Source organism: Stenotrophomonas sp. 3(2025), from assembly GCF_052665395.1.
The window spans coordinates 1-55661 of sequence record NZ_JBQOIF010000019.1 but is presented as its reverse complement, the minus strand read 5'-3'; the positions used below and the strand labels follow the sequence as shown (position 1 = coordinate 55661).

Sequence of the window (55661 nt, the reverse complement as noted above, 5' to 3'; positions counted from 1 at the left end):
TACAGCTACATGGAACAACTGCGCGGCAGCGAGCGTACCGAGGAGAACCGCGCGCGCAATCCTGCCTTCTACGGGATGATGCCGGCCTCGATCAGCCACGAGGGCTATTCGGCCAAGCCGATGCATTCGTACTGGGACAACTTCTGGGCGCTGCGTGGTTACAAGGACGCAGCGCAACTGGCGGCGCAGCTGGGCAAGGTCGAGGCGATGCAGATCAGCGAGTCGCGCGATCAGTTCCGTGATGACCTGCAGGCCTCGCTGCTGGCGGCCATGCAGCAGCATCGCATTGATTACCTGCCGGGCTCGGCCGAGCTGGGTGACTTCGACGCCACCTCCACCACGATTGCGTTGGCGCCCGGCGGCGAGCAGGGGCGGTTGCCGCAGCAGGCGCTGGACGCGACTTTCCAGCGTTACTGGAGCGAATTCGTCGCACGCCGCGATGGCAAGCGCGAATGGAAGGACTACACGCCGTACGAATGGCGCAACGTCGCCGCGTTCGTGCGCCTGGGATGGCGTGATCGTGCCTGGCAGGCCACCGAGTTCTTCTTCAAGGATCGTGCGCCGCAGGCCTGGAACCAGTGGGCCGAGGTCGTCTCGCGCACACCGCGCACGCCGTTCTTCGTGGGTGACCTGCCGCATGCCTGGGTAGCCTCGGACTTCGTCCGTTCGGCACTGGACATGTTCGGCTACAACCGCGATGCGGATGAGGCGCTGGTGCTGGCCGCCGGTATCCCGGTGGCGTGGCTGCAGGGCGAGGGCATTGCCGTGCAGGGCCTGCGCACGCCGCAGGGTCAGCTCAACTATCGCCTGCAGCGCAGCGACAAGCAGCTGGTGCTGGAAGTACAGCCCGGGCTGGTGCCGCCGGCCGGTGGCGTGGTGCTGCCATGGCCGTATGCAGGCGAGCCGGGCCAGGCGACGGTCAACGGCGAGGCGGCGGAATGGGTCAACAACGAGCTGCATGTGCACCAGTTGCCGGCACGCGTCGAGATTGATGTGCCCAGCGCGGTGCGCCGCGCCGAACGCAAGGAAAAGTAAGCATGCGAGGTCCGCTCGGAATCGGTCGCGGTTTCTGCGCGCTGGGGCTGGCGATCGCGCTGGCCCTGCCCGGGCTGGCGCCAGCCGCTGAGTCGGCCAGCGCGCCTGACCCGGCCACGGCGGTCGGCGAACCCGGCATGAGCATGGTCACGTTCAACCTGCACCACGACCGCGAGGACTGGCCCACCCGTCGTCGCACGATCGTGGCCGAGCTCAAGCGCCTGCAGCCCGATGCCATCGCGCTGCAGGAGGTCATCCAGAAGCGCAACGTGCGCAACCAGGCGCAGTGGCTGGCCAGCCAGCTCGGCTACCGGTACGTATTCGTGTCCACCGATCCGGTGGGTGCACCCAAGCGTTATGGCAATGCGCTGCTGACCCGGCGCCCGATCCTGGCGCATGGCGAGCACCTGCTGCTGCCGCTGGATGACTACCGCACCGTGGCCCATCTGCGCATCGACGTGGAGGGCAGGCCGGTCAATGTCTATGCCACCCATCTCAACGAGCGCAGTGACGACGCCGGCCAGCGCATCCGCCGCAGCCAGGTCGAAGACCTGCTGCGTTTCATCGCCGGCAGTTCTGCGGGGGCACCGGTGGTGATTGCCGGCGACTTCAACGCCCTGGTCGATGCCGGCGACCTGAGCGAACTGCGCAGCCACTACGGCGACAGCTACGGCAGCGTGCACGTCAACACCGACCTGGCGGGTGTGAGCACGCTCAACCGCCATTACTACCAGGCACCGTCGCGGATCGACCACATCTTCTTCCAGCAGGACGAGATGGTCGCGCGCGAAGCGAAGATCCTGTTCGACCAGCCTGATGACGGCGGCCGCTGGGCCTCCGATCACTACGGGGTGTGGACCCGGCTGCAGTTCGCGCCGAAGCCCCGGTAGCGGCATCGCGTGGCGACGCGGCAGGTTCGCTACGGCATCTGATACGTCACAAACAGAAACGGCGGGGATCATCGATCCCCGCCGTTTCGTTGTTGCCGATCAAGGATCGATCAGGCGGCAGGCGGCGTGCGCTTGCCGGCGTCTTCGTCTTCTTCCGAGGCCTGCGCGTCGGCGGCCTGGGCGGCAGCGTCGGCATGGCCATCGGCGATCGGGTCGACCTGCGCTGGCACGACCGCATCGGCGACCGGCGCAGCGGTTTCCACCGGTGCGGTTTCGACAGCCGCCGGGGCGGCCGGCTGCTCGATGACCGGGGCGACTTCAACCTCGGCCTTCGGTTCGACTGCCGGAGCAGCTTCAACCACCGGCGCAACGTCGACCACCACCGGCTTCGGCTCGGCCACCGGTGCGGCTTCCACCACCGCGGTCGGTTCAGAGACCGGAGCGGTTGCAACCACCGCGGTCGGTTCAGCGATCGGAGCTGCTTCGATCGCCGCAGCGGTCTCGACCACCGGCGGCTTCGCCTCGATCACCGGAGCCGCTTCAGGCGCCGGCTGCACCGGCGTCGCTGCATCGATGGCATCCAGCATGCTGGTCTGCACCGGCGACGGGGCCGGTTCGACCTTGGCGGCTGCTTCCACCGGAGCCGGAGCCTGCACTGGGGCGACCACCGGAGCAGCCGCTTCGACCACGGGGCTGCTCACGGCAGCAACCGGGGCAACCGCGGCAGCCACTGCAACCGGCGTACGTGCCGGCTTGCCGGCATCAGCAGCGACCGGCTCGACGTCGTCATCGAAATCGAATTCCGGCTGCGAACGCGACGGCTGCACGGCAGCTGCCGGTGCGCCGACCGGAGCCGGGGCGGTCGGCTCGACGGAATCGCCGTCGTTGTCCTCGCCCTCGGCATCATCGCCGTCGTCCAGGTCATCGCCCAGCACGTCGCCGCCAGCGGCGTTCTCAGCGCCACCGCGACGACGACGACGACCGCCACGACGGCCACGGCGGCGGCGGGTTGCGCCTTCACCGGTCTGGTCACCTGCGGTATCGGTCGCAGCATCTTCGGCAGCCCCGGTCGCAACCACGATCTCCGCATCGGTCTTCGCGGCGGTGTCCAAGGTGGCGACAGTGTCGGCCACGTTTTCAGTGGCAACGGCGGGTGCCTGTGCCTTCTCTTCCTGCACCGCGACAGTGGCGGCAACTGCGGTCGTGGTGGCCACGGCTGCTGCTGCGGTCGCGACATCGGACGGTGCTTCGGCAGCGGCGCGCTGCGGCTTCTCGGCCGGCTTGTCACCGTCCTGCGGGCGCGGCTGCTTCGGCTGCTTCAGCTTCGGCTGCTGCTGGCCCTGGCCCTGTTCGTTGCGCGGCTTGTTCTGCTGCTGCGGCTGCTGGCCATCCTTCGGCTTGCCCTGCTGCTGCGGCTGCTGCTGGCCATTGCCATTGGCCTGGTTGCCGCCGTTGCGGCCATCCTTGCGCTGCTCACCGCGGTCCTTGCGGTTGCCGCCGTCCTTCTGCTGCTGCGCATTGCCATTGCCATTGCCGCCGTTGCCACGGCTGTCTTCGCGACGGTCCTTGCGGTCCTTGTTGCGATCCTTGTTGCGGTCACGGCGGCCGCCATCCTGCTGCGGCTGGCGTGCGGCCGGTGCCGGTGCGGGGGCCGGTGCCGGCTCGCCGCCAAAGATGCGCTTGAGCCAGCCGACGACGCCACCACTGGCGGCGGCTGCCGGGGCCGCTGCGGCCACCGGTGCCGGTGCCGGGGCGGCGACCGGTTCCACTTCCTCGCGCACCGGGGCGGGCGAGTTGTGCTTGACCTGGGTCACCATCGGTGGCGGGATGTTCAGCTGGCCCTTGGTCAGCGCGTGCACCGGCAGCTTGCGCGGGGTACCACGCTGGTAGCTCGGCTTGCCGCTTTCCTCGCCCAGCTCGTTGTCGCGCAGGCGGGTGACGGTGTAATGCGGGGTGTGCAGCTGCTCGTCGGCAACGATCACGATCGGCGCCTCGTGGCGCTTCTCGATTTCGCCCAGCGCGCCGCGCTTTTCATTCAGCAGGTAATTGGCGATCTCCACCGGGGCCTGTACCAGCACCTGCCCGGTGTTCTCCTTCATCGCATGCTCTTCGGCGACGCGGATGATCGACAGCGACAGCGACTCGACGCTGCGCATGCGGCCATGGCCGTCGCAGCGCGGGCAGACGATCTGGCTGGATTCGCCCAGGCTCGGGCGCAGGCGCTGGCGGCTCATTTCCAGCAGGCCGAAGCGCGAGATGCGGCCGACCTGTACGCGTGCACGGTCGTACTTCAGCGCGTTGGCCAGGCGGTTCTCGACCTCACGCTGGTGCTTGTTGGAGGCCATGTCGATGAAGTCGATCACCACCAGGCCACCGAGATCACGCAGGCGCAGCTGGCGGGCCACTTCCTCGGCCGCTTCCAGGTTGGTCTGGAACGCGGTGTCCTCGATGTCGCTGCCCTTGGTGGCGCGCGAGGAGTTGACGTCGACGGCAGTCAGCGCTTCGGTCTGGTCGACCACGATCGAGCCGCCCGACGGCAGGCGCACGTTGCGCTCGTAGGCGCCTTCGATCTGCGATTCGATCTGGAAGCGGTTGAACAGCGGGATGTCGTCCTTGTAATGCTTGAGCTTGCGCAGGGTCTGCGGCATCACCTGCTGCATGAACTCCTTGGCGTGCTCGTACATCTCCTCGGTGTCCACCAGGATCTCGCCGATGTCGGCGCGCAGGTAGTCACGCAGGGCGCGCACGATCAGGCGCGATTCCTGGTAGATCAGGAACGGGGCTGGCTTGCTCAGCGCCGCTTCGGCGATGGCGCGCCAGACGTTCAGCAGGTAGTCCAGATCCCACTGCAGTTCTTCCGCATCGCGACCGACGCCGGCGGTACGGATGATGACGCCCATTTCGTCGGGGATGTTCAGCTTGTCCAGGGCATCCTTCAGGGCGGCCCGGTCTTCACCCTCGATGCGACGGGAGACACCGCCGGCACTGGGTGAGTTCGGCATCAGCACCATGTAGCGGCCGGCCAGGGAGATGAACGTGGTCAGGGCGGCGCCCTTGTTGCCACGCTCTTCCTTGTCGACCTGGACGACCACTTCCTGGCCTTCCTTCAGCAGCTCGCGGATACCGGCCTTGTTGTGGTCGACACCGGCCTGGAAGTAGTCGCGGGAGATTTCCTTCAGCGGCAGGAAGCCATGGCGGCCACCACCGTATTCGACGAAGGCCGCTTCCAGCGAGGGCTCGATGCGGAAGATCCGGCCCTTGTAGATGTTGGACTTCTTCTGTTCCTTGGACGGCTGCTCGATGTCGATGTCATACAACGACTGGCCATCCACGATGGCAACACGCAGCTCTTCAGCCTGCGTGGCGTTGATCAGCATTCGCTTCATTGTTGCGTTCCTCGCAAGCGGCTACCGCGCGGAACGCCATGGGGTTTCGCCTCTGGACACGGCTCGCCGCCCATTCGCGCAAGCGCGGGGAGGGCGGCTTGGGTTTCCAGCGCTACGACACCACGGCAGGCCGCGGGAGCGCTTCAATTTTCTGGTTTTGGGTGTTGCAGGGCCGGCGGCAGCTGTCAGCCAGGCTGGAGCGCCGCACGGGACATGTTCAGCGCGACTGCGTGTCAGGCAATCGGCGATGGCCGGGAACGCCGGTGAGCCGCTAACATGGCCGCCCCGCGGGCGGTGGTCGCGCACTGTGCCGGATTCGTCGGAAGCTGGGCTTCTGGCCCTGAGTAACTTCCAACGAAATCAATCCCTTATCTCGCCCCCCGAGTGTAACAGAATAAACAGGCTGATGACTGCACAAGACCCCACCAAGCCGGCCGGCGACAAGCCTTCCGTGCGCATGATCACCGTTCCGGCCGACCGCGCCGGCCAGCGCCTGGACAATTTCCTGCTCGGCCAGCTCAAGGGTGCCCCGCGCAGCCTGGTCTACAAGCTGGTCCGCAGTGGCCAGGTGCGCGTCAATGGCGGCCGTGCCAAGGCCGAGCGCAAGCTGGAGGCCGGCGACGAAGTGCGGATTCCGCCGGTTCGTCTCAGTGAAGAGGGAGACAAGGCGGGTCCGCCCGAGGCGTTCATGCGCCGGCTGGAGCAGGCCATCGTCTTCGAAGATGCCCGCCTGCTGGCGCTGAACAAGCCGACCGGTGTCGCCAGCCACGGTGGCAGTGGCATCAGCTTCGGCGCCATCGAGACCCTGCGTGCCCTGCGTCCGGGGCAGACCCTCGAACTGGTCCACCGGCTGGACCGTGATACCTCCGGCCTGTTGATCGTGGCCAAGAAGCGTTCGGCGCTGAGCGAGCTGCAGGCGCTGCTGCGTGAAGACCACGGCGCGGGCATCCGCAAGCGCTACCTGACCCTGTTGGCCGGGCGCATGCCTGACGGGGTGATGACGGTCGACGCGCCGCTGCACGTGGGCCTGCGCCAGGGCGGCGAGCGTCATGTGCAGGTCAATGCGATCGGCAAGGAATCGATCAGCCATTTCCGGGTGCTGGAGCGCAAGGGTGGTCATTCCTATTGCGAGGTACGCATCGAAACCGGCCGCACCCACCAGATCCGCGTGCACGCCCAGCATCTGGGGCATCCGGTAGCCGGTGACGATAAATACGGCGATCCTGCGGTCAACAAGCGGCTTCGTGAGCAGATCGGGCTGAAGCGCCTGTTCCTGCATGCCGCGTCGCTGGAGTTCGCGCTGGACGACGGCAAGAGCCCGTATGTGCTGAACGCGCCGCTGGCCGATGAGCTGGTCGAGGCGCTGGATCGACTTCGCTAAGGGCGGTTCGGCGGCGCCGGGCGTTTGGCTGGAGCCGTCGTTTCCCTTCGATAAGGGGGCTTGTCACTTTCTTTGCTCGTGCAAGGAAAGCAACCAAAGAAACACGCCGCCATCCGCGAGCCAGCGCTGCGCGCCGGTGCCCTGTGCTCCTCGGTCCGCCGAGGGGTGGTGCGGAACTCGCTGCGCTCAAACACCCGCGCCTCTTCGCCCTCGCCGGACCTGCGGTGCTCGGCTCGCTACAAGGCGGACCCGACAGCCGCAGCGTAGACCCCTGGCTGCGCGCAGCCTTTGTAGAGTCGAGCAACGCTCGACTCACGCGCGCAGCGCGGGCCTCGCTTTTAATCCTTTCATCGCGCGGCTGGTACGCACGGAAAAATGAGGGGCACGGGCGGGGTCAGTTCGCGGGGGTGTCCGCGGCATGGATGCCGCGGCCAAGCCTCCAGAGACGGATTAACGGCGTCCCCCGCGAACTGACCCCGCCCGGGACCATTCAGAAAGGTTCGGGTGCCAGGCCGCGAGGGGGCTCAGCCCGTTGGCCGGAAATCCCTCACCACTTGAACAGCACCAGGCTGATCGCCAGCGTACCCATGCCGGCCACCAGGCCATAGACGGTTTCGTGGCCCTTGGCGTAGCGCTTGGCCGCCGGCAGCAGCTCGTCCAGCGCCAGGAACACCATCACACCGGCAATCAGGCCGAACACCCAGCCAAACGTGGCGTGGGACAGGGAGCCGGACAGCAGTACATAGCCGATCGCCGCGCCGACCGGCTCGGCCAGGCCTGACAGCAGGCTGGCGGCGAACGCATAGAACTTGTTCTGCGTGGCGAAGTACACCGGCACCGCAATGGCGATGCCTTCGGGAATGTTGTGGATGGCGATGGCGAAGGCCAGCGGCATGCCCACTGACGGGCTCTCCAGCGTCGCGAAGAACGTCGCCAGCCCTTCCGGGAAGTTATGCGCGGTGATCGCCACCGACGTCAGCAGGGCAACCCGCTTCAGGTATTCGCGGCTGTTCTCGCGGAAGGCCGGGTCCTGCTTGTCCAGGCTGTCATGCGGGTTGGGAATGAAGTGGTCGATCAGCACGATCACCACCACGCCCAGCAGGAACGCGAGCGTGCCGTAGGTGAAGCCGGTGCGCTCACCATAGGCCAGCGCGAACGAGGCGATGGATTTGTTGAGGATCTCCGACAGCGAGACGTACACCATCGCGCCGCCGGCAAAGGCCAGGCCGAAGGCCAGCAGGCGCGGATTGGGGCGACGCGAGAACAGCACCAGCAGGCTGCCGATGGCGGTGGCAAGGCCCGCAGCGAGGGTGACCGCCAGGGCGATCCAGATGTTTTCGGGGGGGATCTGCAGCATGTACCGACGCGTTCCTTGTCATCAGGCAATCGCCCCGGCATGGGCCGGGGCGGCAACGGGGAGGCGGGCGTCGGCTGGCCTCGTCACCGGCAGGCGATCAGCCGCCGCGGCGCAGGCTCTCTTCGATGGCGAAGCACTGGTCCGGCTTGGGCTGCGGCGGGTTGAAGCTGACCGGCACCTGGATCGTGGCCGGTACGGCCTGGCCGTTGCGGGTAGCGGCCTTGAACTCCCAGCCCTGCACGGCGGTCTTGGCCAGCTCGTCCAGCTGCGCATTGCCCGCGCCGGTCAGCAGGGTGACCTCGCTGGGCTTGCCGTCAGCGCCGATCACCACCTTGAAGGTGCTGGTGCCGCCCACGCCGGTGCAGGCCAGTTCCAGCGGGTATTGCGGCGGCGGGGTTTTCACTGCAGCCACTTCGGTGGGTGCCGCAGCCGGCGGTGCCGGCGGCTCGGAGGTGCCGCAGCCGGCCAGGCCGGTCACGGCAAGCAGGGACAGGCTCAGCAATCTCACGTTCATTTCAGTTGCTCCGTCAGGGCCGAAGTCTTTGCTGCGCAGATGAAGTCGTTCTCGCTCAGGCCGCCCACGTCGTGGGTGGAGTAGCGGACGACGGCACGGTCGTAGTGGACGCCGAGGTCCGGGTGATGATCCTCGCCGTGGGCGATCCAGGCCAGCGCGTTCACAAAGGCCATGGTGGCGTAGTAATCCTTGAAGCGGAACGTGCGCACCAGCGCCTGGCCGGCCTCGGCCAGCTCCCAGCCGGGAACCTGCGGCAGCAGTTCGGCCAGCCGGGCCTCGCCCAGTTTGTGGTCGCTGCCCTTGCGTGGCACGCAACGGGCCTGTGCCAGCGGAATCAGGTCGGCCATGGGTTCCTCCACCTCGTGTTGACTGAACAATGCGCCGGCCGGTGTATAAATCGAATGAGCGGCTGACGCTTACTTGGCTAGAATAGCCTGATGATCCAGATCTCCGACACTGCCCAGACCCATTTCCGCAAGCTGATCGAACGCGAGGGCGTGCCCGGCATGGGCGTGCGCTTGAGTGCGGTCGATCCTGGCACCCCGCGTGCCGATGCCCGGCTGGAGTTCGCCGAGCCGACCGATCTGCTCGGCGACGAGTGGGCGGTGGACTGTGATGGCTTCACGCTCTATGTGGACGCCACCAGCGTTGGCTGGCTCGATGGAGCAGAAATCGACATCGTGCCCGGTACCGCCGGCACCCAGCAGCTGACGATCAAGGCACCGCGGATCAAGGGCGAAGCGCCCGGCGATGCCGCCTCGCTGGTCGAGCGCGTGCATTGGGTGGTGGAAAACGAAGTCAATCCGCAGCTCGCTTCGCACGGTGGCAAGGTCGCCGTGCAGGAAGTCTCGGCCGACGGCGTGGTGCTGCTGCGCTTCGGCGGTGGCTGCCAGGGCTGCGGCATGGCCGACGTCACCCTCAAGCAGGGCATCGAGAAGACCTTGATGGGCCGTGTGCCCGGAGTGACCGCCGTGCGTGACGCTACCGATCACGACAGCGGGCACGCTCCGTATATCCCGCGCGGCAACGCCGCCTGATCGCCAACGCGTGCCTCTGCCCAGAGCCGAGCAACTCATCGACCTGCTGCTGGCGCGCCAGCAGCGCCCGCCCATCCTCGAGAAGAGCACCGGCCTGCCGTACGGCTGGGCGATCTGGCTGCGGACGCTGACGCCGCTGCCGCGTCCGTTCCACGCGCGCGAGGTGATTGCAGTGCTGCTGCCGCGGCCGCTGCCCGGGCCTCCGGGGCGCTTGCCGGGGCTGGGGCCATGGGCGTCACTGCGTCGCCTGTTCTGGCAGGACTGGGATCCGGCGCCGCGTGACCAGCGCTGGATGCGCTGGACCTCGGCGCTGCTCAGTGCGCTGCTGCATCTGTTGTTCTTCCTGTTGCTGCTCTGGGTGGCGGTGATCCGCACGTCTTCGCCGGACGAGCAGGGCCGCGAGGGTGAGCGCGTGCAGATTGAATTCGTCGGCCGTGCTGCACAGGAAGGCGGCGGCGACCAGCCCGGTGCCGAGGCGGCTGCCGCCGCGGAGGCCGGTGCCGCAGCCGCAGGCCAGGATGCCGGAGCGGCGACAGCGCCCCGGCCGCAACCGTCTGCACCTGCGCCGTCTTCCGCTGCCGCTGCCACGGCACCGACCGCCAGCGTGCCGCCGCCGCCCGAGGTGGAGCCGGCGCCGGTGGCCGCACCGCCGCCCTCACCGGTACAGGCCACCGAAGTTGCAGAGGCGACCGCCGAATTCGTGGTGCCGCCGGTCGCACTGCCGCGCACCGAGGTCAGCATCGTGCCTCGCGACACCATTCCGACGGTGCGCGAGCGCAGCGTGCAGCCGGTACAAGCTGCGCCGATAGCAACGCCGCTACGCACGCCCGACGTGGCTGTGCAGGCGCCGCGCGTGCGCGATGTGCAGGTGCAGGAACGTGAAATCAGCACGGTCGAAGCGCCGGTAGCGTCGCAGCCCATGCGTACCACCGACATCCAGGTGCGCGTGCCGCAGCGTGAGGTACAGGTGCGCGAGCGCGAAGTGCAGGCCGTGACCGATCCGCAGGTGCGCATGGCCACCGTCGCAGGGCGCGAGCCCACGGTGCGTGCGCCTGCCGGGCGCGAGGTGCAGGTGCGCGAACGGGAGGTTGCTGCCGCGCTGCAACCTGCCGCGTCGACCGCCGCCGGTAGCGCGACCACGCCGACACCGGCACCGTCCGGCAGTTCGGCCCAGAACAGCGCCAACGTGGCGCGCCCTGCGACGACCAGCACCGCCGCCGCAGAGGCGGGCGCCCGTCCGGCACCAACCCCAGGCAACTGGGCAACGCCCGCCCGCGGTGACGATTGGGGCGCCTCCAGCCGCAATCGCGACGGTGCCAACCAGGGCGCCGCGCAAACCAGTGCAGGCAAGGGCGATGGCCTGTTCAACGCTGACGGCAGCGTACGCGTGGCCGGCCAGGACGGGGCCGGCAAGGCCGAGCGTGGCGCACCCGGTGGGGCCAACGACGGCTGGAGCAAGGAGCGCATCGCCGCGTCCGGCAAATGGTTGAAGCGGCCGCCGTACGACTACACGCCTACCTCGTTCGACAAGTATTGGGTGCCGCAGGAATCGCTGCTCGCCGAATGGGTGCGCAAGGGTGTCAAGGCAATGGAGATTCCGTTGCCGGGTACCAGCACGAAGATTTCCTGCGTGATCTCGATCCTGCAGGCCGGTGGCGGCTGTGGACTCACCGATCCGAACATGCAGGACCAGCCGGCAGTGGCGCGTCCGCCGCCGGATATCCCGTTCAAGAAGGAGCTGCAGGAAGATAACGGCAGCCGGTAGGGTGCCGCATCCACGCATGGCGTGGATCTACTGTGCATCCAGCTGCGCCGGGTAGATCCACGCCATGCGTGGATGATCCATGCGCTTCACGTGCATGCCGACCAAGGTCGGCCTCTACCAGGTCATTCGCTCTGCGACAGAAACACCCAGAACGGGACGTCGCGGCCTACCCAGTCACGGCTCGCTTCATCCAGGATGTCCAGCAGCGTGTCGAACTCCTTGCCTGCACCGGCGCGCAGGGCATCGACGTCGGCCAGGAACAGCGCATAACCATGGGCAGGCAGCCATTGCAGGTCGCGCAGGTTGTCAGACAGAGCGTCCCAGTTGCCGCCGAAGCCGGCAGGGAAATCAAGCTGGGCGGCCAGTCGCGCCAGCAGGGTGCGCTTGTCGCCCACGCCATCCAGGTCGATCCGGATCACCTTCAGGTCGGCATCGCGCATCGCTGCCGACAGTGCGCTGATATCGGAGCTGTCGATCGCGTAGACGCCGGCATTGTTGATGTCATGCAGGCCGAGGCCGAAATCATCGTGGCTCATGGGCGTTCTCCGGAGGTCGGTACGGTGAAGCTGCGGAACGATTCGTAGTGATCATCGGTGTAGTACCAGGCATCGGGCGGGTTGCCACCGGTGACGATGCGCCTCGCGCCGCGGTTGCCTGCACCGGGCGTGTCGACGGTGTACTCGCGGTAGTAGCCACGCGGGCGCTGTGGCAGCTGCTGTTCGCGGTTGCCGAAGGTGCTGCCATCCTGCCGATGCGGGAACGGGCCGCCGCGCTGGATCAGCGCGATGGTCTGGTGGGCCTCGGCCGGAAGGAAGGCGGGCAGGCCGCTGTCGCTGCTGCTGTTGCGCAGCGCCGGTGCGTTGGCCGCCGGAGTGCCCTGCAGGTCGGGGGCGAACTGCGGCGGCGGCGGCCGCTGCAGGAAATGATTGACGACCAGGCCGAGCAGCAGCAGGACGATGGCAGTGATCAACAGCCGGGGGTTGCGCATGGGCAGGAGCAGGCAAGGGTGGTGCGCCCACTGTAGCGCCTGCGCGCTGCACCCTGCATGAGGGCGCGCGCCGCGTCACCGCTGCGTAACAATTGCCGGCATGCTCACCTGCAGGACGCAATTTCCTTTACATCCCCCTTGGTAATCTGGCGGTCTGTCCCCATCATTCACCGCGCAACGCCCGACACCGTCGGGTGCCCTCGCAATCAGGAGATGCATCATGGCCTACACCCTGCCCAAGCTGTCCTACGCCTACGACGCGCTGGAACCGCATATCGATGCGGCGACGATGGAAATCCATCACACCAAGCATCACCAGACCTACATCAACAACGTCAACGCGGCGCTGGAAGGCACCGAGTACGCTGACCTGCCGGTCGAAGAACTGGTGAAGAAGCTGAAGTCGCTGCCGGAGAACCTGCAGGGTCCGGTGCGCAACAACGGTGGCGGCCATGCCAACCACTCGCTGTTCTGGACCGTGATGGCTCCGAATGCTGGCGGCAACCCGGTGGGCGACGTGGCCAAGGCCATCGACAAGGACCTGGGCGGCTTCGACAAGTTCAAGGACGCCTTCACCAAGGCTGCGCTGACCCGTTTCGGCAGCGGCTGGGCATGGCTGAGCGTGACCCCGGACAAGAAGGTCGTGGTCGAGAGCACCGGCAACCAGGACAGCCCGCTGATGGAAGGCAACACCCCCATCCTCGGTCTGGACGTGTGGGAACACGCGTACTACCTGAAGTACCAGAACCGTCGTCCGGAATACATCGGCGCGTTCTTCAACGTCATCGACTGGAACGAAGTCGAGCGCCGCTACCAGGAAGCGATCGCCTGAGAACGGTAGCGCCGGGCCATGCCCGGCGGCTTCAACAGAAGGCCGGGGGAGACCCCGGCCTTTTTTGTTTGCGCATCGGTAGTGCCGGCCGCTGGCCGGCAACCTCATGGTTCTCATTCGGTGGTGGCAGCCACGTCCTGCAGCCGCAGCGTCGCCATCACGCCCAGGCGCAGGCCGGGCAGGTCGCCATCGGCGGGCAGCATGATCGCCTGCTGGCGGATGCCGCCGAAATGCTTGACCTGGAACAGCACATCCAGCCCATGGCCACTGGCGCCGCCGCCGCTGGCCGCCGGTGCGCCAGGATTGCGCCGGGCCGGCTGGAAGCCGGGCGTGCTGCGCACCAACTCGACGGTGCTTGCGGAAAAATCCCCGGCGATCAGGCTCGGCATGCCCTCGGCCGTGGCGCCGATCCAGGTCATCAGGTCGCTGGTCTGATGCTGCCGGGCCGTGGCCTCATCCGGCTCCGGCCGCAGGCGCGCGACGTAGACGTTGACGTCGTTGTCGCCCAGCCGCAGGCGCATCATGCCGGCGGCACTGAAGGTGCCCGGCGGATGCAGCAGGGTGACGCCGTCCTCGCTGACCGGCAGCCGGCTGAGCATCGCGTTGCCATGCCGGACCGGCTGGCTCGGCGGGTCTGCGGTGACGAAATCGCAGCTGTAGCGCAGCCGGCTGGCCAACCAGCAGGCCGGGTTGCGCCCTTGCTGCTGCAGGACCTGCTGCACCGAGATCACATCCGGCTGCAGATCGGTCAGCAGCTGCAGCACCTGTTCGCGGCGCTGCTTCCATTGCCCTTCATCACGGCTGGGCAGTTCCAGCGCGGCGACGGTCAATTGCCGCACCTCCGTGGCAAGGCCGGCGGCCGGCGGCGCCTGCGGTCGTGCCAATGCAGGCACGGCCAGCATGAGGGCAAGGCAGCTGGACAGGATGCGGGCAAAGGGGAGGGGGCGCATAACGATAAGTTTACGCTTTTGCCGTGCAGGTTCCGTGACTTCCGGCAGGGCCCGCACATGCCTGCCATGCTTTGGCGCGCCTGTCATGCAGCCCTGCAGCGTGCTTCGCACGTACAGGTTCCGGTACTCTTGCGCCTTTCGTTTTGCAGGAATGCCTTACAGGATGAGCCACGACGCAGTCGCCCCCATCGCCGGCCAGGGAAAGATGCCGCGCCAGATCCCGTACATCATCGGCAATGAGGCCTGCGAGCGGTTCAGTTTCTACGGGATGCGCAACATCCTGGTGCAGTTCCTGATCACCTCCCTGCTGCTGCAGGAAATCACGGCCGAAGGCCGTGCCGGTGAAGCCAAGGACATCATGCACAGCTTCATGATCGGCGTGTATTTCTTCCCGCTGCTCGGTGGCTGGCTGGCCGACAGGTTCTTCGGCAAGTACCACACCATCCTGTGGTTCAGCCTGGTCTACTGCATGGGCCATCTGTGCCTTGCGCTGTTCGAGGGCAGCCGTGGCGGCTTCTTCCTCGGCCTGGGCCTGATCGCGCTGGGCGCCGGTGGCATCAAGCCGCTGGTGGCCTCGTTCATGGGCGACCAGTTCGACCAGAGCAACAAGCACCTGGCCAAGATCGTCTTCGACGCCTTCTACTGGATCATCAACTTCGGCTCGTTGTTCGCCTCGCTGCTGATCCCGCTGGTGCTGAAGAACTGGGGCCCGCAGTGGGCGTTCGGCATTCCGGGCATCCTGATGTTCATCGCCACCTTCGTGTTCTGGCTGGGCCGCAAGCGCTACGTGCTGGTGCCGTTGCCGCCGAAGGACCCGCATTCGTTCGCCAATGTGGTGCGCACCGCGCTGACCACGCGCGTGGCTGGCCAGGGCCGTCCGGGCCTGGTGATCGCCGTGCTCGGCCTGGTGCTGGCGGTGGCTTCGTTCGGCCTGGTCGGCTCGCTCGGCATCGTGATCTGCCTGTGCCTGGCGCTGGTCTCGATCCTGGCAGGCATTGGTGGTGGCACCTGGCTGCAGCTGGACCGCGCGCGCGGCCAGCATCCGGCCGAAGCCGTGGAAGGCGTGCGCTCGGTGCTGCGCGTGCTGGTGATCTTCGCCCTGACCACGCCGTTCTTCTCGCTGTTCGACCAGAAGGCCTCGACCTGGGTGCTGCAGGGCCAGCAGATGCAGATGCCGAGCTGGTTCACCGCCTCGCAGATGCAGGCGCTGAATCCGCTGCTGGTGATGATCCTGATTCCGTTCAACAACCTGGTGCTGTACCCGGCCCTGCGCCGCTTCGGCTTCGAGCCCACCGCGCTGCGCCGGATGACCGCCGGCATCGCTTTCAGCGGCCTGGCCTGGATCGTAGTGGGTGGCATCCAGGTGGTGATGGATGGCGGCAATGCGATGTCGATCTTCTGGCAGATGCTGCCGTACGCGCTGCTGACCTTCGGTGAGGTGCTGGTCTCGGCCACCGGCCTGGAGTTCGCCTACAGCCAGGCCCCGCAGGCGATGAAGGGCGTGGTGATGAGCTTCTGGAACCTGACCACCACCATCGGCAACCTGTGGGTGCTGCTGTCCAATGCCGCCGTACGCAACGATGCGGTGACCCACAAGATCGCCAGCACGGGCCTGAGCGAAGCGGCATTCCTGATGTTCTTCTTCGCCGGTTTCGCCTTCGTCGCGGCGTTGGCCTTCGGTTGGTATGCGAAACGCTATCGTATGGTCGACAACTACCGCACCGCCTGAGCCTGACATGACCCCCGTCAATCTGCTGTTGATCGCCATCACCGCCATCCTGTCGTGGATGGCGTTCAACAACCGCAAGCTGGCCGACCGCCTGATCCTGTGGCCGCCGGCGGTGGATCGCCACCGCCAGTACGACCGCCTGATCACCTACGGCTTCATCCATGCCGACTGGTCGCACCTGATCTTCAACATGATCACCCTGTTCTTCTTCGGGGGGTTCATCGAGAGCGTGATGGTGCAGCTGACCGGCAGCTACCTGGTCTACCCGGCGTTCTACGTCGGTGCGCTGCTGGTTTCGATCCTGCCCAGCTACCTGAAGAACCAGAAGAACCCGAACTACCTCAGCCTCGGTGCGTCCGGGGCGGTGTCGGCGGTGCTGTTCGCCTTCATCCTGATCAAGCCGTGGTCGATCATCCTGGTGTTCTTCATCCCGGCGCCGGCGATCGTCTATGCCGCGTTCTACGTCGGCTACAGCATCTGGATGGACAAGCGCGGTGGCGATCGCATCAACCACAGCGCGCACCTGGCCGGTGCGGCGTTCGGCGTGATCTTCATGCTGGCCATGCAGCCGAGCATCTTCAGTCACTTCCTGCGCGAACTGTCCAACCCGACCTTCCGCCTCGGCGGCGGCTGAGGGTGGCCGGGGTCGGATCCACTGGATCCGACCCCCGGGGTTGCGGCCCCGCTCCGGGTCAGGCCCGGGTCTGCTGACCGTAGGTATCGAGCAGGCGGGAGAAGACTTCCTCGCCGATGCTCTGGAACGCCTGGTCTTCGGTCTGTCCCTCCACGGCCAGTTGCAACAGGCCCTCCAGCAGGGCGTGATCGGTATCGGTTTGGGAATCGCTGGGGTGCATCACGGGCCTCCACGGCAGATCGCTTGGTCAACTGTCGCAAAGGGCATGCCAGGCTGGCGCACCCCTGCAGAGGGGTTAGCGGCCGGCTGGCCTGAAGCTTGAGGGCAACAACTGACGCAACGGGCGCAGACTTGTCCCTGTTCAGGCTTCACGCGATCATGGCGCCCGCGTGCGCACCATCCACGCAGTCGCCGCAGGAGACAGTCCCATGGCTTCGGTCACGCCCCCCGGTCTGGCTTACGAGGTCGAACACGATCAGGTCAACCACCGTTTCACCGCCCGCGTGCGCGGACAGGTGGCACTGTTGGAGTACCAGATCAAGCGCAGGCGGATGGTCATCACCCATACCGAAGTGCCCGAGCCGATCGCCGGCCGCGGCATTGCCGGTGAGCTGACCCGGGTCGCACTGCGGTTCGCCCGTGAGCAGAAGTACAAGGTGGTGCCGGCATGTGCCTATGCCGAGGCTTTCCTGCAGCGGCACGAGGAATACCACGATCTGCTTGTGGGCTGAATCCAGCGGGCCACCCTTCAGCCAGGGCAGGCGATGATGCATGAACATGAACAGGGGATCCCGATGAAGATTGGAAACAACCGGCCACTGCACGCCAGCGTGCTGGCCGGCGCTATGGGCGTGCTGTTGCTGGCCGGCTGCCAGCGCGAGAACGAGGCCGCGCCGGCTACCGAGGCCGCGCCGGCGGCCGAAGCCACCGGCACCGCCGCGGCACCCGTAGCGGAAGCGCCGTTGGATCTGCGCGATGTGATCGAGAACAACGAACGTGAAGTGGTCGGCATCAGCTATCCGCCGGGCATTGATCGTTATCCGGGCCTGGCACGCGCGCTGCAGGCCTATGCCACCTCCGCCCGCAGCGATCTGCAGCAGGCGCTGGACGGGCTGGGCAACGACAAGCCGACCATGCCCTATGAGCTGTCGCTGAGCTTCGAGAAGCTGCTGGAGACGCCGCAGCTGGTGGTCGTCAGTGCCGACGGCAGCCGCTACACCGGCGGCGCCCATGGCGAACCGCTGGTTGCCCGTTTCGTCTGGCTGCCGGCGCAGCAGCAGATGCTGAGCGCCGACAAGCTGGTGGCCGATGCCAAGGGCTGGAAAGCGATCAGCGATTTCGTCGCCGACCAGCTGCGTGAGCGTGTGGCCACCCGCCTCAGCGGCGAGGACATGGACCCGTCGCAGCTGCAGGAATCGCTGCGCAATGCCTCGCGGATGATCGCCGACGGCACCGGTCCGCAGGCCGACAACTTCAGCCAGTTCCAGCCGCTGACCGACGACAAGGGACAGATCACCGCGCTGCGCTTCGTGTTCCCGCCCTACCAGGTGGGTCCATACTCGGACGGCACCCAGACCGCCGATGTGCCGGCCTCGGTGTTGTTGCCACACGTGGCCAAGGACTACGTGGAGCTGTTCGCGCGCGGTTAGCCGCAGACGAGGAGGTGACGTGGATACAGGGTTGCAGGAGCGGGTTGCCGGCCTGCTCCACGAGGCCGGGGTCCAGATCGATGGAACCCGGCCGCAGGATATCCAGGTGCATGACCCGCGTTTTTTCGCACGGGTCATGGCGCACGGCTCACTCGGCCTGGGTGAGAGCTACATGGACGGCTGGTGGGATGCCAACGTCCTTGATGAGTTCCTGTTCCACCTGATGCAGGCGCATCTGGACGAACGGGTGCACGGCTGGCGCGAGGTGGCCGATGCCCTGAAGGCGCGCCTGTTCAACCTGCAGTCCGGGGCGGGCAGCTACGAAGTCGGCCGCCGCCACTATGACCTTGGCAATGACCTGTACCAGGCGATGCTCGGCCAGCGCCTGGTCTACAGCTGTGGTTACTGGCGCAATGCCGACGATCTGGATGGCGCGCAGGAGGCCAAGCTGGACCTGGTGTGCCGCAAGCTGGGGCTGCGGCCTGGGCAACGCGTGCTGGACATCGGCTGCGGTTGGGGCGAGGCGCTGAAGTTCGCCACCGAGCGATACGGTGTCAGTGGCGTGGGCATCACCATCTCGCAGGAGCAGGCCGACTTCGCCCGCGAGCTGTGCGCTGGCCTGCCGATCGAGATCCGGCTGCAGGACTATCGCGAACTTGACGAGCCTTTCGATGCGATCTTCTCGATCGGCATGTTCGAACACGTGGGCGACAAGAACTATCGCAGCTTTTTCGACGTGGCCCGGCGCTGCCTTTCGCCGCGGGGACTGCTGCTGTTGCATACCATCGGCAGCAACATGTCGCGCCATCGCACCGATCCGTGGATCGCCCGCTACATCTTCCCCAATTCGATGCTGCCATCGGCGGTGCAGATCAGCCGGGCGTTCGAAGGGCGCTTCGTGCTGGAGGACTGGCACAACTTCGGTACCGACTACGACCTGACGCTGCAGGCCTGGCGGCGTAACGTGGAAGCGGCGTGGCCGCGGCTGGACGCACGTTATGACGAGCATTTCCGGCGCATGTGGCGCTTCTATCTGGCCGGATCGATGGCCAGCTTCCGCTGCCGGCATGCGCAGCTGTGGCAGCTGGTGCTGTCGCCGGAGGGCGTGCCCGGGGGATATGTGGCGCCGCGGTGATCGCCGGCGGAGGCGCGCAGCCGCAGCAGCCCGGTGTCTTTCCGGGCTGCTGCGCCTCATCCTGAGGTTAGTTGGCGACGGTGTAGGCGTATCCCAGCGAGGTGTTGGCCGTGTCGGTTCGGGCTCTGACCTTGAAGTGCATCGGCGGCAGATCACGCCCGCTCATGCGGCACTCCTCACCGTCACCGACCTTGCAGGTGAAGTGCGTTTCGTTGGGTTCAAAGCCCATGCCGATGTACATGTCCAGGTCCGGATTGGCGCGCAGCTTGGTCGTCGTGTACCGATTCGCCTTGGGCTTGATGACCCCGGAAATGCTCTCGCCTTCCATCAGCGTCACATTGATGTCGGCGGTGCGGGATCCCCCCGGGGCGGTCTGCAGGTTCCATGACAGGCAGACCACGTCTGCCGGATCGTTGCAGGCAACCTCCTGGGTATCGTAGGCGCGTCCTGCGGCCATGGTCGGGGATGCCGAAAGGGTGGCGATGCCAGCCAGCATGCTTGCACACAGCAGGGGAGCATTGAAGCGGATTTTCATGTTTTTTCACAACGGGAAGTCTGGACGATTGACTGGCGTTCGCACCTCCTGTGCTCGCCTCCCTCCGTGGTCGGTCGGAGCCGAGTGGGCCACAAGCGGCACCGCGCGTTCTGGGGCCATCGTCAAATTTCGTCGTGGAATGATCTTCTGCTGACAACTCCATTCGATTTGCGACAAGTGGTGTCGCGAACTGCTGTATCTGGCTGAATGAGGGATATATGACGCGGCCATCTTCTTGCACCTACGTCAGGGCAAGCGGCGAATGCGACAGCGGGTAAAAGGCCAGCATCGGCAATGCGCCAGGTCTGCCCCGGCGAAAGAAAAGCCGCCCGGTCTCCCGGGCGGTTTTCGTTTCATGCTATGCGGTGCCGCCGATCAGTTGCCGGCGCCGGTCAGGCCACGCTTTTCCAGCAATGGTTCGATCTGCGGCTCGTGGCCGATGAAATCGCGGACAGGCTGGAAACGGCGTTCATTGACGTCAACTACAAGTGCTGCGCGTTCTGCTTCCCGCATGAGTGTCGTCGACGCTAAGCTGCCGGCTCGGTGGCACTACCGCATTCCTGAAGGCGTTGCAGCATGGGTTGGGACATCACCTACCATCCAATCGCGGATTCGGAGATCCGTGACATCTATTTCCGTGCGCTGGAGGACGCGACTCTGGTCAATGCGTTGCAGCAGCAGTTCCGGATCGAGCCGTTCTACATGGAGCAGCTGCAGGAACGCATCGAGGAGGCTCGCTCGATCAGCGCAGGAGTGCCTTTCGAGAAGGGGCACGCTTTGTACCTGGCGATCGTGGCCGGTCACCTGCGCCGGTATCACTATCTGCGCGGGAGCGCCCTTTCGTTTTTCATCGACGATCCGGTGGTTGCCCGCTATTTCGCGGACTGGCGGCAACTGGTGCCGTTGCAATGGGCAGACGCTGCCGCCCGCAACCATCTGCGTGAAAACTATGGTGGTGGCGTGTTCATCACGCATGCCCGTCTGAAGCAATTGCGCGCGGATTATGCAGTGGACGGCGCGCTGGCTGCGCGTCTGGAGGAGCTGTTCTCCGATGGTCGCCTGGTTGTTTTCTGGCGTGTTGTCGATGACGCGATCGCCAGCGGATGCGGATTGCTGGAGGCCAGTGAGGTGGTCGAGCCGAACCCGATGGATCTCAATGCATCGACCAGCTTAAGCAATCTGATGAACTGCGCGCCGGAAGGTGCGTTGCTGTATGCGGAGGCCGCCTCGGCCCAGCTGGCGGAGTTCATGGCGGGAGCTTCGGATCCGGTGGCGGTCGATACTGCTCCCGCAGCTCCACAGAAACGATGGTGGGAGCGGCTGTTTCGGCGGTGACCAGAGAGCATCCACGCATGGCGTGGATTTATTGCGACCACGCAATCGTGCAGTGGATCCACGCGATGCATGGATGGGTAGATCCACGCCCTGTGTGGATGAACCAACAAAAAAAACCGCCCGGTCTCCCGGGCGGTTTTCGTTTCATGCCATGCGGTGCCGGCGATCAGTTGCCGGTGCCGGTCAGGCCACGCTTTTCCAGCAACGGTTCGATCTGCGGCTCGTGGCCAGCGAAATCGCGGAACAGCTGCATCGCATCCACGCTGCCGCCCTTGGACAGCAGGGTCGCGCGGAAGTGGTCGCCGTTCTTGCGGCTCAGGCCACCGTTGTCGCGGAACCACTTCTGGGTGTTGGCGTCGAGCACTTCCGACCAGATGTAGGCGTAGTAGCCGGCCGAGTAGCCGCCCATGATGTGGCTGAAATACGGGGTCCTGTAACGCGGCGGAACCGGCGCGTAGTAGATGCCGTCCTTCTCCAGCGCGGCGCGCTCGAAGGCCATCACGTCCTTGGCGGCCGGTACCTGGTCCGGGCCGATCTGGTGCCAGCGCTGGTCGAGCATGGCGGCGCCCAGGTATTCGGTGGTGGCAAAGCCCTGGTTGAACTTGGCCGCGGCCAGCACCTTGTCCAGCAGTGCCTGCGGCATTGCCGAGCCATTCTGGTAGTGCTTGGCGTAGTTCTTCAGGATGGCCGGATTGTCGGCCCACATCTCGTTGACCTGCGAGGGGAACTCGACGAAGTCGCGCGGCACCGCGGTGCCCGAGAAGTACGGGTACTTCACATTCGAGAACATGCCATGCAGGGCGTGGCCGAACTCGTGGAAGGTGGTGCTCACTTCATCCCAGGTCAGCAGGGTCGGCTGGCCGGCCGGCGGCTTGGGAATGTTCAGGTGGTTGGCCACCACCGGCTTGAAACCGGTCAGCTTGGACTGCGAGACGTACGAGTTCATCCACGCACCGCCGCGCTTGGAGGCGCGTGCGTACGGGTCGAAGATGAAGATCGCCAGCTGGCTGCCATCGGCATCGAACACGTCATAGACGGTGACGTCATCGTGGTAGACCGGCAGGTCGGTGCGCTGCTTGAAGGTCAGGCCGAATTCCTGGTTGGCGGCGAAGAACACGCCGTTCTCCAGCACGTTCTTCATCTCGAAGTACGGCTTCAGCTGCGATTCGTCGAAGTTGTACTTGGCCTGGCGCACCTTCTCGCTGTAGAAGGCCCAGTCCCACGGCTCCAGCTTGAAGGTCGGCTTGCCGGCGGCCTTCTGTTCCTGGTCGATCATTGCCTGCAGGTCGGCGGCTTCGCGCTTGGCGTTGGCCACCGCTGCCGGGGCCAGCTTGCCGAGCATCGCATTGACCGCTTCAGGGGTCTTGGCGGTCTGGTTGGTCAGGTTGTAGGCGGCGAAGTTGGCAAAGCCCATCAGCTTGGCCTTGTCGGCGCGCAGCTGCATGATGCGCGCGACCAGCGCGGTGTTGTCGAACTCACCGCCGCGGCTGCCGCGGGTGGTGGACGCTTCGTAGATCTTCTGGCGCAGGGCACGATTGGCCAGGTTGGTCAGCGGCGGCTGGCCGGTGGTGTTGAGCAGGGTGATCACGTACTTGCCGTCCAGGCCACGGGCCTTGGCGGCTTCGGCGGCAGCGGCGATCTGCTCCTTGGACAGGCCGTCCAGTTCCTTGACGTCGTTGACGGTGATCGCCGAAGCGTTCACTTCCGACTGCACGTTCTGGCTGAACTTGGTGCCGAGGTTGGCCAGCTCGGCGTTCATTTCCTTCAGCTTGGTCTTGTCGGCCTCGGACAGCTTGGCGCCGGCGCGCACGTAGTTGTCGTAGTACTTCTCGACCAGGCGAACGCCTTCAGCGTCCAGGCCCAGGGTGGCGCGGCTGTCATACAGCGCCTGGATGCGCGCGAACAGCTTGCCGTTGAGCGCGATCGCATCGCTGTGCGCGGCGAACTTCGCCGAATAGTCGGCCTGCAGCTTCTTGCGGGTGTCGTTGGTGTCGGCGCCGACCAGGCTGAAGAACACGGTGGTCGCACGGTCCAGGGTGTCACCGCTCTTTTCCAGGGCGATGATGGTGTTGTCGAAGGTCGGCTTGGCCTTGGTGTTGGCGATCGCCTCCACTTCCTTCAGCTGCTGCGCCATGCCGGCGTCGAACGCCGGGGCGAAGTCGCTGTCCTTGATCTTGTCGAACTGCGGGAAATGCAGCGGCAGCGGGCTGTCGGCGAAGAACGGATTGGCCTGCTGGGCATTGGCAGCGGCGGCCGGGGCGGCAGCGCTGGCCGAATAGGCGGGCAGGGCAAGGCCGAGGGTCATGGCCACGGCAAGGGCAAGGCGGGTGGTCAAGGTCGATACTCCGGTAAGGCAAACAAGGGCCCGAGGGTAACCCGGCCCGGCGCGCGCGCACTTGTGTCAAAAGGCATGTTGGCAAAGCCGCCCTGCAGCAGGGCCACCCCATGGGTGGCTGCCCGGGTACCATGCAATCACCGCCCACGGCCCACCGCCATGACCACTGCCTACGATTTCAGCTTCCGTGACCTTGAAGGCCAGCCGCAGGCGTTGGCGCAGTACCAGGGCCGTCCGCTGCTGCTGGTCAACGTGGCCAGCCGCTGTGGCTTCACCCCGCAGTACACCGGGTTGGAACAGCTGTGGCAGGACTATCGTGATCGCGGCCTGGTGGTGATCGGCTTTCCCTGCAACCAGTTCGGTGCGCAGGAGCCAGGCGATGCTGCGCAGATCCGCCAGTTCTGTTCGATCGATTACCCGGTCAGCTTCCCGCTGTCGCAGAAGATCGAGGTCAACGGCGAGGGTGCCGACCCGCTGTGGGCATGGCTGTCGCAGCAGAAGCGCGGGCTGCTGGGCATCGCCCGCATCAAGTGGAACTTCAGCAAGTTCCTGGTCGATCGCCAGGGCCAGGTGGTGGATCGCTATGCGCCGACCACCAAGCCGGAGCAGCTGCGCGGCGGCATCGAGGCGCTACCGAGGCGGCTTATTTCTCGACGAACGCGCGCTCGAACACGTAGTGCCCGGGCGTACCGATGCGCGGCGAAGTCTGGAAGCCACGGCTGTCCAGCACGGTGCGCAGGTCGGCCAGCATCTGCGGGCTGCCGCAGATCATCGCGCGGTCGTTTTCCGGGCTCAGCTCGGGCAGGCCGAGCGTACGCTGCATCTCGCCGCTTTCCATCAGCGAGGTCAGGCGGCCCTGGTTGGGGAACGGCTCGCGGGTCACCGCCGGGTAGTACAGCAGCTTGTCGCCGACCATTTCGCCCAGGAACTCATGCTCGCGCAGTTCCTTCTCGAAATAATCGCGATAGGCCAGGTCCTTTTCGTAGCGCACACCGTGGCACAGGATCACCTTGTCGAAGCGCTCGTAGGTCTCCGGGTCCTTGATTACCGACAGCCACGGTGCCAGGCCGGTGCCGGTGCCCAGCAGGTACAGGTGCTTGCCCGGGTGCAGGTCGCTGATCAGCAGGGTGCCGGTGGGCTTCCTGCCGACCAGTACCTTGTCGCCTGGCTTGATGTGCTGCAGGCGCGAGGTCAACGGTCCGTCCTGCACCTTGATGCTGAAGAACTCCAGCTGTTCTTCCCAGTTGGCGCTGGCGATGGAGTACGCGCGCAGCAGCGGCCGCGCATCGGTCTCCAGGCCGATCATCACGAACTGGCCGTTCTCGAAGCGGAAACCGCTGTCACGGGTGAGGGTGAAGCTGAAGTAGGCGTCGGTCCAGTGGCGGACCTCAAGCACCGTTTCGGCGCCGAAAGCGGAGGACATGGGCGTATCTATTGGAAGTCGTCGGGACAATTCTATCTCAAATGAGATAGGTTCTCATTAGGCGGAACGAGAGGCGTTCTCAGCGATAACCGGCCGCCTGCAGTTCGAACAGTTCGGCATAGCGGCCGCCCTGTGCCATCAGCTGCGCGTGCGTGCCGCTGGCTTCGATCCGGCCATCGGCCAGCACCAGGATGCGGTCGGCCATGCGTACTGAAGAGAAGCGGTGGGAAATCAGCACTGCCGTACGATTATCCGCCAATTCCCTGAACCGCTGGAACACCTCGAACTCGGCGCGGGCGTCCAGTGCCGCGGTGGGCTCGTCCAGGATCATCACCTGTGCATCGCGCATCCACGCACGGGCGATGGCGATCTTCTGCCACTGCCCACCGGACAGGTCCACGCCCTGCTGGAAGCGGCGGCCGATCTGCTGGTCGTAGCCGCCGGGCAGGGCAGCGATCACTTCCTCGGCCATGCCGCGGCGGGCGGCATCGGAGATCCGTGCGCGATCGTCCATCGCTTCGACCTTGCCGACACCGATGTTCTCGCCGGCACTGAGGTTGTAGCGCACGAAGTCCTGGAAGATCACGCCCAGATTGGCGCGCAGGTCGTCCAGGTCGTAGTCACGCAGGTCGCGCCCATCCAGCAGGATGCGGCCCTCGTCCGGTTCGTACAGGCGTGCCAGCAGCTTGACCAGGGTGGTCTTGCCCGCGCCGTTCTCGCCGACCAGTGCCAGTACTTCGCCCGCGTGCAGGCGGAAATCGAGGTGGCGCACGGCCCATTGCTCGGCATCGGGGTAGCGGAAGCCCACGTCCTCGAACACGAAGCCGTCGCGGATCGGCTGCGGCACGCGCACCGCGTCCTTTCGCGAATGGATTTCCGGTTCGATCTGGAAGAACGAATACAGGTCGTCCAGGTACAGCGCCTGGCTGGCCACCTGCGAGAACCCGATCAGCAGGCCTTCCAGCAACTGGCGCAGGCGCAGGAAGCTGCCGGCGAGAAAGGTCAGGTCACCGATCGAGAAATCGCCACGCACCGTGCGCCAGGCGATATAGGCATACGCGGTATAGTAGCCCAGCGTGCCCAGCGCGGCCAGCAACGTGCCCCAGAACGCCCGCCGCCGGGCAAGCGCGCGGTTGGCCAGGAACAGTGCCGCCGACAGGCTGCGGTAGCGGTCGACCAGGAACCGGTGCAGGTTGAAGATCTTTACTTCCTTGGCCGTCTCCACGCTGGCACCGAGCTGGCGCAGGTAGTCCAGCTGGCGGCGCTCCGGCGTCCACAGGAAGTTGAGGCTGTAGCCGGCCGCATTGAAGTGCGACTCGCCGATGAAGGCCGGCACCAGCGCCAGCGCCAGCAGCAGGATCAGCCACGGTGCGTAGACCAGCAGGCCGACGGCCAGGCTGGCAACGGTGATCGCATCCTGCACCTGGCCGAACAGCTGGCTCATCAGGTTCATCCGGCCCATGGTCTGGCGCCGTGCGCGGTCCAGCTTGTCCTGCAGGTCCGGGTCCTCGAAATCCTCCAGGTCCAGGGTCGCTGCATGTTCCATCAGGCGCACGCTGGTGGCGTTGGCGAACAGCTCCGACAACAGCGCATCGGCATAGCTGACCAGCCGGCCGAGCAGGTCCGAGGCGATCGCCAGGCCGAATTCCAGTGCCAGCAGGCCGAGCAGTGGATTGAGCAGGCCGCTGGACAGCGCCTCGCCCAGCGGCGGAAAACCGGCTCCGTGCTGGCTCAGGTGCAGGGCGGTATCGATGATCAGCTTGCCGACGTACAACATCGCCACCGGCAGCAGCGCACGGATCAGGCGCAGCCCGAGGCTGGCCAGGGTGAGCGCGCGGCTGGTCTGCCACACCTGGCGCAGGAACGGCGGCAGGTTGCGCATCGCCTTGAAGCGTTGGCGCAGGCTGGGTTTCTTGGCGCCGGCAGCGCCGGCAATGGAAGAGGCGGGCATGCCGCCATTGTGCGCGCCTGATACGTGCAGGTGGGGTCAGGGCAGTCGTGTGGCCGCACGGGGTCGGATCCGTTCGCATTGCGAGGGGGTCCGACCCAACCACATCCACGCATGGCGTGGATCTACCGTGTCGACCAAGGTCGACACCTACCAATCCAGAGCAGCGGGAACCTGACCCACCCGGCTGGCCCCCTTTTACGGCAGCGGCGGCAGCAGCCCAGCCCCCAGCCGGTTCCAGGCATTGATCACTGCAATGCCCATGCTCAGGTCACTGATGCCTTTTTCATCAAAGTGAGGTGCCAGCGCATCGAACGCCGCCTGCGACGGTGCGCCATCGGTCAACCGGGTCAGCGCCTCGGCCCAGCCCAGCGCCGCGCGCTCGCGGTCGTCGAAGAAGCGGCTTTCGTGCCAAGCGGGCAGCGTATCCAGCTTGCGCGGTTCGATGCCGCCCTTGCGCAGCGCGGTGCCGTGCATGTCCATGCAGTAGCCGCAGCCGTTGAGCTGCGACACGCGCAGAAACACCAGTTCCATCAACGTCGGATCGATCGAACTGTCATGCACCGCCTTGCTGGTGGCGAGCAGGCCCTTGAAGGCATCGGCGGCCAGGCGGGCGTAGGGAACGCGGGGAGAGGCGTGGTCGGACATTTTCGGCTCCACGGCGGCCACGGTGGCCGCCTTTCATTACAAGGACGCCGCAGCATCGCCGCGCGTGACAACCGACGGCAATTTGTTCGGATTCAGTACGCTGTACACATTGGCGATGCGGCCATCGACCACCTCGATGGTGGTGACCGAGTGCAGGTGGTCGCCTTCGAAACGCAGGATCGCCGGTTCGCCATTGACGTAGCCGAGCTGTGCCGGATGCGCCGCGCCGCGACGGGCGATGGCCCAGTACAGGCGGCCGATACGCTCGGCGCCCAGCAGTGGCCGCACCGCTGCGGTGACCACGCCACCACCATCGGAAACCAGCAGCGCGTTGGCATGCAGCAGCGCCTGGATGGCCTCGCTGTCGCCGCGCTGGGAGGCGTCCATGAAACGCGCCAGCAGCTGCCGGTGCTGGCTGGCATCGGCATTGAAGCGCGGCCGCCCAGACTGCAGGCGCTGCCGGGCCCGGTGCACCAGCTGCCGGCAATTGGCCTCGCTGTGGCCGATCAGCTCGGCAATCTCGCGGTAGTCGTGGTCGAAGGCTTCCTTCAGCAGGAAGGCGGCGCGCTCCTCCGGTCCGAGCTGTTCGAGCAGGGTCAGGAAGGCCACGGAGACGTCGTCGGCCAGCGCGTGCAGCTGCGCAGGGCCGGGCGCCGGGTCGGGTTCGAGGGTGATCGCCAGCGGTTCGGCCAGCCACGGGCCGACATAGTGGATACGTTCACGCTTGGCTACCCGCAGCCGGTCCAGCCCCAGCCGGGTGGTGGTGGTCACCAGCCAGGCCTCGGGGTCGACGATGGCGGCCGCATCGCTGCCGGCCCAGCGCAGCCAAGCGTCCTGAACCACGTCCTCGGCGTCGCTGCGGCTGCCAAGAAGGCGGTAGGCCAGCGCCATCAGGCGCGGGCGGTGGGTCTGGAAGGCGGTTTCGGCGTTCATGTGGGCAAGGACGCGCCAGCGGGGCGCAGCGTGACAGAGGGCAGGGTCGGATCTTGCCGGCCAGCGGCCGGCACCACCACCCCACGGTCGAGGGAGGGGGTAAAATGGGCGGATTACCCCCGCCAGCCTTCAGCAAGCGAGCAATCCGTGACATCGATCAAGCAGGAAGACCTCATCCAGTCCGTCGCCGACGCGCTGCAGTACATCTCGTACTACCACCCGGTCGACTACATCAAGAACCTCGCCGCCGCCTATGAGCGCGAGGAGTCGCCGGCAGCGAAGGAGGCGATCGCGCAGATCCTGATCAACTCGCGGATGTGCGCCGAAGGCCATCGGCCGATCTGCCAGGACACCGGCATCGTCACCGTGTTCCTGGAAATCGGCATGGACGTGCGCTGGGATGACGCCAGCATGGGCGTGGAGGACATGGCCAACGAAGGCATCCGCCGCGCCTACCTGTACCCGGACAACAAGCTGCGCGCTTCGGTGCTGGCCGATCCAGCCGGCAAGCGCATCAATACCAAGGACAACACGCCGGGCGTGGTCAACGTCAAGGTGGTGCCGGGCAACACCGTGGAGGTGATCGTTGCCGCCAAGGGCGGTGGCTCGGAAGCCAAGACCAAGTTCGCCATGCTCAACCCGTCAGACTCGATCGTCGACTGGGTGCTGAAGACCGTGCCGACCATGGGCGCGGGCTGGTGCCCGCCGGGCATGCTCGGCATCGGCATCGGCGGCACTGCCGAGAAGGCGATGCTGCTGGCCAAGGAAGCGCTGATGGAGCCGATCGACATCACCGAGCTGCAGGCCCGTGGTGCGTCCAACCGCATCGAGGAGCTGCGTCTGGAGTTGTACGAGAAGGTCAACGCGCTGGGGATCGGTGCGCAGGGCCTGGGTGGCCTGACCACCGTGCTCGACATCAAGATCAACGACTACCCGACCCACGCGGCCAACCTGCCGGTGGCGATGATCCCGAACTGCGCCGCTACCCGCCATGCGCACTTCACCCTGGATGGCAGCGGCCCGGTGATGCTGGACCCGCCGTCGCTGGAAGACTGGCCGAAGCTGACCTACGACGCGTCCAAGGGCACCCGTGTGGACCTGGACACGATCACCCCGGAAGACGTGGCCAGCTGGAAGCCGGGCCAGACGCTGCTGCTCAACGGCAAGCTGCTGACCGGCCGCGACGCCGCGCACAAGCGCATGGTCGACATGCTCAACAAGGGCGAGGAACTGCCGGTCGATCTGAAGGGGCGCTTCATCTACTACGTCGGCCCGGTCGATCCGGTGCGCGACGAAGTGGTAGGCCCGGCCGGTCCGACCACCGCCACCCGCATGGACAAGTTCACCGAGCAGGTGCTGGCACAGACCGGCCTGCTGGGCATGGTCGGCAAGGCCGAGCGCGGTCCGGCCGCGATCGAGGCCATCAAGAAGCACAAGTCGGCCTACCTGATGGCCGTCGGTGGTTCGGCTTATCTGGTGTCCAAGGCGATCAAGGCGGCCAAGGTCGTCGGCTTTGCGGACCTGGGCATGGAAGCGATCTACGAGTTCACCGTGGAAGACATGCCGGTGACCGTGGCCGTCGATTCCACCGGCGAGTCGGTGCACAAGACCGGCCCGCGCGAATGGCAGGCCCGCATCGGCAAGATTCCCGTCGTGGTGGAGTGATCGGCGCGGCGTCGACCACGCCCGTCCGATTGCAGAACGGCGCCCGGGTGGCGCCGTTCTTCGTTTAACGATTGCAACCGCGCGGCTTTGCTAGGGTGTGCGCGTTGCCAGGGAAGGAAAGCTGCTTGTGCATCAAGGAATACGCAGTGTTTTCGCCGCAGTCGCCCTTGCCTGGCAGTCTGCCGTTCTATTGAACAAGGAGCGTCCTGTGAACCCGTTGCGCAGCTTTTCCCTTGTCATCCTGCTGGTCATGGCCGGCTGCAGTACGTCATCTTCGTCGTATGGCGGTGGCGGCGGCTTCAGTGCCGGTGCCCAGTGCCAGATGCAGTGCCAGGCCAGCTATCGCAGCTGCATGGCCGAAGGCCAGGGGATCGGCAGCCGCCAGTCCAGCTGCGAGCAGCAGGTGGCACCCACGCCGGACCACCGCTGCAAGGACATCGAGCATCCGGAACTGCGTCGTTCCTGCGAGTTGAAGGCGCACGACTGTACGCTGCGGGCACCGATGATGGGCTGCGGCGAGCGGCGTGATACCTGCATGAGCACCTGCGGCTGACCGCGCCGGGGACAGCGCGCATAATCAGCCGTTCCCCGCCCAGGACAGGTCCTAATGCGCACCACCTTGTATGGTTCCCCCAGCACCGCCTCGCTGGTGGTGCATTGGCTGCTGATCGAGCTCGGCATCGAGCACGAACTGCTGCTGCTCGATTTCGATACGCGCGAGCACAAATCAGCCGGCTATCTGGCGCTCAATCCGGCGGGCAGGGTGCCGACCCTGTTGATCGACGGCCAGGTGCTGACCGAGGCGGCCGCGATCGCGCTGTATCTGGCAGACCGTCATCCGCAGGCAGGGTTGCTGCCTGCCGTCGGCACGCCGGCACGCGGCGAGGCCTATCGCTGGATGTTCTGGTGCGCCAACACCGTGCAGCCGGCATACCGCGCCTGGTTCTATCCGCAGGAGGCCGCGGGTGGCGAGTGCATCGAGGCTGTGCGTACGATGGCACGGCAACAGCTGGAGGCGGCGTGGCAGCACGTTGCCGCACACCTGCAGGACGGCGGTCCCTACCTGCTCGGCGATGCGCCGGGCGTGGTCGATTTCATGCTGGTGATGTTGATGCGCTGGTCACGCAACATGCCTACCCCCAGCGACCACTGGCCGGTGTTGAAGGCGTATGCGGATCGCCTGAAGGCGCGCCCGGCGTTCGCCGAGGTCTATCGCCGCGAAGGCATCACCGACTGGCGGTAACCCGTTTTGTAGGGCCGGGCCATGCCCGGCTGCATTTACGGGTGGCACGCGAACCGCAGCCGAGCATGGCTCGGCTCTACCAAAGCGGGCGGGTTACAGGATCTCCAGCACCGTTTCCGGGGGCCGGCACAGGCGGGTGCCCTTCGCGGTGCGTACCACCGGGCGGTTGATCAGCCGTGGGTGGGTGGCCATCGCGGCCAGCAGGGCGTCGTCATCGCTTCCCTGCAGGCCCAGTGCGGCAAACTCGGGTTCCTTGCTGCGCACCAGCGCGGTCGCGGCCAAGCCGGATTCGGCCAGCACCTGGCGCAGCGTGGCCACGTCGGGCGGGCTGCCGAGATAGTCGATCACCACCGGTTCGAAACCGGCGTCGCGGATCAGCTTGAGCGCCCCGCGCGAGTTGCTGCACGCGGGGTTGTGCCAGATCGTCACATCCATCAGAACCACTCCAGCAGGGACACGCCGACGCCGACGTAGGTCGCCTTGTGGTTGTAATCGATCAGGCTCTCGCCATAGCCGTCGAAGATCTGCACATGGCCGCGCAGCAGATTGCTGATCGGGAAGCCGTAGTCCAGCTGCAGCGCGCCGTGCGAGCGGTCACCGGTGCGCAGCGAATGACGTGCCATCAACGAGACTTCGTGACCCTTGTGGTTCCAGGTCAGGGTCGCGTCGCCGCGGCCCATGTAGTCCTCGATGTCCGGGTTGTTGTCGTCGCTGCGGGTCTCGGGAATGCGGTACCAGGGACGCAGCACCAGTGCCCAGTTCTCGCGGTCCAGGCCGACGTTGAGGATCACCCGGTTCCAGCTGCGCGACAGCGGATCGGCACGGCCGTTGGACTGGTGGTTGAGGCTGATGCCGGTCATCCGCCCACGCCAGCCACCGATCGAGTAGCCGTTGCGGAACACCATCATCACTTCCGGCTCGTAGTTGGTCTCGCGGAACGGGCGCGAGTCCTCGCCGTTGTAGGCCTGCCAGCGCGAACTCTGGGTATAGCCCGCCCAGACATCGCCGTTGTCGCCGAACAGGTTCTCGGCGATCTTGGTCTTGAAGCTGATCTGGAACTTCAGCTCGGCGCTGTCCAGCACCTGCGGGGTGGTCACGCTGTTGGCCGGGTTCGGCGAGTGCGGCATGGTGTTGCGGTCGCTGGTCCAGAATGCCGGCAGCAGGTACACCGGCTTGTACGCGCGCAGCTGGAACGGGCCCAGCTTGGAGTCCTCGGCCAGTTCCCAGCGGCTGTCCAGCAGCGAACCGCGGCCGGCATTGGCCAGTGCGCTGTCCGGCGCTTCGGACCGGAACAGATCGCTGACACGCTCGCGCAGCTTCTCCTCGCCCTGGCTCACCCGCGTGGTGTTGCGCTGCTCGCGGCGCGCCTGTGCAGCGGCTTCGGCGGCCGCGTCGGCTTCGGCGGTGGCCTGCGGCGTGCGCCCGAACTGGCGGTCGTAGCAGGCCAGGCGGGCGGCATCGGTGGTGATGGCCGCGCAGGCGGCCGGCGAGGCCTCGGCGCTGGGCGCGAATTCCTGGGCAGCCACAGGCGCGCTGGCCAGCGCCAACGCCAGTGGTGCAAGGCGGGGAAACAACGGAGAGAGGGTCATTGCAGCAGGCCCTTCGGAATGAATGCGGAAAGAGGGACAGTGTGGCGGCTGCATCCGGTAACGGCCAGCCCCACGGGTTTATGCCCGGCGTGTGCGTGCGCGCTGCGTGAAGGCCGCATGCCTCACAGGAACCAGGCGAAGGCGAACAGGCCCAGCATCGCGATCACCAGCGCCAGCTTCAGCGCCAGGCCCAGCAGGATGCCAAGCCAGGTGGCCAGCCCGACCTTGGTCGAGCGGCCGAGCTCGCGGGTATGCCAGTACTCGCCCAGCAGCGCGCCCAGCAACGGCCCGGCGAACAATCCGATCGGCATGAAGAACAGGCCGACGATGCTGCCAATGAAGGTGCCCCAGAGCGCTTTGCGGCTGGCGCCCACGCGCTTGGCGCCAACGACGGTGGCCAGTACGTCGACCAGCAGCGACAGCGCGGTAAGCAGGCCGAGGATCAGCAGGGTGGGCCAGCCGACATGGACGAAGCCGTCTGCCCAGGCGGCCAGCACCAGCCCGACGAAGACCAGCGGGATGCCCGGCAGGGCCGGCAGGACGATGCCGGCGATGCCGATGAGGACAAAAATGACCGCTAGCAGATACAAGATGAATGAGAGGTCCATGCTGTCCAGTATGGTTGTCTTTTTGGGGTTGACAGTGAAGGGTTTTTTCCAGTTGCTTTTTTGTTTTGGTCGGGTTAAGTTGCAGTCGCTGAGCTTGGCAAGGTCACCGTGGATCGTGGCCTGATGAAGCAAGATCATTCCGATCCGCTGCATCGATGCACCTCGCTTCCCCCTTGCTTGTCAGCCGCCCAACAGGCGTATCCAACAACAAGAGAGAGTCAAAGGGAGTTAGTGAGATGGCTGATCGCGAGAACGGTACCGTGAAGTGGTTCAATGATGCCAAGGGCTTCGGCTTCATCAGCCGGCAGAATGGCGAGGACGTGTTCGTGCACTTCCGTGCCATCGAGACCCAGGGCTTCAAGAGCCTCAAGGAAGGCCAGGCTGTGAGCTTTGAAGTGGTGCAGGGCCAGAAGGGCCTGCAGGCTGACAAGGTCCAGCCGGCGTAATACCTGCCGCTTGCCGGCATGAAAAAGGCCCGCGCAAGCGGGCCTTTTTTTGTTGCTCCGGTTCTGATCGGCCGGGGCCCGCTGCCGTTCAGCGCAGGATGACCTTGCCGTTGACCACGCGGACATAGGTGTTTTCGCGGATGCCGCCGAGGTCGCGCTGGTTGACCACGATGGTGCGGCCGTCGTCCATGCGCACGCTGATGTCATACGTATCGCTGGTGACGTTCTTCTGGATCTGGTTGCCAGCCAGTGCACCACCCACGGCGCCGGCGGCGGCGGCGATGTTCTTGTTGCCGCGGCTGCCGCCGGTGTGGTCGGAGATCTCATGGCCGGCCACCGCACCGACGATGCCGCCGAGGATCGCGCCGGTGGCGGAGGGCGCGGTACGGCCGGACTGCACGGCACTGATGCGGGTGACGATGCCGCAGTCCGCGCAGCGGCCCTGGTTGTAACCGGAGTTGTTGCCGTAGCCGCCGTTGTTGTAGCCGTTGTTGTAACCACCACCACCGTAGCCTGGCGAGGTGGCACAGCCGGCCAGGCCGACGGTTGCAATGACACTGGCGGCGATGAGCTGGATCTTCATGGGGCATCTCCTGGCCGTGAAGGCGGGTGCGTTGGGTGGTACTGCGTCATGCAGCAGGGTGAGCGAATCCTCCTCTTTCCAACGTGAACAAGGCGCCAACCACCTCGGCGTTCGCCCACTCGAAGATGAATCAGCGGAAGTCCTGATGACAGGCCCGGCAATCGTCCTGCATTGCCTGGACCTGCTGCGCCAACGCGTTGCAGTCGATGGGCGGGCTGGCCAATGCCGCATTGAGATCGGCCCGGTACTGGCTGGCGTGCTGCTGGAACTGCCGGCTGTCCTTCAATCCGGGGAAGGCCTGGTCCAGATCGTTGGACAGCAGGCGCAGCACCTGCACGCGCGGGACGCTGTCGGCCAGGCTGCAGCGGTTCTGCTGCTGAGCCTGCTGCAGCAGATCCGCCTGTCGCTGCATCACCTGCATCAGGCTGTCCGGGAACGGATCGCGGCGTGCCTGCAGTGCGCGGCCGACCATCACCGTGGCAATCAGGCCGATCAGCAGGCCCAGGCCGAGCACGAACAGATAGCGGTGGGCGGTGGACGGGCGGCGGGGTGGGCTGGCACTACTCATGGCGGGCGCTCCGGGCGTGCAACGGTGGGTTCGGCGTCGTCGTGCTGTAGTCAGGGGACCTGCACGTTAAAATAGCCCGATGAACGAACAGGTCAAACAACGCTTCGCCGGTATTGAACGGCTGTATGGCGTCGGCGCGCTCGAGCGCCTGCAGGGCAGCCGTGTTGCCGTGGTCGGCATGGGCGGCGTCGGCTCGTGGGTGGTGGAGGCGCTGGCGCGCTCGGCGGTGGGCCATCTGGCCCTGATCGATGCCGATGACATCTGCGTATCCAATACCAACCGCCAGCTGCCGGCGCTGGAAGGCAACTACGGCCGCAACAAGGCCGAGGCCATGGCCGAGCGCTGCCGGGCGATCAATCCGCAGATCGAGGTCGACGCCGTGCAGGCGTTCCTGACCCCGGCCAACATGGCCGAACTGCTGGACCGCGGTTTCGACCTGGTGATCGATGCCTGCGACAGCTTCCGGGTGAAGGTGGAGACCATCGCCTGGTGCCGCCGCCGCAAATTGCCGTTGCTGACCGTCGGCGCGGCCGGCGGCCGTACCGATCCCACCCTGGTGCGCATCCGTGATGTCTCGCGCACCGAGCATGACGCGATGCTGGCGCTGATCCGCAAGAAGCTGCGCAGTGAATTCAACTTCCCGAAGAATGCCAAGCGCTATTTCGGCGTGCCGGCGGTGTATTCGCTGGAAAACGTGAAATATCCGCAGGCCGACGGCAGCGTCTGTGGCCTGCGGCCGAACCTGGGCGCGGATGCGGCCCTGAAGCTCGATTGCGGCGCTGGCCTGGGCGCGGCCACCCACATCACCGGCGCGTTTGCGTTCGCGGCCGTGGGCAAGGCGCTGGAGATGCTGCTGGAGCCGAGGAAGGTGAAGGCCGAAGTGGCCGAGGATCACGCCGACGCGTGATCGGTAGCGCCGGGCCATGCCCGGCGAGCGCACAGCGCGACCAGCACAATGCCGCCGGGCCTGGCCCGGCGTTACCGGTCAGGCCGGCAGGTTGAACAGCCGCCGTGCGTTGTCCGTGGTGGCCTGCGACACGGCGTCCAGTTCCATCCCGCGCAGCGCGGCGATGTGGCGGGCGATGACCGCCAGCCGCGCCGGCTCGTTGCGCTGGCCACGGATGCCCGCGTCGGGCTGGTCCGGCGCATCGGTCTCCAGCAGCAACTGTTCCAGCGGCATCTCGCGGACGAGCCGCTGCAGGCGCTGCGCACGCTCGTAGGTGAGTGGTCCGCCCAGGCCGAGCAGGAATCCCAGCTTGTGCAGCTGCGCGGCCTGTTCCGGGCTGCCGGAAAAACTGTGCACCACCCCGCGCAGGCCACCGATGCGGCGGATCGCGGTGATCACCGCATCCACTGCACGGCGGGCATGCACGATCACCGGCAGATCGAACTCGCGGGCCAGCGTCAGCTGGCCGAGGAAATACTCATGCTGCGCCTCGGCATCCAGGCCCTCGACGAAGAAATCCAACCCACATTCGCCGATCGCGCAGGGGCGCTCCTGTTCGATCCATTCACGCAGTTGCGGCAGGTGTCCAGGCCGGTGCTGGTGCAGGAACATCGGGTGCAGGCCATAGGCAGGGTAGAGCCCCGTCGCCTGCTGGCAGACCTCACGCAGCTTCGGCCAGCTGGTCGCAGTGACGGCCGGAACCACCTGCATCTGCACGCCGGCATCGCGCGCGCGGTCGATGACCGCCGCGCGATCGCCATCGAATTCGCCAGCATCCAGATGGCAGTGGCTGTCGACCAGCAGGTTCAACGCTGCTCCAGGGGAGGGGGTGTGGTCGCGCTCCGGCTCTTCCAATTGGCCAGCAGCAGGGTGCCAAAGCCCAGCACCAGTTCGTCGACGAACGGAATCGGGTCGGGGATGAACAGGGTCAGCACGAACAGGCCGGCGGTCAGCTTGAACAGGGTGGGGTAGCGCAGCCGGCGTGCCCATTGCAGGACCGGCAGCAGCATCGGGTTGGCCATGGCGGAGGTCCTCCTGGGGAATGTGCAAACGCTACCACGGGCCCAGCATTTCCAGATGCTGAATGGGTTACGGCGACGAGCAGGAAATGTGGAGATTCCGTTCAGGCACCGCATGCTGCAATCTGGCCTGAGAACGTTGCGGACGGTCCGCAAGGAGCAGGTCATGAAAAGCACAACTACAACTGTCCTGGTCGCAGCGGGCGCGCTGCTGGTCGGTGGTATCGCAACCGCCGCCTTCATGAAGAGCGGCGACAAGTCGCCCGAGCAGCTGAGCGCCGGAAATCCGAGTGAATCGCGCCTGGTCGATGGCAACGCCACCGACGATGGCGCGCGCGGCAACGCAGTGGACGCCAGCGCGCCGCGCGGCCTGGAATACGCCGATGTGCTGAAGGTCGATCCGATCACCGAGAAGCAGAAGGCCTATGCCACCGTGATCGGCACCGATCCGGTACGCGAGACGTCCACCACCCAGACCCCGCATGAGGTCTGCCAGGACGTGGTGGTGCAGGAACGCCTGCCCGAGCGTGACGGCAACGTCGGTGGCACCGTGGTCGGCGCCGTGGTTGGTGGCCTGCTGGGCAACCAGGTCGGCGGCGGCAATGGCAAGAAGGCCGCGACCGCTGCCGGTGCCGTGGCCGGCGGCTTCATCGGCAACCAGGTCGACAAGCGCCATGTGGGTGGCCGTGTGGTCAACCGCACCGAGCGCCAGTGCCACACCGAAACGGCGACCTCCGAGTCGAGCCGTGTCACCGGCTACAACGTGACCTACCGCAATGAAGACGGCACCACCGGCACGATGCGCATGGGCAGCAAGCCGGGCAACCGCATTGCCATGGGCACCAGTGACGTGGTCAAGGGCTACAACGTGACCTACCGCTACGACGGCGCAGAGAAGACCGTGCGCATGGACAACAAGCCGTCCAGCGATCGCCTGCCGGTGGTGGATGGGCAGCTGGTCACCCAGACGGCTGCAGCCGGCGACGCGACCGCGAACCGTCAGTAATTGTCCGGCAACATGGGCAACGAACAGGCCAGCCTCTGCTGGCCTGTTTTTTTATGGGTGGGGTTCATCCACGCGTGGTGTGGCTCTACCATGACGCCATGAGCATCTTCGACCTGCGCATCGAAACCGAACGCCTGATCCTGCGTCCGCCGCAGCGGCAGGACTACGCCCCCTATCTGGCATTCTGCGCCGATGAAGAAGTGATGCGCACGCTGGGCGGTGTGCAGGCACCCTCGGTGGCATGGCGCAGCTTCTGCAGCCTGGCCGGCGCATGGCAGCTGTTCGGCTTCTCGATGTTCAGCGTGATCGAGAAATCCAGCGGTGAATGGATCGGTCGCATGGGGCCGTGGCAGCCGCAGGACTGGCCCGGCACCGAGGTCGGCTGGAGCATCCGCCGGGCCAGTTGGGGCAAGGGCTACGCACCGGAGGCGGCGATCGCAGCCATCGACTGGGCATTCGATACGCTGGGTTGGGAGGAGGTGATCCACACCATCGCCGAAGACAACGAGAATTCGAAGGTGGTTGCACGCAAGCTCGGCAGTACGCTGCTGCGCATGGGGCAGTTGCCACCGCCCTATGAAGGAAAGCCGCTGGAAATCTGGGGGCAATCGCGCGGGCAGTGGCAACAGCGCACACGCTGAGCGCTGGCCGGCAGTCGCCCCAATCCAGCTGCATCGAGGTTGCCGGCCAGCGGCCGGCACCCCCGCATCGCCATGCTGCACCCGCGCTTGGCAATCGCCAGATGGCTTGCCAGACTGCGGGCAGCCGGCTGCAGGCCGGGACCTCCCTGGAGCAGGCAATGGTGGAAGAACGCAGTGCGTTGACGGTGCATGGCATGTCGGTCTCGGGCAATTGCCACAAGGTGCGCCTGTTGCTGGAGCAGCTCGGCAGCCGCTACCGCTGGGTGGAGGTGGACAGCGCCCACGGCCAGACCCATACCGCGGAATTTCTCGCCCTCAATCCCAATGCCAAGGTGCCGTTGATCGTGCGCGACGACGGCCGCGTGCTGACCGAATCCAATGCGATCCTGTTCTGGCTGGCCGAGGGAACGCCGTATCTTCCCGCCGACGGTTGGCAGCGTGCGCAGGCATTGAGCTGGATGTTCTTCGAGCAGTACACGCATGAACCCTGCGTGGCGGTGGCACGCTTCATCCGCGGCTGGACGCCGGCCGACTCGCCACGCCGTGCCGAACTGCCGCGCCTGCATGAGCGCGCTGCCAGCGCGCTGGCCGTGATGGAGCAGCATCTGCGGCAGGCGCAGTGGTTCACCGGCGATGACTACGGTATCGCCGATATCGCTCTGTTTGCCTATTCCAATGTCGCCGCAGACGGTGGCATCGCACTGGATCCATTCCCGCAGGTACGGGCCTGGTTGCAGCGGGTACGTGCGCAGCCTCGCTTCGTGCCCATGCCCGCGGTGACCGCCGAGGTGCGCGCGCGGTTCAACGCACCGGATTGATTCCCCTGCAGCGTCGGGCGTGCTCGACCAGCGGAAGGGTCGGGCAGGCCTGGCGTTACGGTCTGCAACAACGGCACGGAGGGTGTTCGATGTTCGCTGTGGTTCCTGATCCCATTCCTGCACGCATGCGTGGCCTCAACCGCGCCGAGGTCTGCGACGCCAATTTCCTCGAGGCCGTGCGCGACTGGCGCGGCATCCCGCGTCCGCGCCCGGCGCCGGATGCGCCGATCCTGCCGGGCAGCACCCTCACCGCCACCGCCTTTGGCGAACTGTTCGAATCGCAGCTGGTCAGTCGCCAGCTGGACCTGATGGCGCGCGTGCTGCGCGTGCAGAACAAGGTTTTCTACACCATCGGCTCGTCCGGTCATGAAGGCAACGCGCTGCTTGCGCGCGCCTGCCGCCACACCGATCCTGCCTTCCTGCACTACCGTTCCGGTGCGTTCATGGCCGAGCGTGCGCGGCTGGTGCCCGGCATGGATCCGGTGCGCGACGCCGCGCTGTCCTTCGCCGCCAGTGCCGATGATCCGGCCAGCGGCGGCCGTCACAAAGTGTGGGGCAGCAAGCCGCTGTGGGTGCTGCCGCAGACCTCGACCATCGCCTCGCACCTGCCCAAGGCGGTGGGTACCGCGCTGGCGATCGAGAGTGGCAGGCGCCTGAGCCAGCCGCTGCCGATTCCCGCCGACAGCATCGTGATGTGCTCTTTCGGCGATGCGTCGGCCAACCATGCCACCGCGCAGACTGCGTTCAATACCGCGATGTGGTCGGCCTACCAGAAGCTGCCGGTGCCGATCCTGTTCGTGTGCGAGGACAATGGCCTGGGTATTTCGGTGAAGACCCCTGAAGGATGGATCGCAGAGCGCTTCAGCCGGCAACCGGGCCTGGACTATTTCTTTGCCGATGGCCTGGACCTGGCGGCCGGACACGCGCAGGTGCAGGCGGCGGTCGAGCATTGCCGGCGCATGCGTCGGCCCACCTTCCTGCACCTGCGCACCACGCGGTTGATGGGCCACGCCGGTACCGACTTCGAAGTGGAATGGCGCGCATTGGCCGAGCTGTGCGCGGCCGAGGCGCAGGACCCGCTGCTGCGCTCGGCGCAGATCGCGCTGGAATCGGGCTGGATGGATGCGACGGGCGTCGAGGCCGCCTATGAAACCCTGCGCGCGCGCTGCATGGCCGCCGCCATCGATGCTGATACGCGGCCGAAGCTGCAGACATTGCAGGAAGTGATCACGCCGTTGGCACCCTATACGCCGGCAGCGGTGCAGGCCGAGGCCGAGCGCGTGGCGCCCATCGAGGCCCGGCAGGCACTGTACGGCGGCGCCGATGCGCTGCCCGAACGGCAACCGCCGCGGCATCTGGCGATACAGATCAACCATGCGCTGCAGGAGCTGCTGGGCAAGTACCCGCAGGCGCTGTTGTTTGGCGAGGACGTGGCGCAGAAGGGCGGCGTCTACACGGTGACGCGCGACCTGCTGCGCCGTTTCGGCCCGCGCCGGGTGTTCAACACGCTGCTGGACGAGACCATGATCCTGGGCATGGCCCAGGGGCTGGCCAACATGGGCATGCTGCCGATTCCGGAAATCCAGTACCTGGCCTACCTGCACAACGCCATCGACCAGGTACGCGGCGAGGCCTGCTCGCTGCAGTTCTTTTCCAACGACCAGTTCCGCAACCCGATGCTGGTACGGGTGGCCGGGCTGGGCTACCAGAAGGGGTTCGGCGGCCATTTCCACAACGACAATTCGATCACGGCGCTGCGTGACATTCCGGGGCTGGTGGTGGGCTGTCCGTCGCGTGGCGATGATGCGGTGATGATGCTGCGCACATTGGCGGCATTGGCCCGCGTGGATGGACGGGTAGCGGTGTTCCTTGAACCGATCGCCCTCTACATGACCAAGGATCTGCACGCGGCCGGCGACGGCCAGTGGTTGTTCGACTACCCCGCACCCGGGCAGGCGCTGGTGCTGGGTGAGGGCAGGGTGTATGCGCCGGATGCCAGCGATCTGGTGATCTTCACCTATGGCAACGGCGTGCCGATGGCGCTGCGCGCAGCGGTCGCCATCGAGCAGCAGCTGTGCTGGCAGGTGCGTGTGGTCGACCTGCGCTGGCTGGTGCCGTTGAATGCGGCCTTCATCGGCGCCCAGGCCGCCACCGCGCAACGGGTGCTGGTGCTGGATGAGGGGCGCCAGAGCGGCGGCATCGGCGAGGGCGTGATCACCGCGCTGGTCGAGGCCGGGCACGGCCACCTGCCATTGCGCCGGGTCTGCGGTGCCGATACCTATACGCCGCTGGCGGGGGCAGCAATGTTCGGGCTTCCAAGCGACAATACGGTGATTGGCGCCGCCCTCGACCTGGCGCAGGAACCCTGATGCATGTGTGGATTGGCGGGTATGTTGTTGCCGGCGGCGCAGACGCCGGCCGAGGTGCTGCAGGCGCAGGCGCTGGCCATGGGCCAGGCGCTGCACCATCGCGGGCCGGATGACGGCGGTACCTGGGTCGATGCTGCAGCTGGCATTGCCCTGGCCCACCGGCGCCTGAGCATCCTCGACCTTTCACCGCTGGGCCACCAGCCGATGGCCTCGGCCGACGGTCGCTATGTGATGGCCTACAACGGCGAGGTCTACAACTTCGCCACGCTGCGCGCCGAACTGGAGCCGCTGGGGCATGCGTTCCGTGGCCATTCCGATACCGAGGTGCTGTTGGCCGCGATCCTGCAGTGGGGCGTCGAGGACACCCTGCAGCGCGCCAACGGCATGTTCGCCATCGCCCTGTGGGACCGCCAGGAACAGTGCCTGTGGCTGGCCCGCGACCGGGTCGGCAAGAAGCCGCTGTACTACGGCTGGGCCGGTGATGCCCTGGTGTTCGGCTCGGAGCTGAAGGCGCTGTGGCAGCACCCGGAGTTCGACAACGATATCGACCGCGATGCGCTGACGCTGCTGCTGCGGCTGGACTACATCCCGGCACCGCACAGCATCCACCAGCGCTGCTACAAGCTGATGCCCGGGCGCGTGCTGCGGCTGGATGCGGCGGCGGTGGCGGCAGGGGCCAGCGCCCATCGCCCTGAGCAGGCGCAGCGTCCGTACTGGGACGCGCGCGCGCGCATGCAGGCGGCACTGGCCGCACCGTTCCAAGGCCGTATCGAGGAGGCCGAGGAGCAGCTGGATGGCCTGCTGCGCGATGCCGTGGCGCTGCGCATGGTCGCCGATGTGCCGGTAGGCGTGTTCCTGTCCGGCGGCACCGATTCGTCGCTGGTGGCGGCGCTGATGCAGGCGCAGAGCGGGCAGCCGGTGCACAGCTTCAGCATCGGCTTCAGCGGCTCGCACCACGACGAGGCACCGTTGGCCAGGGAATTGGCTACCCACCTTGGCTGTGATCACACCGAGCTGTATGTCAGTGGCGCCGATGCGCTGGCGGTGGTGCCGCAGCTGCCGGCAATGTTCGACGAACCCTTTGCCGATGCCTCGCAGGTGCCGACCGCGCTGGTCGCCCGCCTCGCCCGCCAGGGCGTGACCGTCGCACTGTCCGGCGATGGCGGCGATGAGCTGTTCTTCGGCTATACCCGCTATGTGCGTGCGCTGCGCAACTGGCAGATGCTGGGACGGGTGCCCGCGCCCCTGCGCCGCTGGATGGGCGCGCGTGCGCACCAGCAGGGCGAGGCGTCGCGCACCGGCGGGCTGGCCGCGTTGCTGGCCGAAACCGGCGCACGTGGCATCGGCGATGTATATCGCAACCGCATCTCGCGCTGGCGCGATCCGGCGGCCGCGGTGATCGGTGCACGCGAGGCGGGCAGCTTCTACGATCTGGCCGATCCGCTGCATGGTGCCGGTACGCCGGCCGACGCGATGATGCTCGCCGACTTCGTCAGCTATCTGCCCGACGACCTGCTGTGCAAGGTCGACCGCACCTCGATGGCGGTCAGCCTGGAGGCACGTGCGCCCTTGCTGGACTGGCGCGTGGCCGAGTTCGCCTGGTCGCTGCCGCTGGGCTTCAAGCGCAGTGAGTCGACCAGCAAGGTGCTGCTCAAGCGCGTGCTGGGGCGGTACGTGCCGCAGTCGATGGTGCACCGGCCCAAGCGTGGATTCGGCGCCCCGGTCAGTGATTGGCTGAAGGGCGACCTGAAGCCCTGGGCGGACGAACTGTTGCAGCCGGCGCGACTGGAACGCGAAGGCGTGCTGTCGGCCGCCGCCGTGCAGCCACTGTGGCAGCAGTTCCTGGGCGGCCAGCGCAAGTGGCACACGCACCTGTGGAACGTGCTGATGTTCCAGGCCTGGCAGGACCATTGGCGGCAGGTGCGTGCAGGCGTGAAGCGCGATTGATCTTCACCGGCAGGGAAGGGCGCGGCGGCTAGGCTGGCCCTCCCGCACGTGAGGAGTATGTCCTGATGTCCATCCCCACCATTGCTGTATTCGTCGGCAGCCTGCGCAAGGACTCATGCAACCGCAAGCTGGCCCGCGCGCTGGAGAAACTGGCCGGTGACAAGGCGCGCTTCCAGTACGTGCAGATCGGCGACCTGCCGCTGTACGACCAGGATTTCGACGCCAGCTACCCGGCGCAGGGCACGCGCCTGAAGGACCAGGTACGCGCCGCCGACGCCGTGCTGTTCGTGACCCCCGAGTACAACCGTTCCGTGCCGGGCGTGTTGAAGAATGCCATCGACATCGGCTCGCGCCCCTACGGCGACAGCGCTTTTGCGGGCAAGCCAGCGGCGGTGATCGGTGCTTCCATCGGCCAGATCGGCACGGCGGTGGCCCAGCAGCACCTGCGCAACAGCCTGGCCTTCCTGGACATGCACGTGCTTGGCCAGCCCGAGGCGTTCATCCACTTCAAGGATGGCCTGATCGATGCCGACGGCACGATCCACAACGAGGGCACGCAGACGTTCCTGCAGGGCTACGTAGACCGGTTCCTGGCCCTGATCGCGGTGCATGCCAAGGGCGATTGACGCCAGCAGCGGCGGTTACCATCTGCGATAATGGCCCGCTTCGGGCGTCGCAACGACGCCCGTCGCAGGCAATGCGACGCCCTTGCGCCAGTCTGGACAGGCTCAGGCGGATATCCCCCGTTCTTCCACGGCTTATCCACAGATTTGTCCATGGCCGCCGGGGTCGGCGCATGCCTACACTCGTCTGGCCCCTTTTTGCAGGAAACACCGCAGCATGTCCGCCCGTTCCGGCTTCCGTTCCAACCGCAGAGAGCGCGGCGATGGCTTCGATCGCGATCGCGATGAATCGCGTATCGACCAGTTGCGCGTGCCGCCGCATTCGGTGGAGGCCGAACAGGCGGTGCTGGGTGGCCTGATGCTGGCACCGGAGGCCTACGACCGGGTCAACGACCAGTTGACCGAGGGTGACTTCTACCGCCGCGATCACCAGATTATCTACCGGGCGATCCGCGAGCTGTCCGAGCGCGAGCGCCCCTTCGATGCGGTGACCCTGGGCGAGTGGTTCGAATCGCAGGGCAAGATGGAGCTGGTGGGCGATGGCGCCTATCTGATCGAACTGGCCAGCACCACGCCGTCGGCAGCCAATATCGTGGCCTATGCCGAGATCGTGCGCGACAAGGCGGTGCTGCGGCAGCTGATCCAGGTCGGCACCGACATCGTCAACGATGGTTTCCAGCCCGAGGGTCGCGACAGCAGCGAGTTGCTGTCCGCTGCGGAAAAGAGCGTATTTGCCATCGCCGAACAGGGCGCGCGCGGCCGTACCGACTTCGTGGCCATGCCCGGTGCGTTGAAGGACGCATTCGAAGAGCTGCGCAACCGCTTCGAGAATGGCGGCAACATCACCGGCCTGCCGACCGGCTATACCGATTTCGATGCGATGACCGCCGGCCTGCAGCCGACCGACCTGATCATCCTTGCTGCGCGTCCTGCGATGGGCAAGACCACCTTCGCCCTGAACATCGCCGAGTACGCGGCGATTAAGTCGAAGAAGGGCGTGGCGGTGTTCTCGATGGAAATGTCCGCATCGCAGCTGGCGATGCGCCTGATCTCGTCCAATGGCCGCATCAACGCCCAGCGCCTGCGTACCGGCCAGCTGGAGGACGAGGACTGGAGCCGGGTGACCGGTGCGATCAAGATGTTGAAGGAAACCAAGATCTTCATCGACGATACGCCGGGCGTGTCGCCGGAGATCCTGCGTTCCAAGTGCCGCCGCCTCAAGCGCGAGCACGACCTGGGCCTGATCGTGATCGACTACCTGCAGCTGATGAGCGTGCCGGGCAACAGCGAGAACCGCGCGACCGAAATTTCCGAGATTTCGCGTTCGCTGAAGGGCCTGGCCAAGGAACTGAACGTACCGGTCATTGCCCTGTCCCAGCTCAACCGCTCGCTGGAAACACGTACCGACAAGCGCCCGGTGATGGCCGACCTTCGCGAATCGGGCGCAATCGAGCAGGATGCGGACATGATCGTCTTCATCTACCGCGACGATTACTACAACAAGGAAAATTCGCCGGACAAGGGCCTGGCCGAGATCATCATCGGCAAGCACCGCGGTGGCCCCACCGGCTCGTGCAAGCTGAAGTTCTTCGGCGAATACACCCGTTTCGACAACCTGGCCCACGACTCGGTCGGTTCGTTCGAATAGCGCCGACGGCGTTACGGTAGCGCCGGGCCGTGCCCGGCGGATCTGCTCTCCAGCGGCAGGTTTCATCGCCCCGCAACCGGGTTTCGTCGCAAACCGTTTGCGGGCGACAGGGCAGGGCGGCAACGTGGTTGCAGGCGGCGGGGTGCCGCCGAGGGAGCCTCTGATGAAGACCTTGTTTGCGCTTGGTGTCTGGTGCCTGCTGTTCGTGCTGTGCTGGCCGTTGGCGATCCTGGCGCTGGTCGCCTGGCCGTTCGTGTGGCTGCTGAGCCTGCCGTTCCGCCTGCTCGGCATCACCTTCTCGGCACTGTTCGCCTTCCTGCGCGCGCTGTTCATGCTGCCGGCACGCCTGCTGGGCGGCGGCCCGGTGACCGCATGAGGCCGCTCGTCATTGCGATGGCGGCGCTGCTGGTGGCGGCGCCCGCGTTCGGCAAGGAACCGCAGTCGGTCTACCTGGAGCGCGGGCATGATCCTGCTTTGGCCGCCACCGCGGTGACTGCAGAGGATGCGCCCAAGCAATCCTGCCGGGTGGTGAAGGAGTGGAAGGCCGGGGAAACGGTCGTCCAGCACCGCATCTGTGACGATCCGCCGAAGAGGGCTGCCGCCAAGCCGGCGCCGCGGCCGATGCAGCGTTGATCCGCCATCTGCCGGTACGGCGGCGGCTTCAGGATGAGGGTGCCGCGGCGGCCGGCGGTGCCGGGAACACCTGTTCGCGCAGATCGCGGTAGACCATGATGATGCGGCCACGCGGGCGCACTACGAATTCAACCAGCAGCGGCGAGCCGGCGGTGGCTGCCGCCGGATGGGTCACCGTGCAGGGCTGCTTGATCCCACAGCGCCGCAGGGATACTTCCAGGCTGCCATCGCTGGCCGTGCGCACATCCGCGCCGGGTGAGTGGAAGAGCGTCTCGGCAGGCACGTGGTAGCGGATCAGCACGTCGCCATCGCGTTGCGGCATCACTTCGACCGGCTGCACCTCGGCTGCGCGGTAGTCGGTTCTGGGTGGGGTGGCATTGCACCCGGCCAAGGCGAAGCCGAGCAGCATCGGCAGGCGGCAGAAGCGGGACAGGTGCATGATCGTACGACTCCATGGAAATCGGCGGCGGCCACAGCATTCCCTGGCCGGTTGCATTGGGCCGGGTTGCAGGCGGGCGGTCAAGCGGCCAACAAAAAACCCCGCCGAGGCGGGGTTTTTCGTATCCAGCAACGCTGGCCAGTGGCCGGCACTACCCGATGGCTCAGTTCGCCTTGTGGATCGCGCGCTTGCTCACGGCCATCGCCGCGTCGTGCACCACTTCCGACAGCGACGGGTGGGCGTGGCAGATCCGCGCCAGGTCGTCGGCCGAACCGCTGAACTCCATGGTCAGCACGCCTTCGTGCACCAGCTCGGACACGTTGGCGCCCACCAGGTGCATGCCCAGGATGCGATCGGTTTCGGCGTGGGCCAGAACCTTCACGAAGCCTGCCGGCTCGATCATCGCCACGGCACGGCCGTTGGCGGCGAACGGGAAGCTGCCGGCCTTGTACGGGATGCCTTCGGCCTTCAGCTGCTGCTCGGTCTTGCCGACCCAGGCCAGCTCCGGCTCGGTGTAGATGACCCACGGAATGGTGTCGAAGTTGACGTGGCCCGGCAGGCCGGCGATCAGTTCGGCAACCGCGATGCCTTCCTCGAAGCCCTTGTGCGCCAGCATCGGGCCGCGCACGCAGTCACCGACCGCCCAGACGCCATTGACGCCGGTGTGGCAGTGCGCGTCGACTTCGATCTGGCCACGCTCGTTGATCTTGACGCCGGTACCTTCGGCCAGCAGGCCCTTGGTGGCGGCGCGACGGCCGACGGCCACCAGCAGCTTGTCCACGACCAGCGACTTCTCGCCTTCGGCGTCGGTGTAGGTCAGGGCGACTTCCTTCTTCTTGCCCTTGCCGGTCACTTCGGCCTTGGAGACCTTGGCGCCCAGGCGGATGTCCAGGCCCTGCTTCTTGAATTCCTTGGCGGCGGTCTTGGCCACTTCGGTATCGGCCGCAGCCAGGAAGTCCGGCAGCGCTTCCAGGATGGTCACTTCCGAACCCAGGCGCTTCCACACGCTGCCCAGTTCCAGGCCGATCACACCGGCGCCGATCACGGCCAGGCGCGCCGGCACTTCGGTGAAGTCCAGGCCGCCGACGTTGTCGACGATGGTTTCGCCGTCGAACCTGGCGAACGGCAGTTCGATCGAATCCGAACCGGCGGCGATGATGACGTTGGTGCCCTTCAGCTCGACGACCGAGCCGTCATGCTGGGTGACCTTGACCACGTTGCCCGGCTGCAGTTCGCCGAAGCCGTAATAGGCGGCGACCTTGTTGGCCTTGAACAGCATGGCGATGCCGCCGGTGAACTGCTTGACGATCTTGTCCTTGCGGCCAACCATCGCTTCGACGTCCATCTTGGCATCCTTGAAGCTGATGCCGTGGTCGCCAAAGATGTGGCCCATGTTCCAGAACTGGCGCGAGGAATCCAGCAGCGCCTTGGACGGGATGCAGCCCACGCGCAGGCAGGTGCCACCCAGGGCCGGCTTGCCGTCCTTGCCCAGCGCTGCGTCGATGCAGGCGGTCTTCAGGCCAAGCTGGGCCGCGCGGATGGCAGCGTGGTAACCGGCCGGGCCGGCACCGATGACGACGACGTCGAATTGTTCAGCCATTGAAATAGTCCTTGTTGCATTACCAGAACCCCTCCGCGCAGGCGCGGAGGGGCGGGAGGTCTCTTACAGGCCGAACAGCATGCGGCCCGGGTTTTCCAGCTGGTTCTTGATGTCCACCAGGAACTGCACCGAGTCCTTGCCGTCGATGATGCGGTGATCGTAGGACAGCGCCAGGTACATCATCGGCGCGATCACGACCTGGCCGTTCTGGGCGATCGGGCGCTCCTTGATGGCGTGCATGCCCAGGATGGCGCTCTGTGGCGGGTTGATGATCGGGGTCGACAGCAGCGAACCGAAGGTGCCGCCGTTGGTCACGGTGAAGGTGCCGCCCTGCAGTTCTTCCAGGCTCAGCTTGCCGTCACGGGCCTTCTTGGCGTAGTCGGCGATGGTCTTTTCGATGTCGGCGAACGACATGCGCTCGACGTTGCGCAGCACCGGCGTGACCAGGCCCTTCTCGGTCGACACGGCGATCGAGATGTCCGAGTAGCCGTGGTAGATGATGTCGTCGCCGTCGATGGAGGCATTGACCAGCGGGAAGCGCTGCAGCGCGTTGGCGGCGGCCTTCACGAAGAAGCTCATGAAGCCGAGCTTGATGCCGTGTGCCTTGACGAACTCGTCCTGCAGTTCCTTGCGCGCCGCCGACACCTTGGACAGGTCGACTTCGTTGAAGGTGGTCAGCATGGCGGTGGAGTTCTTCGACTCCATCAGGCGCTCGGCGATGCGCTTGCGGATGCGGGTCATCGGCACGCGTTCTTCCGGACGTGCGCCACCGGCCTTGCCGGCGCCGCCGTTGCGGGCGAAGTTGACGATGTCTTCCTTGGTGACGGCGCCGCGACGGCCGGTGCCGTCGACGTCGGCCGGGTTCACGCCTTCGGTGATGGCGGTGAAGCGGGCGCCCGGCGGCAGCGCGTCGGCAGCCGACTTGGCAGCCGGGGCCGGGGCAGCGGCGGCGGCCGGAGCAGCAGCGGCCGGAGCGGCCTCAGCCTTCTTCTCTTCGGCAGCCGGGGCCGGTGCAGCAGCCACGGCGCCTTCTTCGATGATCGCCACGACCTGGCTGGAAGTGACGGTGTCGCCTTCCTTGAACTTGATTTCCTTGATCACGCCATCGACCGGCGACGGCACTTCCAGGACGACCTTGTCGGTTTCCAGGTCAAGCAGGTTTTCGTCGCGCTTGACGGCGTCGCCCACCTTCTTGTGCCAGGTGGCGATGGTGCCGTCGGCGACGGATTCGGGCAGTACCGGGGCTTTGACTTCGGTGGCCATGCGGGAGCTTCCTGGTTTGTCTTCTAAATAGGGGGAGAGTTATTCAGCGAACGAGTCGTTGAACGGGTTGACCAGTGCATCGGCGACCAGCTGCTGCTGTTCGCGGACGTGGTCAGCCATGTGACCGGCAGCCGGCGAAGCCGAACGTGCGCGACCGGCGTAGTGCAGGTTCTGGCCATCGGCCAGGCAGAACTGCAGGTGGTGGCGGATCTGGTACCACGCGCCCTGGTTCTGCGGTTCTTCCTGCGTCCACACCACGTCGGTGGCCTTGCCGTACTTCTTCAGTTCGGCAGCCAGCAGCGCACGCGGGAACGGATACAGCTGCTCCACGCGGATGATCGCCACGTCGTCCTGGCCACGCTTGGTCTGGTCTTCCAGCAGGTCGTAGTAGACCTTGCCCGAGCACAGCACCACGCGCTTGACCTTCTTGGCATCTGCATTGGCATCGCCGATCAGGTGCTGGAACTCGCCATTGGCCAGCTCGTCCAGGGTCGACACGGCCAGCTTGTGGCGCAGCAGCGACTTGGGCGACATCACCACCAGCGGCTTGCGGGTGGTCAGGTGCTGCTGGCGACGCAGCATGTGGAAGGCCTGCGCCGGGGTCGACGGCACCACCACCAGCATGTTCTCCAGCGCGCACAGCTGCAGGAAGCGCTCCAGGCGCGCCGAGCTGTGTTCCGGGCCCTGACCTTCATAGCCATGCGGCAGCAGCAGGGTCAGGCCGGAGATGCGGCCCCACTTTGCTTCGCCGGCGGCGATGAACTGGTCGATCACCACCTGGGCGCCGTTGGCGAAGTCGCCGAACTGGCCCTCCCAGATGCACAGGGTGTTCGGATCGGTGGTCGAGAAACCGTACTCGTAGGCCATCACTGCTTCTTCGCTGAGCAGCGAATCGATGACGGTGGCCTTCTCCGGCGAATCCACCAGCTGCCGCAGCGGCAGGTAGTAGTTGTCGGTTTTCTGGTCGTGCAGGATCGCGTGGCGGTGGGTGAACGTACCGCGGCCGACGTCCTGGCCGACCAGGCGCAGCGCACTGCCTTCGTCCAGCAGGGTGGCGTAGGCCAGGTTCTCGGCAAAGCCCCAGTCGCCCGGGATCTCGCCGGCAGCCATCTTGCGGCGGTCGTCGTACACCTTGGACACGCGCGAGTGCAGCTGCACTTCTTCGGGCACGGTGTTGATCAGCTTGGCCAGCGCGACCAGCTTGTCCTTGTCGACCTTCGTCGACACCGGATCGGACAGCTTGCCTTCCAGCAGCTTGGGCCAATCAACGAACAGCGGGCTGGTCGGCGGGGTCTTTTCGACCTTGGCCAGCTCGGTGGTCACTTCACCGGCATCGAGCTTCTCGCGGTACGCATCGACCATCGCCTTGCCGGCGCCGGCGGCGATCACGCCTGCCTTTTCCAGCTGCTCGGCGTACATCTCGCGGGTGGTGGCGTGCTTGCGGATCACCTGGTACATCAGCGGCTGGGTGATCGCCGGCTCGTCGGCCTCGTTGTGGCCCCAACGGCGGTAGCACATCAGGTCGATGACCACGTCCTTGGCGAACTTCTGGCGGAACTCGAACGCCAGCTGCGCGGCGAACACCACCGCTTCCGGATCATCGCCGTTCACGTGCAGCACCGGGGCGGCAATCATCTTCGCCACGTCGGTGGCATAGCGCGTGGAGCGCGTGTCCTGCGGATTGGAGGTGGTGAAGCCGACCTGGTTGTTGACCACGATGTGCACGGTGCCGCCAACGGCGAAGCCGCGGGCCTGCGACATCTGGAACAGCTCCATGACCACGCCCTGGCCGGAGAAGGCCGCGTCGCCGTGGATCAGGATCGGCATCACCTGCTTGCGTGCGGTGTCCTTGCGGCGTTCCTGGCGCGAACGCACCGAGCCGGCAACCACCGGGTCGGCGATTTCCAGGTGCGACGGGTTGAACGCCAGGGCCAGATGCACCGGGCCACCCTCGGTGGCCACGTCGGCGGAGAAGCCCATGTGGTACTTCACATCGCCGGCCGAGGCGTGCTCGTCGTGCTCGAACTTGCCTTCGAATTCGTCGAACAGCTTGCGCGGGTTCTTGCCGAGGGTGTTGACCAGCACGTTCAGGCGGCCGCGGTGGGCCATGCCGATCACCACGTCCTTGACGCCATCCTTGCCGGCGCTGCGGATGATGGTGTCCATCATCGGGATCAGCGAGTCGCCGCCTTCCAGCGAGAAGCGCTTCTGGCCGACGTACTTGGTGTGCAGGTAGCGCTCGAGGCCTTCGGCGGCGGTCAGGCGCTCCAGCGTGCGGCGCTGGGTGTCAGCGTCCAGCTGGTAGTTGCCACCGGCCAGTTCCAGCTTCTTGTAGATCCACTGGCGCTGCTCGACCTCGGAGATGTGCATGAACTCCGCACCGATCGAACCGGTGTAGGTCGCCTTCAGGCGCGCCAGCAGGTCACGCAGCTTCATGCGCGGCTGGCCACCCACGCCGCCGGTGCTGAACTCGCTGTTGAGGTCAGTATCGGACAGGTTGTGGAAGGGCAGGCCGAGGTCCGGGGTGTTGACCGGCGCGGCCAGGCCCAGCGGGTCCAGGCGGGCGTCCAGATGACCACGCGAACGGTAGGCGGTGATCAGACGACCGACATTGCGCTCGCGCTCATCGCCTGCACCGGTGCCGGTGCCTGCTTTCAGCGCATCCTTGGCCGCGTCCGCGATGTGGGAAATGACGGCCGAGTGCGGAATGTCGCCCGCTTCGCGGCCCTTGAAGCCGTCGAAGTAGGTTTTCCATTTGGGATCGACACTATCCGGGGAGACCAGGTACTGCTCGTACAGGTCCTCGACATAGGAGGCGTTGCCGCCGGCGAGTTGCGAAGATTGCGCAAACTGCTTCAGTTGATTGTCCACGATGGAGGGTGCTGATTCGCTTTGTGGGGTATGGCTTCAGAAGGACCCGGCACGAAGATGAATAGCCATGCACGGGCGCGTTCAAACGGCCAAATTGTACCCCCATCCGGACACGAAGGGGCAGCGACGAGGGCATCGGGCGTCCCCCGGTGTCGGTCCCAGACAGGTTGAGCGCACCGGTCGCGGTCAGATGCCGAGTGCGCGCAATTCGCTGCATTCGCGCGAACGGTCCCAGACACGCTGCAATTGCTGCTCGAACGGCTGCGAACGTGCCGGCAGCGCGATTGCCGATTCGCCGTCGAGGCGATGGCCGATGAGACGAAAGTAGAAGTCGCCTGCATCGTTGAGCAGGCAGGCCGAGGCCAGGGCGCGATCGATCGGATCGGCGACCTCGCGGAACTGGATCACACTGGGAAGGCGCTGGAACAGCGCCAGCAGCGGCGCACCGGCGCTGGCGATGGCTGCGGCGTCATGCACGATCACCCGCAGCTGCTTGTCGTGACGGGCGGTGACGAAGCGGCGCAGGGCTGCCTGTACCGGTGGCGCGTCCAGCAGGCCGGGGTCCAGCTGCCGGCTGTGCAGCCACAACCGGCGGCGGGCGCGATGGATGATCGCCGTGGTGATCGCCACCGCTTCGGCGCGGCTGTCGATGGCGGAAACGGCCTGCAGCCGGCGCCGCATCTGCTGGTGGCCGATGCCGGCTTCTTCGAATTCGGGGCCATCAGGAAGGAGCCCCTGGCGGGCGTAGAAGTCGCGTGCCGGCAGCTGCGCATGCAGGTGCAGCTCGGCCAGGCCGAGCTCGCGCCCAGCCTGCACCAGTGCCTCAAGCAGGGCCTCGCCAACGCCGTGGCCGCGATACGCCGCCAGCACCGCCATGCGGCCGATGCGGCCATCCGGCGCCAGCCGCCCGGTGCCGACCGGCTGCCCGTCGGCATCCAGTGCCAGCACGTGGGCACAGACCGGGTCCAGGGCATCGCGTTCGAGGGCGGCGTCGATGCCCTGTTCCTGCACGAACACCCGCTGGCGCACGTCGTGGATGGCGACGTGGGCCTCGGCGTGACTGACCTGCTGGACCCGCAGCGGGCTCATGGCTCAGCCGCGGCCGGGGTCGCTGTCGTCCTCGTCGTGGTCATCGAAGTTGACGATCACTTCAATGCCGTCGTCGTGCACGGTCACCAGATGGACGTCATCGGACATCGAGTCAGCCTCGATCACCTCGACCTGCTCGTGGCCCTCGATCACTTCACCCAGCACCTCTTCCTCCTCGTCGGCGTACACCTCGTTCGGATCGATCAGCTGGAACACGCCGCCGACCAGCAACTGCTGGACCACCGCACGGCCCTTGTCGGACAGGCCGCGGTAGGCGGCGGCGTCGAGCTGCTCGGCACCTGCCAGGCGCTGCGCGTCCTTGACCGGCAGGGCGAAGTCCTGGCCACTGACATACAGGCTGGCACCGCGCTTGGCCCGGCGCCAGGCCAGGCGCGCCCACGGGTGGCGCTGCAGCAGCAGGCCCGACTGCAGGGCCTCCAGCACTTCTTCCTGCGGCGGCGCGGCCTGGTGGGCCATCACCTCGCCGGCGGCGCGGTAGGTGGTGATGAAGCGGCCGAACCAGTCACCCAGCTTGTCCGGATCGTTCATGCGGATGGCGTTGAGCGCGGTGATCACCCGCGCCATCGCCACGGTGTCGATTTCGTTCGGGTCGGCCGGCGCCTTCAGGTCGGCGTCCTGGTAGCGGATGTTCTCGTCGGCGTCGGCGATCAACGTGTCCAGGTAGTCACTGATCAGCTCGGCCGAAGACGGTGCGCGCATGCCGAACGAGAACGTCAGGCACGGGTCTTCGGCAACGCCGTGATGCGGCACGTTCGGCGGCAGGTACAGCATGTCGCCCGGCGCCAGCACCCAGTCATGGGTCGGCTTGAACACTTCCAGCAGCTTCAGTTCCACGTCGGGGCGGAAGCCCAGCGGCGGGCGCTTGCCCTTGATCGATTCACTGGCATCGATCTGCCAGCGGCGGTGGCCGTGGGCCTGCAGCAGGAACACGTCGTACTGGTCGACATGGGCACCGACCGAGCCCCCGGTAGTGGCGAAGCTGATCATCACATCGTCCATGCGCCAGCGCGGCAGGAAGCTGAAGTGTTCGATCAGGGCGCGCACATCCTTGTCCCATTTGTCCACGTCCTGCACCAGCAGGGTCCAGTCGTGGTCGGGCAGGGCGGGGAAGATCTCTTCCTGGAACGGGCCGCTGCGCACGCGCCAGCTGTCCTGGGCCTTGTCGTGCTCGATCAGGCGGGCCAGCACGCCCTCTTCGCAGGCCAGGCCGGCCAGGTCTTCCGGCTGTACCGGGGTCTGGAAATCCGGGAAGGCATTGCGGATCAGCAGCGGGCGTTTCTGCCAGAAGTCACGCAGGAAGGTGGCCGGTGCCATGCCCAGCGGCTGGCCGCGGCGGGCGGTGACTTCGATCAGGGGAGAGGAGGACTTGCGGGCGGCCATGGGGGAGTTCCTTGCAGCGGAAAGCGGGAGGGGCGGCGTGGCGGGCCGCCAAGGGTTCCATTGTCCGACGTTCGATGGGATTGCGCACGTGTGCTGGTTTGTCGCGGGGTCCGGCCAACGGCTGAGCCCCTCGTGGCGGGGGTCGAAAGCAAAAGCTGGGATTGGCCGGGCGGGTGGGCTGCGCGGGGGACGCTGCAAGTACGTCCC

The 55661-nt window shown here is 66.2% G+C and carries 54 protein-coding genes and 1 pseudogene (1 of these 55 running past the window's edge); 27 read left to right on the top strand and 28 right to left on the bottom strand.

The genetic code is table 11. From position 1 onward, the window contains the following. Both ACUXVE_RS14670 and ACUXVE_RS14665 read left to right on the top strand, forming a co-directional pair. On the top strand, positions 1-1035 hold the end of the coding sequence (locus tag ACUXVE_RS14670) for a discoidin domain-containing protein (protein ID WP_445514677.1). The gene continues 2133 nt to the left of window position 1, outside the view; 1035 of the gene's 3168 nt are visible here — the last part of the coding sequence; its start codon lies beyond the left edge, outside the window; the stop codon is at positions 1033-1035. 2 nt (positions 1036-1037) lie between these two features. After that, positions 1038-1925 carry an endonuclease/exonuclease/phosphatase family protein gene (locus ACUXVE_RS14665; protein WP_445514676.1) on the top strand — a complete coding sequence of 296 codons (888 nt, stop codon included), beginning with the start codon at positions 1038-1040 and terminating at the stop codon, positions 1923-1925. Positions 1926-2035: 110 nt separating this feature from the next. Here ACUXVE_RS14665 and rne read toward each other — a convergent pair whose 3' ends face one another. Continuing rightward, positions 2036-5311, bottom strand: a complete 3276-nt coding sequence (gene rne / locus ACUXVE_RS14660; RefSeq protein WP_445514675.1) for a ribonuclease E — start codon at positions 5309-5311, stop codon at positions 2036-2038. A gap of 406 nt (positions 5312-5717) precedes the next feature. Here rne and ACUXVE_RS14655 point away from each other — a divergent pair, with 406 nt between their 5' ends. Next, positions 5718-6692 carry an RluA family pseudouridine synthase gene (locus ACUXVE_RS14655; RefSeq protein WP_025876523.1) on the top strand — a complete coding sequence of 325 codons (975 nt, stop codon included), beginning with the start codon at positions 5718-5720 and terminating at the stop codon, positions 6690-6692. Positions 6693-7239: 547 nt separating this feature from the next. Here ACUXVE_RS14655 and zupT read toward each other — a convergent pair. From zupT to ACUXVE_RS14640, 3 genes are all read right to left on the bottom strand, one after another. Then, the gene (gene zupT, locus ACUXVE_RS14650; RefSeq protein WP_025876721.1) at positions 7240-8049 is read right to left on the bottom strand and encodes a zinc transporter ZupT; all 810 of its coding nucleotides are present in this window, start codon (positions 8047-8049) and stop codon (positions 7240-7242) included. A 97-nt stretch (positions 8050-8146) separates the two neighbouring features. Continuing rightward, complete coding sequence (locus tag ACUXVE_RS14645; protein WP_093819008.1) at positions 8147-8563, bottom strand: energy transducer TonB; 417 nt, start codon at positions 8561-8563, stop codon at positions 8147-8149. Then, entirely contained in the window at positions 8560-8910 is a 351-nt protein-coding gene (locus ACUXVE_RS14640) for a 4a-hydroxytetrahydrobiopterin dehydratase (RefSeq protein WP_025876725.1), read from the bottom strand. Before ACUXVE_RS14640 ends, ACUXVE_RS14645 begins: the two co-directional genes overlap by 4 nt. 90 nt (positions 8911-9000) lie before the next feature. Here ACUXVE_RS14640 and ACUXVE_RS14635 point away from each other — a divergent pair, with 90 nt between their 5' ends. Next, positions 9001-9600 (top strand): NfuA family Fe-S biogenesis protein, encoded by a 600-nt coding sequence (locus ACUXVE_RS14635; protein WP_049466593.1) that lies wholly within the window; start codon positions 9001-9003, stop codon positions 9598-9600. Between the two features lie 10 nt (positions 9601-9610). Then, on the top strand, positions 9611-11365 hold the full coding sequence (locus tag ACUXVE_RS14630; protein ID WP_445514674.1) for a hypothetical protein: 1755 nt from the start codon (positions 9611-9613) through the stop codon (positions 11363-11365). Positions 11366-11487: 122 nt separating this feature from the next. Here ACUXVE_RS14630 and ACUXVE_RS14625 read toward each other — a convergent pair whose 3' ends face one another. Next, entirely contained in the window at positions 11488-11901 is a 414-nt protein-coding gene (locus ACUXVE_RS14625) for a barstar family protein (RefSeq protein WP_025876732.1), read from the bottom strand. Beyond that, positions 11898-12353, bottom strand: a complete 456-nt coding sequence (locus tag ACUXVE_RS14620) for a ribonuclease domain-containing protein (protein WP_222388819.1) — start codon at positions 12351-12353, stop codon at positions 11898-11900. Before ACUXVE_RS14620 ends, ACUXVE_RS14625 begins: the two co-directional genes overlap by 4 nt. A gap of 220 nt (positions 12354-12573) precedes the next feature. On the opposite strand from ACUXVE_RS14620, the gene ACUXVE_RS14615 reads away from it, so the two are divergent. Beyond that, on the top strand, positions 12574-13185 hold the full coding sequence (locus tag ACUXVE_RS14615) for a superoxide dismutase (protein ID WP_005410310.1): 612 nt from the start codon (positions 12574-12576) through the stop codon (positions 13183-13185). Positions 13186-13298: 113 nt separating this feature from the next. On the opposite strand, the gene ACUXVE_RS14610 is transcribed toward ACUXVE_RS14615, so the two are convergent. Beyond that, positions 13299-14135, bottom strand: coding sequence for an endonuclease/exonuclease/phosphatase family protein (locus ACUXVE_RS14610; protein WP_025876740.1), 837 nt, complete (start codon positions 14133-14135; stop codon positions 13299-13301). A 163-nt stretch (positions 14136-14298) separates the two neighbouring features. Here ACUXVE_RS14610 and ACUXVE_RS14605 point away from each other — a divergent pair, with 163 nt between their 5' ends. Together ACUXVE_RS14605 and ACUXVE_RS14600 are read left to right on the top strand one after the other, a co-directional pair. Beyond that, complete coding sequence (locus tag ACUXVE_RS14605; RefSeq protein ID WP_093819013.1) at positions 14299-15864, top strand: POT-type proton-dependent oligopeptide transporter; 1566 nt, start codon at positions 14299-14301, stop codon at positions 15862-15864. Positions 15865-15871: 7 nt separating this feature from the next. Next, the gene (locus ACUXVE_RS14600) at positions 15872-16498 is read left to right on the top strand and encodes a rhomboid family intramembrane serine protease (protein WP_025876742.1); all 627 of its coding nucleotides are present in this window, start codon (positions 15872-15874) and stop codon (positions 16496-16498) included. Positions 16499-16556: 58 nt separating this feature from the next. Here the strand turns inward: ACUXVE_RS14600 and ACUXVE_RS14595 are convergent, their stop codons facing one another. Next, positions 16557-16718 (bottom strand): hypothetical protein, encoded by a 162-nt coding sequence (locus ACUXVE_RS14595; protein ID WP_167552091.1) that lies wholly within the window; start codon positions 16716-16718, stop codon positions 16557-16559. A 208-nt stretch (positions 16719-16926) separates the two neighbouring features. On the opposite strand from ACUXVE_RS14595, the gene ACUXVE_RS14590 reads away from it, so the two are divergent. Genes ACUXVE_RS14590 through cfa form a run of 3 tightly spaced genes read left to right on the top strand, consistent with a single transcriptional unit; the run spans position 16927 to position 19282 of the window. Next, positions 16927-17229: a GNAT family N-acetyltransferase gene (locus ACUXVE_RS14590; RefSeq protein ID WP_025876743.1), complete on the top strand. Its 303-nt coding sequence runs from the start codon at positions 16927-16929 to the stop codon at positions 17227-17229. A 36-nt stretch (positions 17230-17265) separates the two neighbouring features. Next, positions 17266-18147 carry a DUF3298 and DUF4163 domain-containing protein gene (locus ACUXVE_RS14585; RefSeq protein WP_093819210.1) on the top strand — a complete coding sequence of 294 codons (882 nt, stop codon included), beginning with the start codon at positions 17266-17268 and terminating at the stop codon, positions 18145-18147. A gap of 19 nt (positions 18148-18166) precedes the next feature. Beyond that, positions 18167-19282 (top strand): cyclopropane fatty acyl phospholipid synthase, encoded by a 1116-nt coding sequence (cfa, locus tag ACUXVE_RS14580; protein ID WP_222388820.1) that lies wholly within the window; start codon positions 18167-18169, stop codon positions 19280-19282. 67 nt (positions 19283-19349) lie between these two features. Here the strand turns inward: cfa and ACUXVE_RS14575 are convergent, their stop codons facing one another. Both ACUXVE_RS14575 and ACUXVE_RS14570 read right to left on the bottom strand, forming a co-directional pair. After that, a complete protein-coding gene (locus ACUXVE_RS14575) occupies positions 19350-19778 on the bottom strand; it encodes a hypothetical protein (RefSeq protein WP_093819017.1) in 429 nt (142 codons plus the stop codon). Between the two features lie 414 nt (positions 19779-20192). Then, the gene (locus ACUXVE_RS14570; RefSeq protein WP_222388825.1) at positions 20193-20330 is read right to left on the bottom strand and encodes a hypothetical protein; all 138 of its coding nucleotides are present in this window, start codon (positions 20328-20330) and stop codon (positions 20193-20195) included. A gap of 63 nt (positions 20331-20393) precedes the next feature. Between ACUXVE_RS14570 and ACUXVE_RS14565 the strand changes: the two genes are divergently transcribed. Then, positions 20394-21152, top strand: a complete 759-nt coding sequence (locus ACUXVE_RS14565; protein WP_445514673.1) for a hypothetical protein — start codon at positions 20394-20396, stop codon at positions 21150-21152. A 166-nt stretch (positions 21153-21318) separates the two neighbouring features. On the opposite strand, the gene ACUXVE_RS14560 is transcribed toward ACUXVE_RS14565, so the two are convergent. Beyond that, entirely contained in the window at positions 21319-23487 is a 2169-nt protein-coding gene (locus ACUXVE_RS14560; RefSeq protein WP_222388829.1) for a M3 family metallopeptidase, read from the bottom strand. A 159-nt stretch (positions 23488-23646) separates the two neighbouring features. On the opposite strand from ACUXVE_RS14560, the pseudogene ACUXVE_RS14555 reads away from it, so the two are divergent. Further along, positions 23647-24120, top strand: a pseudogene (locus ACUXVE_RS14555) (glutathione peroxidase); the annotation flags it as partial. 10 nt (positions 24121-24130) lie between these two features. Here ACUXVE_RS14555 and ACUXVE_RS14550 read toward each other — a convergent pair. The 4 genes from ACUXVE_RS14550 to sigJ all read right to left on the bottom strand — a co-directional run bounded on the left by ACUXVE_RS14550 (position 24131) and on the right by sigJ (position 28439). Then, positions 24131-24910 (bottom strand): ferredoxin--NADP reductase, encoded by a 780-nt coding sequence (locus tag ACUXVE_RS14550; RefSeq protein WP_025876750.1) that lies wholly within the window; start codon positions 24908-24910, stop codon positions 24131-24133. 79 nt (positions 24911-24989) lie between these two features. Continuing rightward, positions 24990-26861 carry an ABC transporter ATP-binding protein gene (locus ACUXVE_RS14545; RefSeq protein WP_445514672.1) on the bottom strand — a complete coding sequence of 624 codons (1872 nt, stop codon included), beginning with the start codon at positions 26859-26861 and terminating at the stop codon, positions 24990-24992. Positions 26862-27056: 195 nt separating this feature from the next. After that, positions 27057-27506, bottom strand: coding sequence for a carboxymuconolactone decarboxylase family protein (locus tag ACUXVE_RS14540; RefSeq protein ID WP_222388836.1), 450 nt, complete (start codon positions 27504-27506; stop codon positions 27057-27059). 36 nt (positions 27507-27542) lie between these two features. After that, positions 27543-28439 carry an RNA polymerase sigma factor SigJ gene (gene sigJ / locus ACUXVE_RS14535; RefSeq protein ID WP_445514671.1) on the bottom strand — a complete coding sequence of 299 codons (897 nt, stop codon included), beginning with the start codon at positions 28437-28439 and terminating at the stop codon, positions 27543-27545. Between the two features lie 147 nt (positions 28440-28586). On the opposite strand from sigJ, the gene ACUXVE_RS14530 reads away from it, so the two are divergent. The 3 genes from ACUXVE_RS14530 (at position 28587) to ACUXVE_RS14520 (ending at position 31347) form a co-directional block, all read left to right on the top strand. Beyond that, a complete protein-coding gene (locus ACUXVE_RS14530; RefSeq protein WP_445514670.1) occupies positions 28587-30104 on the top strand; it encodes a fumarate hydratase in 1518 nt (505 codons plus the stop codon). A 250-nt stretch (positions 30105-30354) separates the two neighbouring features. Next, the gene (locus tag ACUXVE_RS14525; RefSeq protein WP_093819214.1) at positions 30355-30657 is read left to right on the top strand and encodes a hypothetical protein; all 303 of its coding nucleotides are present in this window, start codon (positions 30355-30357) and stop codon (positions 30655-30657) included. 54 nt (positions 30658-30711) lie between these two features. Further along, positions 30712-31347 carry a glutathione S-transferase family protein gene (locus ACUXVE_RS14520; RefSeq protein ID WP_445514669.1) on the top strand — a complete coding sequence of 212 codons (636 nt, stop codon included), beginning with the start codon at positions 30712-30714 and terminating at the stop codon, positions 31345-31347. A 93-nt stretch (positions 31348-31440) separates the two neighbouring features. Here ACUXVE_RS14520 and arsC read toward each other — a convergent pair whose 3' ends face one another. The 3 genes from arsC to ACUXVE_RS14505 all read right to left on the bottom strand — a co-directional run bounded on the left by arsC (position 31441) and on the right by ACUXVE_RS14505 (position 33544). Further along, positions 31441-31782, bottom strand: a complete 342-nt coding sequence (arsC, locus tag ACUXVE_RS14515; protein WP_445514668.1) for an arsenate reductase (glutaredoxin) — start codon at positions 31780-31782, stop codon at positions 31441-31443. Next, positions 31782-32936 carry a phospholipase A gene (locus ACUXVE_RS14510; RefSeq protein ID WP_093819023.1) on the bottom strand — a complete coding sequence of 385 codons (1155 nt, stop codon included), beginning with the start codon at positions 32934-32936 and terminating at the stop codon, positions 31782-31784. Before ACUXVE_RS14510 ends, arsC begins: the two co-directional genes overlap by 1 nt. Positions 32937-33058: 122 nt before the next feature. Beyond that, on the bottom strand, positions 33059-33544 hold the full coding sequence (locus ACUXVE_RS14505) for a DUF456 domain-containing protein (protein ID WP_093819024.1): 486 nt from the start codon (positions 33542-33544) through the stop codon (positions 33059-33061). 236 nt (positions 33545-33780) lie between these two features. Between ACUXVE_RS14505 and ACUXVE_RS14500 the strand changes: the two genes are divergently transcribed. Next, complete coding sequence (locus tag ACUXVE_RS14500) at positions 33781-33990, top strand: cold-shock protein (protein ID WP_025876765.1); 210 nt, start codon at positions 33781-33783, stop codon at positions 33988-33990. Between the two features lie 88 nt (positions 33991-34078). On the opposite strand, the gene ACUXVE_RS14495 is transcribed toward ACUXVE_RS14500, so the two are convergent. Then, positions 34079-34573 carry a glycine zipper 2TM domain-containing protein gene (locus ACUXVE_RS14495; protein WP_093819025.1) on the bottom strand — a complete coding sequence of 165 codons (495 nt, stop codon included), beginning with the start codon at positions 34571-34573 and terminating at the stop codon, positions 34079-34081. 130 nt (positions 34574-34703) lie between these two features. Further along, complete coding sequence (locus ACUXVE_RS14490; protein ID WP_222388845.1) at positions 34704-35141, bottom strand: hypothetical protein; 438 nt, start codon at positions 35139-35141, stop codon at positions 34704-34706. Between the two features lie 79 nt (positions 35142-35220). On the opposite strand from ACUXVE_RS14490, the gene ACUXVE_RS14485 reads away from it, so the two are divergent. Further along, positions 35221-36048: a tRNA threonylcarbamoyladenosine dehydratase gene (locus ACUXVE_RS14485; RefSeq protein WP_093819027.1), complete on the top strand. Its 828-nt coding sequence runs from the start codon at positions 35221-35223 to the stop codon at positions 36046-36048. Positions 36049-36126: 78 nt separating this feature from the next. On the opposite strand, the gene ACUXVE_RS14480 is transcribed toward ACUXVE_RS14485, so the two are convergent. Beyond that, on the bottom strand, positions 36127-36897 hold the full coding sequence (locus tag ACUXVE_RS14480; protein ID WP_445514667.1) for a TatD family hydrolase: 771 nt from the start codon (positions 36895-36897) through the stop codon (positions 36127-36129). Continuing rightward, positions 36894-37109 carry a DUF6116 family protein gene (locus tag ACUXVE_RS14475; RefSeq protein ID WP_093819029.1) on the bottom strand — a complete coding sequence of 72 codons (216 nt, stop codon included), beginning with the start codon at positions 37107-37109 and terminating at the stop codon, positions 36894-36896. The genes ACUXVE_RS14480 and ACUXVE_RS14475 overlap by 4 nt, the downstream gene beginning before the upstream one ends. Positions 37110-37272: 163 nt before the next feature. On the opposite strand from ACUXVE_RS14475, the gene ACUXVE_RS14470 reads away from it, so the two are divergent. From ACUXVE_RS14470 to ACUXVE_RS14430, 9 genes are all read left to right on the top strand, one after another. After that, positions 37273-38112: a glycine zipper 2TM domain-containing protein gene (locus tag ACUXVE_RS14470; RefSeq protein WP_093819030.1), complete on the top strand. Its 840-nt coding sequence runs from the start codon at positions 37273-37275 to the stop codon at positions 38110-38112. A gap of 98 nt (positions 38113-38210) precedes the next feature. Next, the gene (locus tag ACUXVE_RS14465; protein ID WP_093819031.1) at positions 38211-38753 is read left to right on the top strand and encodes a GNAT family N-acetyltransferase; all 543 of its coding nucleotides are present in this window, start codon (positions 38211-38213) and stop codon (positions 38751-38753) included. Positions 38754-38911: 158 nt separating this feature from the next. After that, complete coding sequence (locus ACUXVE_RS14460) at positions 38912-39571, top strand: glutathione S-transferase family protein (protein WP_445514666.1); 660 nt, start codon at positions 38912-38914, stop codon at positions 39569-39571. 89 nt (positions 39572-39660) lie between these two features. After that, the gene (locus ACUXVE_RS14455) at positions 39661-41940 is read left to right on the top strand and encodes a thiamine pyrophosphate-dependent enzyme (protein ID WP_445514665.1); all 2280 of its coding nucleotides are present in this window, start codon (positions 39661-39663) and stop codon (positions 41938-41940) included. Positions 41941-41943: 3 nt separating this feature from the next. Next, the gene (gene asnB / locus ACUXVE_RS14450; RefSeq protein WP_445514664.1) at positions 41944-43887 is read left to right on the top strand and encodes an asparagine synthase (glutamine-hydrolyzing); all 1944 of its coding nucleotides are present in this window, start codon (positions 41944-41946) and stop codon (positions 43885-43887) included. Positions 43888-43952: 65 nt separating this feature from the next. Next, positions 43953-44513: an NADPH-dependent FMN reductase gene (locus tag ACUXVE_RS14445; protein WP_117310797.1), complete on the top strand. Its 561-nt coding sequence runs from the start codon at positions 43953-43955 to the stop codon at positions 44511-44513. A 214-nt stretch (positions 44514-44727) separates the two neighbouring features. Next, positions 44728-46158 carry a replicative DNA helicase gene (locus ACUXVE_RS14440; protein WP_445514663.1) on the top strand — a complete coding sequence of 477 codons (1431 nt, stop codon included), beginning with the start codon at positions 44728-44730 and terminating at the stop codon, positions 46156-46158. 163 nt (positions 46159-46321) lie between these two features. Next, positions 46322-46534 (top strand): hypothetical protein, encoded by a 213-nt coding sequence (locus tag ACUXVE_RS14435; protein WP_025876788.1) that lies wholly within the window; start codon positions 46322-46324, stop codon positions 46532-46534. Positions 46535-46551: 17 nt separating this feature from the next. Further along, positions 46552-46791: a hypothetical protein gene (locus ACUXVE_RS14430; protein WP_445514662.1), complete on the top strand. Its 240-nt coding sequence runs from the start codon at positions 46552-46554 to the stop codon at positions 46789-46791. A 28-nt stretch (positions 46792-46819) separates the two neighbouring features. On the opposite strand, the gene ACUXVE_RS14425 is transcribed toward ACUXVE_RS14430, so the two are convergent. The 6 genes from ACUXVE_RS14425 to ACUXVE_RS14400 all read right to left on the bottom strand — a co-directional run bounded on the left by ACUXVE_RS14425 (position 46820) and on the right by ACUXVE_RS14400 (position 55454). Beyond that, positions 46820-47230: a hypothetical protein gene (locus ACUXVE_RS14425; protein WP_445514661.1), complete on the bottom strand. Its 411-nt coding sequence runs from the start codon at positions 47228-47230 to the stop codon at positions 46820-46822. Between the two features lie 163 nt (positions 47231-47393). After that, the gene (gene lpdA, locus ACUXVE_RS14420) at positions 47394-48830 is read right to left on the bottom strand and encodes a dihydrolipoyl dehydrogenase (protein ID WP_222388866.1); all 1437 of its coding nucleotides are present in this window, start codon (positions 48828-48830) and stop codon (positions 47394-47396) included. A 63-nt stretch (positions 48831-48893) separates the two neighbouring features. Beyond that, positions 48894-50093: a dihydrolipoyllysine-residue succinyltransferase gene (sucB, locus tag ACUXVE_RS14415; RefSeq protein WP_025876796.1), complete on the bottom strand. Its 1200-nt coding sequence runs from the start codon at positions 50091-50093 to the stop codon at positions 48894-48896. Positions 50094-50132: 39 nt separating this feature from the next. Continuing rightward, entirely contained in the window at positions 50133-52964 is a 2832-nt protein-coding gene (locus ACUXVE_RS14410; protein WP_445514660.1) for a 2-oxoglutarate dehydrogenase E1 component, read from the bottom strand. Positions 52965-53150: 186 nt separating this feature from the next. Then, the gene (locus tag ACUXVE_RS14405; protein ID WP_445514659.1) at positions 53151-54053 is read right to left on the bottom strand and encodes a GNAT family N-acetyltransferase; all 903 of its coding nucleotides are present in this window, start codon (positions 54051-54053) and stop codon (positions 53151-53153) included. Positions 54054-54056: 3 nt separating this feature from the next. Next, positions 54057-55454: a ribosomal protein uL16 3-hydroxylase gene (locus ACUXVE_RS14400; RefSeq protein WP_445514658.1), complete on the bottom strand. Its 1398-nt coding sequence runs from the start codon at positions 55452-55454 to the stop codon at positions 54057-54059. Positions 55455-55661 lie beyond the last annotated feature (207 nt).

Coding starts and splice junctions, on each gene's coding strand:
- ACUXVE_RS14540 (WP_222388836.1), bottom strand. CDS start 27,506: ATGTCCGACCACGCCTCTCCCCGCGTTCCCTACGCCCGCCTGGCCGCC.
- ACUXVE_RS14615 (WP_005410310.1), top strand. CDS start 12,574: ATGGCCTACACCCTGCCCAAGCTGTCCTACGCCTACGACGCGCTGGAA.
- ACUXVE_RS14430 (WP_445514662.1), top strand. CDS start 46,552: ATGGCGGCGCTGCTGGTGGCGGCGCCCGCGTTCGGCAAGGAACCGCAG.
- ACUXVE_RS14460 (WP_445514666.1), top strand. CDS start 38,912: ATGGTGGAAGAACGCAGTGCGTTGACGGTGCATGGCATGTCGGTCTCG.
- ACUXVE_RS14545 (WP_445514672.1), bottom strand. CDS start 26,861: ATGCCCGCCTCTTCCATTGCCGGCGCTGCCGGCGCCAAGAAACCCAGC.
- ACUXVE_RS14550 (WP_025876750.1), bottom strand. CDS start 24,910: ATGTCCTCCGCTTTCGGCGCCGAAACGGTGCTTGAGGTCCGCCACTGG.
- ACUXVE_RS14500 (WP_025876765.1), top strand. CDS start 33,781: ATGGCTGATCGCGAGAACGGTACCGTGAAGTGGTTCAATGATGCCAAG.
- ACUXVE_RS14425 (WP_445514661.1), bottom strand. CDS start 47,230: ATGCACCTGTCCCGCTTCTGCCGCCTGCCGATGCTGCTCGGCTTCGCC.
- ACUXVE_RS14405 (WP_445514659.1), bottom strand. CDS start 54,053: ATGAGCCCGCTGCGGGTCCAGCAGGTCAGTCACGCCGAGGCCCACGTC.
- ACUXVE_RS14470 (WP_093819030.1), top strand. CDS start 37,273: ATGAAAAGCACAACTACAACTGTCCTGGTCGCAGCGGGCGCGCTGCTG.
- ACUXVE_RS14655 (WP_025876523.1), top strand. CDS start 5,718: ATGACTGCACAAGACCCCACCAAGCCGGCCGGCGACAAGCCTTCCGTG.
- sucB (WP_025876796.1), bottom strand. CDS start 50,093: ATGGCCACCGAAGTCAAAGCCCCGGTACTGCCCGAATCCGTCGCCGAC.
- ACUXVE_RS14510 (WP_093819023.1), bottom strand. CDS start 32,936: ATGACCCTCTCTCCGTTGTTTCCCCGCCTTGCACCACTGGCGTTGGCG.
- ACUXVE_RS14490 (WP_222388845.1), bottom strand. CDS start 35,141: ATGAGTAGTGCCAGCCCACCCCGCCGCCCGTCCACCGCCCACCGCTAT.
- ACUXVE_RS14485 (WP_093819027.1), top strand. CDS start 35,221: ATGAACGAACAGGTCAAACAACGCTTCGCCGGTATTGAACGGCTGTAT.
- arsC (WP_445514668.1), bottom strand. CDS start 31,782: ATGGATGTGACGATCTGGCACAACCCCGCGTGCAGCAACTCGCGCGGG.
- ACUXVE_RS14620 (WP_222388819.1), bottom strand. CDS start 12,353: ATGCGCAACCCCCGGCTGTTGATCACTGCCATCGTCCTGCTGCTGCTC.
- ACUXVE_RS14600 (WP_025876742.1), top strand. CDS start 15,872: ATGACCCCCGTCAATCTGCTGTTGATCGCCATCACCGCCATCCTGTCG.
- ACUXVE_RS14505 (WP_093819024.1), bottom strand. CDS start 33,544: ATGGACCTCTCATTCATCTTGTATCTGCTAGCGGTCATTTTTGTCCTC.
- ACUXVE_RS14520 (WP_445514669.1), top strand. CDS start 30,712: ATGCGCACCACCTTGTATGGTTCCCCCAGCACCGCCTCGCTGGTGGTG.
- ACUXVE_RS14525 (WP_093819214.1), top strand. CDS start 30,355: ATGGCCGGCTGCAGTACGTCATCTTCGTCGTATGGCGGTGGCGGCGGC.
- ACUXVE_RS14665 (WP_445514676.1), top strand. CDS start 1,038: ATGCGAGGTCCGCTCGGAATCGGTCGCGGTTTCTGCGCGCTGGGGCTG.
- ACUXVE_RS14400 (WP_445514658.1), bottom strand. CDS start 55,454: ATGGCCGCCCGCAAGTCCTCCTCTCCCCTGATCGAAGTCACCGCCCGC.
- ACUXVE_RS14640 (WP_025876725.1), bottom strand. CDS start 8,910: ATGGCCGACCTGATTCCGCTGGCACAGGCCCGTTGCGTGCCACGCAAG.
- ACUXVE_RS14565 (WP_445514673.1), top strand. CDS start 20,394: ATGGGTTGGGACATCACCTACCATCCAATCGCGGATTCGGAGATCCGT.
- ACUXVE_RS14585 (WP_093819210.1), top strand. CDS start 17,266: ATGCATGAACATGAACAGGGGATCCCGATGAAGATTGGAAACAACCGG.
- ACUXVE_RS14625 (WP_025876732.1), bottom strand. CDS start 11,901: ATGAGCCACGATGATTTCGGCCTCGGCCTGCATGACATCAACAATGCC.
- ACUXVE_RS14570 (WP_222388825.1), bottom strand. CDS start 20,330: ATGCGGGAAGCAGAACGCGCAGCACTTGTAGTTGACGTCAATGAACGC.
- ACUXVE_RS14465 (WP_093819031.1), top strand. CDS start 38,211: ATGAGCATCTTCGACCTGCGCATCGAAACCGAACGCCTGATCCTGCGT.
- ACUXVE_RS14610 (WP_025876740.1), bottom strand. CDS start 14,135: ATGCGCCCCCTCCCCTTTGCCCGCATCCTGTCCAGCTGCCTTGCCCTC.
- sigJ (WP_445514671.1), bottom strand. CDS start 28,439: ATGAACGCCGAAACCGCCTTCCAGACCCACCGCCCGCGCCTGATGGCG.
- ACUXVE_RS14595 (WP_167552091.1), bottom strand. CDS start 16,718: ATGCACCCCAGCGATTCCCAAACCGATACCGATCACGCCCTGCTGGAG.
- ACUXVE_RS14440 (WP_445514663.1), top strand. CDS start 44,728: ATGTCCGCCCGTTCCGGCTTCCGTTCCAACCGCAGAGAGCGCGGCGAT.
- ACUXVE_RS14435 (WP_025876788.1), top strand. CDS start 46,322: ATGAAGACCTTGTTTGCGCTTGGTGTCTGGTGCCTGCTGTTCGTGCTG.
- rne (WP_445514675.1), bottom strand. CDS start 5,311: ATGAAGCGAATGCTGATCAACGCCACGCAGGCTGAAGAGCTGCGTGTT.
- zupT (WP_025876721.1), bottom strand. CDS start 8,049: ATGCTGCAGATCCCCCCCGAAAACATCTGGATCGCCCTGGCGGTCACC.
- ACUXVE_RS14455 (WP_445514665.1), top strand. CDS start 39,661: ATGTTCGCTGTGGTTCCTGATCCCATTCCTGCACGCATGCGTGGCCTC.
- ACUXVE_RS14575 (WP_093819017.1), bottom strand. CDS start 19,778: ATGCTGGCTGGCATCGCCACCCTTTCGGCATCCCCGACCATGGCCGCA.
- ACUXVE_RS14590 (WP_025876743.1), top strand. CDS start 16,927: ATGGCTTCGGTCACGCCCCCCGGTCTGGCTTACGAGGTCGAACACGAT.
- ACUXVE_RS14475 (WP_093819029.1), bottom strand. CDS start 37,109: ATGGCCAACCCGATGCTGCTGCCGGTCCTGCAATGGGCACGCCGGCTG.
- ACUXVE_RS14645 (WP_093819008.1), bottom strand. CDS start 8,563: ATGAACGTGAGATTGCTGAGCCTGTCCCTGCTTGCCGTGACCGGCCTG.
- ACUXVE_RS14605 (WP_093819013.1), top strand. CDS start 14,299: ATGAGCCACGACGCAGTCGCCCCCATCGCCGGCCAGGGAAAGATGCCG.
- lpdA (WP_222388866.1), bottom strand. CDS start 48,830: ATGGCTGAACAATTCGACGTCGTCGTCATCGGTGCCGGCCCGGCCGGT.
- ACUXVE_RS14445 (WP_117310797.1), top strand. CDS start 43,953: ATGTCCATCCCCACCATTGCTGTATTCGTCGGCAGCCTGCGCAAGGAC.
- ACUXVE_RS14495 (WP_093819025.1), bottom strand. CDS start 34,573: ATGAAGATCCAGCTCATCGCCGCCAGTGTCATTGCAACCGTCGGCCTG.
- asnB (WP_445514664.1), top strand. CDS start 41,944: ATGTGTGGATTGGCGGGTATGTTGTTGCCGGCGGCGCAGACGCCGGCC.
- ACUXVE_RS14635 (WP_049466593.1), top strand. CDS start 9,001: ATGATCCAGATCTCCGACACTGCCCAGACCCATTTCCGCAAGCTGATC.